The 54,964-nt window shown below is 62.6% G+C and carries 59 protein-coding genes and 1 tRNA gene (2 of these 60 cut by a window edge); 25 read left to right on the top strand and 35 right to left on the bottom strand.

Translation table 11 applies throughout. The annotated features are described in order from the left end of the window. Window positions 1-359 carry the 3' portion of a hypothetical protein gene (locus AC1Z3V_RS20975; protein ID WP_483501472.1) on the top strand. Its footprint begins 70 nt before the window's first position, so 359 of the gene's 429 nt are visible here — the last part of the coding sequence; the start codon falls outside the window, past its left edge; the stop codon is at window positions 357-359. Between the two features lie 183 nt (window positions 360-542). Further along, window positions 543-929, top strand: coding sequence for a CopM family metallochaperone (copM, locus tag AC1Z3V_RS20970; RefSeq protein ID WP_483501471.1), 387 nt, complete (start codon window positions 543-545; stop codon window positions 927-929). A gap of 75 nt (window positions 930-1,004) precedes the next feature. Here copM and AC1Z3V_RS20965 read toward each other — a convergent pair whose 3' ends face one another. After that, window positions 1,005-1,649: a DNA-3-methyladenine glycosylase I gene (locus AC1Z3V_RS20965; RefSeq protein ID WP_483501469.1), complete on the bottom strand. Its 645-nt coding sequence runs from the start codon at window positions 1,647-1,649 to the stop codon at window positions 1,005-1,007. 247 nt (window positions 1,650-1,896) lie between these two features. Here AC1Z3V_RS20965 and AC1Z3V_RS20960 point away from each other — a divergent pair, with 247 nt between their 5' ends. Continuing rightward, a complete protein-coding gene (locus AC1Z3V_RS20960; protein WP_483501468.1) occupies window positions 1,897-2,667 on the top strand; it encodes a L,D-transpeptidase in 771 nt (256 codons plus the stop codon). Window positions 2,668-2,951: 284 nt separating this feature from the next. After that, window positions 2,952-3,647: a L,D-transpeptidase gene (locus AC1Z3V_RS20955; protein WP_483501467.1), complete on the top strand. Its 696-nt coding sequence runs from the start codon at window positions 2,952-2,954 to the stop codon at window positions 3,645-3,647. A 59-nt stretch (window positions 3,648-3,706) separates the two neighbouring features. Here AC1Z3V_RS20955 and glcF read toward each other — a convergent pair whose 3' ends face one another. From glcF to AC1Z3V_RS20935, 4 genes are all read right to left on the bottom strand, one after another. Beyond that, a complete protein-coding gene (glcF, locus tag AC1Z3V_RS20950; RefSeq protein WP_483501466.1) occupies window positions 3,707-5,002 on the bottom strand; it encodes a glycolate oxidase subunit GlcF in 1,296 nt (431 codons plus the stop codon). 118 nt (window positions 5,003-5,120) lie between these two features. Further along, window positions 5,121-5,501, bottom strand: coding sequence for a DUF4870 family protein (locus AC1Z3V_RS20945; RefSeq protein ID WP_483501465.1), 381 nt, complete (start codon window positions 5,499-5,501; stop codon window positions 5,121-5,123). Between the two features lie 30 nt (window positions 5,502-5,531). Then, a complete protein-coding gene (gene glcE, locus AC1Z3V_RS20940; protein ID WP_483501463.1) occupies window positions 5,532-6,743 on the bottom strand; it encodes a glycolate oxidase subunit GlcE in 1,212 nt (403 codons plus the stop codon). Beyond that, window positions 6,740-8,179, bottom strand: coding sequence for an FAD-linked oxidase C-terminal domain-containing protein (locus tag AC1Z3V_RS20935; protein ID WP_483501462.1), 1,440 nt, complete (start codon window positions 8,177-8,179; stop codon window positions 6,740-6,742). The genes glcE and AC1Z3V_RS20935 overlap by 4 nt, the downstream gene beginning before the upstream one ends. A gap of 105 nt (window positions 8,180-8,284) precedes the next feature. On the opposite strand from AC1Z3V_RS20935, the gene AC1Z3V_RS20930 reads away from it, so the two are divergent. Then, the gene (locus AC1Z3V_RS20930; protein WP_472951513.1) at window positions 8,285-9,181 is read left to right on the top strand and encodes a LysR family transcriptional regulator; all 897 of its coding nucleotides are present in this window, start codon (window positions 8,285-8,287) and stop codon (window positions 9,179-9,181) included. Between the two features lie 118 nt (window positions 9,182-9,299). Here AC1Z3V_RS20930 and AC1Z3V_RS20925 read toward each other — a convergent pair whose 3' ends face one another. Beyond that, on the bottom strand, window positions 9,300-10,574 hold the full coding sequence (locus AC1Z3V_RS20925) for a DUF3422 family protein (RefSeq protein ID WP_483501461.1): 1,275 nt from the start codon (window positions 10,572-10,574) through the stop codon (window positions 9,300-9,302). A gap of 274 nt (window positions 10,575-10,848) precedes the next feature. Between AC1Z3V_RS20925 and AC1Z3V_RS20920 the strand changes: the two genes are divergently transcribed. From AC1Z3V_RS20920 to AC1Z3V_RS20895, 6 genes are all read left to right on the top strand, one after another. Then, a complete protein-coding gene (locus AC1Z3V_RS20920; RefSeq protein ID WP_429812290.1) occupies window positions 10,849-11,637 on the top strand; it encodes a FadR/GntR family transcriptional regulator in 789 nt (262 codons plus the stop codon). A gap of 205 nt (window positions 11,638-11,842) precedes the next feature. After that, window positions 11,843-12,349, top strand: a complete 507-nt coding sequence (locus tag AC1Z3V_RS20915) for an NUDIX hydrolase (RefSeq protein WP_247958043.1) — start codon at window positions 11,843-11,845, stop codon at window positions 12,347-12,349. Window positions 12,350-12,588: 239 nt separating this feature from the next. Next, window positions 12,589-14,094 carry an inorganic phosphate transporter gene (locus tag AC1Z3V_RS20910; protein WP_483501460.1) on the top strand — a complete coding sequence of 502 codons (1,506 nt, stop codon included), beginning with the start codon at window positions 12,589-12,591 and terminating at the stop codon, window positions 14,092-14,094. Between the two features lie 11 nt (window positions 14,095-14,105). Continuing rightward, window positions 14,106-14,843, top strand: a complete 738-nt coding sequence (locus AC1Z3V_RS20905; RefSeq protein ID WP_483501459.1) for a 16S rRNA (uracil(1498)-N(3))-methyltransferase — start codon at window positions 14,106-14,108, stop codon at window positions 14,841-14,843. Window positions 14,844-15,087: 244 nt separating this feature from the next. Next, the gene (locus tag AC1Z3V_RS20900) at window positions 15,088-16,461 is read left to right on the top strand and encodes a glutamate--cysteine ligase (RefSeq protein WP_483501458.1); all 1,374 of its coding nucleotides are present in this window, start codon (window positions 15,088-15,090) and stop codon (window positions 16,459-16,461) included. A 113-nt stretch (window positions 16,462-16,574) separates the two neighbouring features. Continuing rightward, window positions 16,575-17,402: a DUF937 domain-containing protein gene (locus AC1Z3V_RS20895; protein ID WP_483501457.1), complete on the top strand. Its 828-nt coding sequence runs from the start codon at window positions 16,575-16,577 to the stop codon at window positions 17,400-17,402. 340 nt (window positions 17,403-17,742) lie between these two features. Here AC1Z3V_RS20895 and AC1Z3V_RS20890 read toward each other — a convergent pair whose 3' ends face one another. Beyond that, entirely contained in the window at window positions 17,743-18,036 is a 294-nt protein-coding gene (locus AC1Z3V_RS20890; protein ID WP_483501456.1) for a DUF1127 domain-containing protein, read from the bottom strand. A 209-nt stretch (window positions 18,037-18,245) separates the two neighbouring features. Here AC1Z3V_RS20890 and AC1Z3V_RS20885 point away from each other — a divergent pair, with 209 nt between their 5' ends. Further along, window positions 18,246-19,196, top strand: coding sequence for a LysR substrate-binding domain-containing protein (locus AC1Z3V_RS20885; protein WP_429812305.1), 951 nt, complete (start codon window positions 18,246-18,248; stop codon window positions 19,194-19,196). 217 nt (window positions 19,197-19,413) lie between these two features. Continuing rightward, the gene (locus AC1Z3V_RS20880; protein WP_429812307.1) at window positions 19,414-20,325 is read left to right on the top strand and encodes a hydrogen peroxide-inducible genes activator; all 912 of its coding nucleotides are present in this window, start codon (window positions 19,414-19,416) and stop codon (window positions 20,323-20,325) included. A 13-nt stretch (window positions 20,326-20,338) separates the two neighbouring features. Here the strand turns inward: AC1Z3V_RS20880 and AC1Z3V_RS20875 are convergent, their stop codons facing one another. From AC1Z3V_RS20875 to AC1Z3V_RS20855, 5 genes are all read right to left on the bottom strand, one after another. Then, complete coding sequence (locus tag AC1Z3V_RS20875) at window positions 20,339-21,214, bottom strand: dienelactone hydrolase family protein (protein ID WP_483501454.1); 876 nt, start codon at window positions 21,212-21,214, stop codon at window positions 20,339-20,341. A gap of 113 nt (window positions 21,215-21,327) precedes the next feature. Then, complete coding sequence (gene adhP / locus AC1Z3V_RS20870) at window positions 21,328-22,356, bottom strand: alcohol dehydrogenase AdhP (protein WP_483501453.1); 1,029 nt, start codon at window positions 22,354-22,356, stop codon at window positions 21,328-21,330. A gap of 138 nt (window positions 22,357-22,494) precedes the next feature. After that, the gene (locus tag AC1Z3V_RS20865; protein ID WP_483501451.1) at window positions 22,495-22,911 is read right to left on the bottom strand and encodes an MAPEG family protein; all 417 of its coding nucleotides are present in this window, start codon (window positions 22,909-22,911) and stop codon (window positions 22,495-22,497) included. A gap of 97 nt (window positions 22,912-23,008) precedes the next feature. Then, complete coding sequence (gene guaB / locus AC1Z3V_RS20860; RefSeq protein WP_483501450.1) at window positions 23,009-24,511, bottom strand: IMP dehydrogenase; 1,503 nt, start codon at window positions 24,509-24,511, stop codon at window positions 23,009-23,011. Between the two features lie 204 nt (window positions 24,512-24,715). Continuing rightward, window positions 24,716-25,705 carry an MBL fold metallo-hydrolase gene (locus AC1Z3V_RS20855; protein ID WP_483501449.1) on the bottom strand — a complete coding sequence of 330 codons (990 nt, stop codon included), beginning with the start codon at window positions 25,703-25,705 and terminating at the stop codon, window positions 24,716-24,718. A gap of 192 nt (window positions 25,706-25,897) precedes the next feature. On the opposite strand from AC1Z3V_RS20855, the gene AC1Z3V_RS20850 reads away from it, so the two are divergent. Continuing rightward, window positions 25,898-27,307 (top strand): DHA2 family efflux MFS transporter permease subunit, encoded by a 1,410-nt coding sequence (locus AC1Z3V_RS20850; protein ID WP_483501447.1) that lies wholly within the window; start codon window positions 25,898-25,900, stop codon window positions 27,305-27,307. A 62-nt stretch (window positions 27,308-27,369) separates the two neighbouring features. Here AC1Z3V_RS20850 and AC1Z3V_RS20845 read toward each other — a convergent pair whose 3' ends face one another. The 3 genes from AC1Z3V_RS20845 to AC1Z3V_RS20835 are packed head-to-tail and all read right to left on the bottom strand — an operon-like array spanning window position 27,370 to window position 30,069. Beyond that, window positions 27,370-27,750 (bottom strand): VOC family protein, encoded by a 381-nt coding sequence (locus AC1Z3V_RS20845; RefSeq protein WP_429812324.1) that lies wholly within the window; start codon window positions 27,748-27,750, stop codon window positions 27,370-27,372. 1 nt (window position 27,751) lies between these two features. After that, window positions 27,752-28,489, bottom strand: coding sequence for an RlmE family RNA methyltransferase (locus AC1Z3V_RS20840; RefSeq protein WP_429812327.1), 738 nt, complete (start codon window positions 28,487-28,489; stop codon window positions 27,752-27,754). Continuing rightward, complete coding sequence (locus tag AC1Z3V_RS20835) at window positions 28,486-30,069, bottom strand: Ppx/GppA phosphatase family protein (RefSeq protein WP_483501445.1); 1,584 nt, start codon at window positions 30,067-30,069, stop codon at window positions 28,486-28,488. Before AC1Z3V_RS20835 ends, AC1Z3V_RS20840 begins: the two co-directional genes overlap by 4 nt. Window positions 30,070-30,441: 372 nt before the next feature. On the opposite strand from AC1Z3V_RS20835, the gene AC1Z3V_RS20830 reads away from it, so the two are divergent. Further along, window positions 30,442-30,515 (top strand) — tRNA-Gln (locus tag AC1Z3V_RS20830). Window positions 30,516-30,604: 89 nt separating this feature from the next. Here AC1Z3V_RS20830 and ggt read toward each other — a convergent pair. Further along, a complete protein-coding gene (gene ggt / locus AC1Z3V_RS20825; RefSeq protein ID WP_483501443.1) occupies window positions 30,605-32,209 on the bottom strand; it encodes a gamma-glutamyltransferase in 1,605 nt (534 codons plus the stop codon). Window positions 32,210-32,426: 217 nt separating this feature from the next. Between ggt and AC1Z3V_RS20820 the strand changes: the two genes are divergently transcribed. After that, a complete protein-coding gene (locus AC1Z3V_RS20820) occupies window positions 32,427-32,675 on the top strand; it encodes a hypothetical protein (protein ID WP_429812335.1) in 249 nt (82 codons plus the stop codon). Window positions 32,676-32,822: 147 nt separating this feature from the next. Here the strand turns inward: AC1Z3V_RS20820 and AC1Z3V_RS20815 are convergent, their stop codons facing one another. Continuing rightward, entirely contained in the window at window positions 32,823-33,962 is a 1,140-nt protein-coding gene (locus AC1Z3V_RS20815; protein WP_483501441.1) for a fumarylacetoacetate hydrolase family protein, read from the bottom strand. Between the two features lie 255 nt (window positions 33,963-34,217). On the opposite strand from AC1Z3V_RS20815, the gene AC1Z3V_RS20810 reads away from it, so the two are divergent. Further along, on the top strand, window positions 34,218-34,655 hold the full coding sequence (locus tag AC1Z3V_RS20810; RefSeq protein ID WP_429812340.1) for a hypothetical protein: 438 nt from the start codon (window positions 34,218-34,220) through the stop codon (window positions 34,653-34,655). A gap of 91 nt (window positions 34,656-34,746) precedes the next feature. On the opposite strand, the gene AC1Z3V_RS20805 is transcribed toward AC1Z3V_RS20810, so the two are convergent. Further along, window positions 34,747-35,367 carry a TetR/AcrR family transcriptional regulator gene (locus AC1Z3V_RS20805; RefSeq protein ID WP_483501439.1) on the bottom strand — a complete coding sequence of 207 codons (621 nt, stop codon included), beginning with the start codon at window positions 35,365-35,367 and terminating at the stop codon, window positions 34,747-34,749. A gap of 105 nt (window positions 35,368-35,472) precedes the next feature. On the opposite strand from AC1Z3V_RS20805, the gene AC1Z3V_RS20800 reads away from it, so the two are divergent. Then, complete coding sequence (locus AC1Z3V_RS20800; RefSeq protein ID WP_483501438.1) at window positions 35,473-36,213, top strand: SDR family NAD(P)-dependent oxidoreductase; 741 nt, start codon at window positions 35,473-35,475, stop codon at window positions 36,211-36,213. 135 nt (window positions 36,214-36,348) lie between these two features. Here the strand turns inward: AC1Z3V_RS20800 and AC1Z3V_RS20795 are convergent, their stop codons facing one another. From AC1Z3V_RS20795 to AC1Z3V_RS20785, 3 genes are all read right to left on the bottom strand, one after another. Then, a complete protein-coding gene (locus AC1Z3V_RS20795; RefSeq protein WP_483501436.1) occupies window positions 36,349-37,602 on the bottom strand; it encodes an NAD(P)/FAD-dependent oxidoreductase in 1,254 nt (417 codons plus the stop codon). Between the two features lie 22 nt (window positions 37,603-37,624). Then, complete coding sequence (locus AC1Z3V_RS20790; RefSeq protein ID WP_483501434.1) at window positions 37,625-37,840, bottom strand: hypothetical protein; 216 nt, start codon at window positions 37,838-37,840, stop codon at window positions 37,625-37,627. Window positions 37,841-38,002: 162 nt separating this feature from the next. Next, window positions 38,003-38,167: a DUF1328 domain-containing protein gene (locus tag AC1Z3V_RS20785; RefSeq protein WP_173515678.1), complete on the bottom strand. Its 165-nt coding sequence runs from the start codon at window positions 38,165-38,167 to the stop codon at window positions 38,003-38,005. 227 nt (window positions 38,168-38,394) lie between these two features. Here AC1Z3V_RS20785 and AC1Z3V_RS20780 point away from each other — a divergent pair, with 227 nt between their 5' ends. Beyond that, the gene (locus tag AC1Z3V_RS20780; protein ID WP_483501432.1) at window positions 38,395-38,592 is read left to right on the top strand and encodes a hypothetical protein; all 198 of its coding nucleotides are present in this window, start codon (window positions 38,395-38,397) and stop codon (window positions 38,590-38,592) included. 247 nt (window positions 38,593-38,839) lie between these two features. On the opposite strand, the gene AC1Z3V_RS20775 is transcribed toward AC1Z3V_RS20780, so the two are convergent. Together AC1Z3V_RS20775 and AC1Z3V_RS20770 are read right to left on the bottom strand one after the other, a co-directional pair. Beyond that, on the bottom strand, window positions 38,840-39,037 hold the full coding sequence (locus AC1Z3V_RS20775) for a CsbD family protein (RefSeq protein ID WP_483501430.1): 198 nt from the start codon (window positions 39,035-39,037) through the stop codon (window positions 38,840-38,842). A 47-nt stretch (window positions 39,038-39,084) separates the two neighbouring features. Continuing rightward, window positions 39,085-39,408 carry a hypothetical protein gene (locus AC1Z3V_RS20770; protein ID WP_483501428.1) on the bottom strand — a complete coding sequence of 108 codons (324 nt, stop codon included), beginning with the start codon at window positions 39,406-39,408 and terminating at the stop codon, window positions 39,085-39,087. 495 nt (window positions 39,409-39,903) lie between these two features. Between AC1Z3V_RS20770 and AC1Z3V_RS20765 the strand changes: the two genes are divergently transcribed. After that, complete coding sequence (locus AC1Z3V_RS20765; RefSeq protein ID WP_429812360.1) at window positions 39,904-40,152, top strand: glycine zipper domain-containing protein; 249 nt, start codon at window positions 39,904-39,906, stop codon at window positions 40,150-40,152. Between the two features lie 51 nt (window positions 40,153-40,203). On the opposite strand, the gene AC1Z3V_RS20760 is transcribed toward AC1Z3V_RS20765, so the two are convergent. Beyond that, window positions 40,204-40,401 (bottom strand): NepR family anti-sigma factor, encoded by a 198-nt coding sequence (locus AC1Z3V_RS20760; protein WP_429812361.1) that lies wholly within the window; start codon window positions 40,399-40,401, stop codon window positions 40,204-40,206. A gap of 177 nt (window positions 40,402-40,578) precedes the next feature. Here AC1Z3V_RS20760 and AC1Z3V_RS20755 point away from each other — a divergent pair, with 177 nt between their 5' ends. Then, window positions 40,579-41,376, top strand: coding sequence for a response regulator (locus AC1Z3V_RS20755; protein ID WP_429812364.1), 798 nt, complete (start codon window positions 40,579-40,581; stop codon window positions 41,374-41,376). Between the two features lie 6 nt (window positions 41,377-41,382). On the opposite strand, the gene AC1Z3V_RS20750 is transcribed toward AC1Z3V_RS20755, so the two are convergent. From AC1Z3V_RS20750 to AC1Z3V_RS20715, 8 genes are all read right to left on the bottom strand, one after another. Beyond that, window positions 41,383-42,513 (bottom strand): AI-2E family transporter, encoded by a 1,131-nt coding sequence (locus tag AC1Z3V_RS20750; protein ID WP_483504124.1) that lies wholly within the window; start codon window positions 42,511-42,513, stop codon window positions 41,383-41,385. A gap of 136 nt (window positions 42,514-42,649) precedes the next feature. Then, a complete protein-coding gene (locus AC1Z3V_RS20745) occupies window positions 42,650-42,820 on the bottom strand; it encodes a hypothetical protein (RefSeq protein WP_429812366.1) in 171 nt (56 codons plus the stop codon). 173 nt (window positions 42,821-42,993) lie between these two features. Beyond that, window positions 42,994-43,341 carry a RidA family protein gene (locus AC1Z3V_RS20740; protein ID WP_060516475.1) on the bottom strand — a complete coding sequence of 116 codons (348 nt, stop codon included), beginning with the start codon at window positions 43,339-43,341 and terminating at the stop codon, window positions 42,994-42,996. A gap of 172 nt (window positions 43,342-43,513) precedes the next feature. Next, window positions 43,514-44,341 (bottom strand): ABC transporter ATP-binding protein, encoded by an 828-nt coding sequence (locus tag AC1Z3V_RS20735; RefSeq protein ID WP_483501424.1) that lies wholly within the window; start codon window positions 44,339-44,341, stop codon window positions 43,514-43,516. After that, entirely contained in the window at window positions 44,338-45,180 is an 843-nt protein-coding gene (locus AC1Z3V_RS20730; RefSeq protein ID WP_429812372.1) for an ABC transporter ATP-binding protein, read from the bottom strand. Before AC1Z3V_RS20730 ends, AC1Z3V_RS20735 begins: the two co-directional genes overlap by 4 nt. A 2-nt stretch (window positions 45,181-45,182) precedes the next feature. Next, complete coding sequence (locus AC1Z3V_RS20725; protein WP_429812374.1) at window positions 45,183-46,091, bottom strand: ABC transporter permease subunit; 909 nt, start codon at window positions 46,089-46,091, stop codon at window positions 45,183-45,185. Window positions 46,092-46,101: 10 nt separating this feature from the next. Further along, window positions 46,102-47,106: an ABC transporter permease subunit gene (locus tag AC1Z3V_RS20720; protein WP_483501422.1), complete on the bottom strand. Its 1,005-nt coding sequence runs from the start codon at window positions 47,104-47,106 to the stop codon at window positions 46,102-46,104. Between the two features lie 214 nt (window positions 47,107-47,320). After that, window positions 47,321-48,916: an ABC transporter substrate-binding protein gene (locus AC1Z3V_RS20715; RefSeq protein ID WP_429812380.1), complete on the bottom strand. Its 1,596-nt coding sequence runs from the start codon at window positions 48,914-48,916 to the stop codon at window positions 47,321-47,323. A gap of 648 nt (window positions 48,917-49,564) precedes the next feature. Here AC1Z3V_RS20715 and AC1Z3V_RS20710 point away from each other — a divergent pair. Together AC1Z3V_RS20710 and AC1Z3V_RS20705 are read left to right on the top strand one after the other, a co-directional pair. After that, entirely contained in the window at window positions 49,565-50,278 is a 714-nt protein-coding gene (locus AC1Z3V_RS20710; RefSeq protein WP_483501420.1) for a helix-turn-helix transcriptional regulator, read from the top strand. 73 nt (window positions 50,279-50,351) lie between these two features. Then, window positions 50,352-50,741 carry a response regulator gene (locus tag AC1Z3V_RS20705; protein ID WP_483501418.1) on the top strand — a complete coding sequence of 130 codons (390 nt, stop codon included), beginning with the start codon at window positions 50,352-50,354 and terminating at the stop codon, window positions 50,739-50,741. Between the two features lie 89 nt (window positions 50,742-50,830). On the opposite strand, the gene rirA is transcribed toward AC1Z3V_RS20705, so the two are convergent. Then, window positions 50,831-51,295 carry an iron-responsive transcriptional regulator RirA gene (gene rirA / locus AC1Z3V_RS20700; protein WP_173515664.1) on the bottom strand — a complete coding sequence of 155 codons (465 nt, stop codon included), beginning with the start codon at window positions 51,293-51,295 and terminating at the stop codon, window positions 50,831-50,833. A gap of 214 nt (window positions 51,296-51,509) precedes the next feature. Here rirA and AC1Z3V_RS20695 point away from each other — a divergent pair, with 214 nt between their 5' ends. Further along, a complete protein-coding gene (locus AC1Z3V_RS20695; protein WP_429812883.1) occupies window positions 51,510-52,529 on the top strand; it encodes a Fe(3+) ABC transporter substrate-binding protein in 1,020 nt (339 codons plus the stop codon). Window positions 52,530-52,716: 187 nt separating this feature from the next. Here AC1Z3V_RS20695 and tnpA read toward each other — a convergent pair whose 3' ends face one another. Next, a complete protein-coding gene (gene tnpA, locus AC1Z3V_RS20690) occupies window positions 52,717-53,151 on the bottom strand; it encodes an IS200/IS605 family transposase (protein ID WP_483500592.1) in 435 nt (144 codons plus the stop codon). Between the two features lie 163 nt (window positions 53,152-53,314). After that, entirely contained in the window at window positions 53,315-54,811 is a 1,497-nt protein-coding gene (locus AC1Z3V_RS20685) for a CoA-acylating methylmalonate-semialdehyde dehydrogenase (protein WP_483501416.1), read from the bottom strand. A gap of 127 nt (window positions 54,812-54,938) precedes the next feature. On the opposite strand from AC1Z3V_RS20685, the gene AC1Z3V_RS20680 reads away from it, so the two are divergent. Beyond that, window positions 54,939-54,964: the 5' end (the start) of a LysR family transcriptional regulator gene (locus AC1Z3V_RS20680; RefSeq protein WP_483501414.1), read on the top strand. 856 nt of this gene lie beyond the right edge of the window; only the first 26 of its 882 coding nucleotides appear in the window; its start codon is at window positions 54,939-54,941; the stop codon falls past the right edge of the window.

The raw sequence follows: 54,964 nt of genomic DNA, 5'->3' as shown, positions 1-54,964 counted from the left end.
TACGGCACCTCGACGAGGGGATCTACCTCAAGGAAGCCTGGCGCTGCGATCTCGCAACCGGCGTTTTCCAGCTTGGCCAACACACCTCCGCCTTACTCGGCACCTCCGCTCCTTCCTGCGGCGTCATCGATCTGGTGCGCGCCTATGACCGAAAGGATCGCCCAACCGTGCTCAACATTCTCGAACAGGCGACCTCCTCGTCATCCTCGTTCTGCTTTACCGCCATGGTGCGTGCGCCGACGTCGCAAGCGGCGCAGCTCTATTGCGTCGGCCGGTCCGTGCTCGACACACCAGGCTGCAAGGATCTGCTGCAAGGCGTCTTCGCCCTTCCGCGCGAGTGCGTGATGCTCTGCGCTTGAGCGCAGAGCTTGAAAGCGCTGACACCCCTTCCCTATGGCACCGCGCAAAGGTCGCTGTAGGACTTCGATCTGCTGCATGTCTTCGTCCTCAAACCGAGATATGCAGTAGGTTGAACGGCTCCAAGGATTACGCCTCGGCGGCGCTCCTCAAGGGCCGACCGATTGCAGAAGGAAGGAAACATCATGTCGCTGAAACCGCTGACAACGGCCCTCGCGCTCACCGCCTGCCTCGCCTTTCCGGCAGCGGCCGAAGACACGAGCCACGACAGCATGCATCACGGCTCGGCGGAGGCTCAGAGCCCGGCGGCCGACGCCTCGCCTTCGAGCAGGGCCTTTGCCGAAGCCAATGCCCGCATGCACAAGGACATGGACATCGCCTATACCGGCAAGACGGATATCGACTTCGTGCGCGGCATGATCGCCCACCACCAGGGCGCGATCGACATGGCCAGGGTCGAGCTCGAATACGGCAAGGATGAAACGATCCGCAAACTGGCGGAAGAGATCATCAAGGCGCAGGAAGGCGAGATCAAGTTGATGAAGGAATGGCTTGCGAAGAACGGCGGCTGAACGACAACGCCCATCAGCCGGGTTTGAACAACCAGTCAGCCGGGTCTGTCTTAGCGGGGTCGGGTCGCGCCCCTGTCAGGCCACCCGGCCCAGAGGCCTGACAAGCTTGTCTCGCATCTCCTCCACGACCGCGCGGCAATGGCAGCCCTCGATGTGATCGTTGACGAGGCCCATGGCCTGCATGAAGGCGTAGATCGTTGTCGGGCCGACGAAAGTCCAGCCGCGCTTCTTCAGGTCCTTCGAGATCCGGATAGAGGTCGGCGTCGTCGGATTGGCGACGATCGCCTCATAGGTCACCTTTGCCGGGCGCTCGGCCGCCTGTGGTTCGTATGACCAGAAATAGCTCGCGAGAGAACCGAATTCCTGCCTGAGCTCCTGGGCGCGACGGGCATTGTTGATGGTCGAAACGATCTTGCCGCGATGGCGCACGATACCGGTATCGGCGAGGCAGCGTTCGATATCCGTCTCATCAAATGTCGCGACCTTGTCGAAATCGAAGCCGGCGAAGGCCGCGCGGAACGCCTCGCGCTTGCGCAGGATCGTGAGCCATGACAGGCCGGACTGGAAGCCTTCGAGGCAGATCTTCTCGAACAGGCGGCGGTCGTCGACGACCGGGCGTCCCCATTCGTCGTCGTGGTAGCGACGATAGTCGTCGAGGTTGCCCTGCCAGGCGCAGCGCTGAAGTCCGTCCTCACCAATCACTATGCCTTTGACCGTCATGCCCGCTCCATCCTGTTCATTTTCCTGCCTTTTACCATTTACAAACCAGATTCCTAAAGCGACGGATAACCCTACCCAAAGCTTTATCGGCACCTTCGCCTTTTAATGAAGCGCCGTTTACCATTCGGTGGCTCCCCGGTGACACGATCGCGCCATTGCCAAGGCGCATACCCCCGCTCGAGCGTCCGGTTCTTCGGCTGTCTGCGCCCCTTTGATGAATTTCGGCGAAAGGTAGCGAGTCCGTCCGATGTTGAAAAAGCCCCTTCTTATAGCCGCCTCCGTTCTGACCCTTTTTGCCGGCTCGGCCGTAGCCCAGGACCGGTACCAGAACCGGCCTCCGGTCGTCGTCAGCCCCGATCTCACCGCCCCCTGGGTGATGCAGCTCGGCGGGCAACAGGCCGGCACGCGGCAGGTCATCTACCGGCAGCAGATTCCGGCGGCCACCCGAAAACAGTATTATCAGGGACAGCTCGCGCAGCCGCAGGTGAAACGTCGCGTCGTCAACCCGCTGATCCAGCCGGCCAATGCCATGCGCGCCCAGCGCCCGGTGAAGTCGAAGTTCGACCCGCAGTTCCTGCCGCAGACGGTCTCCTATGAGACCAAGGAAAAGCCGGGCACGATCGTCATCGATACCAACAACCGCTTTCTCTATCTGGTGACCGGCAACGGCGAGGCACGGCGCTATGGCGTCGGCGTCGGCAAGCCGGGCTTCGAATGGGCAGGCGCTCACAAGGTCACCCGCAAGGCGGAATGGCCGAGCTGGACGCCACCGCAGGAGATGATCACCCGCGAAGCGGCCAAGGGCCACTATCTGCCGGCGCGCATGGACGGCGGCCCGGAAAACCCGCTTGGCGCGCGCGCCATGTATCTCGGCTCGACGCTCTACCGGATCCACGGCACCAATGCGCCCTGGACGATCGGCTATGCCGTTTCCTCCGGTTGCATCCGCATGCGCAACGAAGATGTCGTCGACCTCTATGAGCGCGTGAAGGTGGGCACGAGGGTTATCGTCATATAGTTGGAGCATAGCATAGAATATTTCCCGACCCTCGCACGTGTTGCTGTTGCCTGCCGCATGTTTCCTTAAGTCGTCTCCGATTTGAGGACAAAAGCAGGCAGCAACTTAAAGTGCTGCAGCGACCTTTGCGCGTCTAATACGACGCGCGGCGCTGCACGCGTGATTTTCAGGCAACAGCAGCATGAACAGATATAAGTCCGGCGGCCCGCCGGCGGTATCGCAGGCTTGAACTTCGCCGCATTTTGCATAGCCTGCCTGCAACGAGGGTTCAGAGGGAATCGTATATGAAGCGTCTTGCCAGCAAAGCGGTCGCGATCGCCATCGCGACCAGCACTATTCTTGCCGCCACCAGCGCCTCGGCTTTCACGCCGACGCCAGCCACAGGTCCCAAAGTCAAGTCATCCGACGTTGTACTCGTGGCCATGCCGAAGAAGCCGGCAAAGCAATACTGGCGCACCAAGGTTCGCTTCCGCACCGACGAAGCCCCCGGCACGATCATCGTCGATACCAACAACAAGTACCTTTACTACATCGACGGCCCGAACCGCGCGACGCGCTATGGCATCGGCGTCGGCCGCGATGGCTTCGGCTGGTCGGGTGTCGTGAAGGTCGGCCGCAAGGCCGAATGGCCGACCTGGACGCCGCCGGCCGAAATGCGTCGTCGCGAAGCCGCCAAGGGCCGTATCCTGCCGATGACCCAGGAAGGCGGCATCGACAACCCGCTCGGCGCGCGCGCCATGTATCTCTACAAGGGCGGCCGCGACACGATCTTCCGCATCCATGGCACCAACCAGCCCTGGACGATCGGCCAGAACATGTCGTCGGGCTGCATCCGCATGATGAACGAGGACGTGGAGCACCTCTACGACCGTGCCGATATCGGCACCAAGGTCATCGTCATCGGCCCGGGCAGCAAGCCGGGCGACACCTATTTCGACGATCGCGGCGTCGATATCTTCCGCCAGATCTTCGGCGGCTGATAGCCCTCCGGGCCCCCATAAAAGGCCGGTTCCTCGCGGAGCCGGCCTTTTCTTTTTCCTCAGAGCCCTTGTGGCTTTACCCCGCCATAGGCCCAGTCGAGCAATTCGACCGTGTGCAGGATGGGGATCGCGGTCCCGCTGGCGATCTGGGTGATGCAGCCGATATTGCCGGTGGCAATCGCATCCGGCTTCGTCGCCTCGATGTTCTTGACCTTGCGCGCCTTCAGCTTCGCCGAGATTTCCGGCTGCAGGATGTTATAGGTGCCAGCCGAACCGCAGCAGAGATGCCCTTCGGCCGGATCGCGGACAACGAAGCCGGCGCGCTTCAAAAGCTGCTTCGGCGCAAAAGTGATCTTCTGGCCGTGCTGCATCGAGCAGGCGGAATGATAGGCAAGCGTCATGCCCCTCGCATCCTGTTCCGGCAGGTCCAGGGTAGACAGATACTCGGTGATGTCCTTGGCCAGCGCCGAGACCCGGGCCGCCTTTTCCGCATAATCAGGATCGAGCCGCAGCATGTGGCCGTAGTCCTTGATCGTCGTTCCGCAGCCCGAGGCGGTGATGACGATGGCATCGAGCCCGCCCTCGTCGGCGACCTTCAGCCAGGCGTCGACGTTGCGGCGCGCCGCCGCGAGCGCCTGGTTCTCGCGGCCCATGTGGTGCACCAGGGCGCCGCAACAGCCTTCGCCGGCCGAAACAACCACTTCGACGCCAAAGCGCGTCAGCAGCCTTATCGTCGCCTCGTTGATCTCCGGCTTCAGCACCGGCTGGGCGCAGCCGGACAACAGCGCGACCCGACCGATACGCTTGCCCTTCGGCGCATGGGTGCCTGGCACGGCCGAAGCGGAAGGCTCAGGCACGGCCCCCGGCGCCAGATCCAACATGACGCCAAAGGTCTTCAGCAAGGGCATACGCTTCATGAAAGCCGCGAAGGGCCGGGCAAGGCCGGCCGCCTTCAGCGACAGGCGGAAGCGCTGGGGATAAGGCAGAACCGCCGCGAGCACGGAACGCGCCACCCTATCCCTGAACGGGCGGCGATAGGTGTTCTCGATGTGGACGCGCGCGTGGTCGACGAGATGCATGTAGTCGACGCCGGAGGGACAGGTGGTCGTGCAGGCGAGACAGGAGAGACAGCGGTCGATGTGGGTGACCGTTTCCTTGTCGGCCGCCCGCCCGTTCTCCAGCATGTCCTTGATGAGGTATATGCGCCCGCGCGGGCTATCGAGTTCGTCGCCCAGCGTCACATAGGTCGGACAGGTGGCGGTGCAGAAGCCGCAATGCACGCATTTGCGCAGGATGGCTTCGGATTCGGCCACATGCGGGTCGGCAAGCTGCGCGGGTGTAAAATTGGTCTGCAAACGCGAACTCCACTCTGCGGTTCTGCGAGACCGCACACGTGATGCGTGCTTCGGTCACCACAGTATTCTGATTTCAGCATCCTGAGACCGGATCCGGTCTCAGGGGTTGCGCCATGGCTTACACCATCCAGCTTTCGGGGTTGGTGATCGGCTCCTGGCGCGCCGCCCGTTGCAGGCCGACGACGCAGCGCACGACGATCCAGACGGCGGTGGCGATGAAGCCGAGGATGCCGACCAGCAGCACCGTCAGCAGCAGCGAGATCAACCCGAACAAGAGAGCGATCCAGAAGGTCCGGATCGCCCATTCATAATGCGTCTGGACCCAGGGCGTGCCCCTGCCGCGATTGAGATAAGCCATCACCACGCCGATGATCGGGGTGATCCCGACCGCAAAGCCCACGAGATAAAGGACGTAAATCACCTGGACGTTGATCTTGCCCGGCTCCAGCCAGCGATCGGTTTCCCGGGAAAACGGTGTCTGCGGACCATTGTCGCTCATCATTTCCTCCCATGTTCCATCGTCGCTGTCTCAGGACACCGCAGCCATGCGGCCGGGATTGAAAATCCGGTGCGGGTCGAAGCTCGCGCGGACGCGCTCGCTCAATTGTGCCACGGCCAAGGGTTGTGGTTCAAACGCCGGGATGGCGGCACGGTAGCCATCCTCGGCCCTGACGAGCGTTGCATGGCCGCCACCAAGAACCTTGATGTAACGACGCACCAGTTCCACTTCGGGGTCGGCCTCCATGCGCAGCCAGACGAGACCGCCCTGCCAGTCATAGAAGGCATCGACGCCGGTCTGCAGCCTGAGCGCCGCCACAAGCTGATGGCCGAGCGATGGGGCGACGGAGACGCGCCAGAGCGGCTTCTTCGTGCCGTCGGCATAGGGTTTGACGTCGCGGATCTCCGCCCAGAGCTTCGATGTCTGCGGCCCGTCGAGCCGCGTCACCGCGCCGAAGCGCCCGACGGCGCTCGTCAGCTTGTCGGCCCGGAGCGCGACCGATGCCTCCAGTCCTTCGAGCCTGAGCATCGTCGCGGCCCCGTCCGGAAGGCCACCTTCGAGGAACCGCCCGCGCACGCTCTCCGGCAGATGCGCGGCACCGGAAACCTCGACCGTTTGTGCCATCGCCTCGGCCATGACCGCAGCGGCTTCGGCATCGTTGAGACCGGAGACCACGACGGTCTCGGATGCCGGCGGCAGCGGCAGGACGCGGAAGGTAACTTCGGTCAGGATGCCGAGCGTGCCATGCGAGCCCGCTTGCAGCTTGACCAGATCCAGACCGGTGACGTTCTTCATCACCCGGCCGCCGGCCTTGATCGCCTCGCCGCGACCGTTGACGAAGCGAACGCCGAGCAGGCTGTCGCGGGCGGCACCGGCGACATAGCGCCTGGGACCCGACACATTGGCGGCAAAGACCCCGCCGATCGTCGGCTCTCCCGACGAAGCAAAGATCGGCCGATGGTCCACCGGTTCGAAGGCAAGCATCTGCCGGTTTTCCGCCAGCGCCTCTTCGATGTCGCGCATCGGCGTTCCCGCAAGCGCGGTGATCGTCATCTCGGCCGGGTTGTAGCTGACGATGCCGGAAAGACGGCGCGTCGACAGCACCCGGTCGGCACGCACGGGATTGCCGAGACCAGAGCGCGTGTTGCCGCCGATGACCGCGAGCGAAGCCTTGTCGGCCGCCATCGCACGAACGACGGTCGCAATCCCCTCTTCGCTTGCCGGTTCGAAATGCACGATCATGCGGCGGGACGCCCTTCGAGCGGGAAGACCTTGGACGGGTTCAGGATCCATTGCGGATCGAAGGCAGCCCGCGCCGCCATCTGCTGGTCGAGGTCGGCCTGGTTGTACTGGTGCAGCATGAGGTCCCGTTTTTCGATGCCGACGCCATGCTCGCCCGTCAGGCAGCCACCGGCGTCAACGCAGAGCTTGAGGATGTCGTTGCCGGCGGCTTCGGCACGTGCCGCATCCTCCGGATCGTTGATGTTGTAGAGGATCAGCGGATGCATGTTGCCGTCGCCGGCATGGAAGACATTGGCGACGCGCAGGCCGTAATGCGCGACGATCTCGCCGGTGCGGGCGAGCACATGCGAGAGCTGGCTGAGCGGCACGGTGCCGTCCATGCAGATATAGTCGGCGATGCGACCGGTGGCGCCGAAGGCGGATTTCCGCCCCTTCCAGATCGCTGCCGCTTCCATTGCCGACTGGCACTCCTTGATCGTCGCGACGCCGTGACGGCGTGCGACCGCGACGATGCTGGCGAGCATCGCATCCATTTCCGGCTCGGAACCTTCGACCTCGATGATCAGCAGCGCTTCGACGTCGAGCGGGTAGCCGGCATGGGCGAAGGCTTCGCAGATCTCGATCGCCGGCTTATCCATGAATTCGATCGCGACCGGGATGATGCCGGAGCCGATGACATCGGCGACGCAGGCGCCGGCCGCTTCCGACGAAGCGAAACCGAAGAGCACGGGACGGGCACCTTCCGGCTTGGCGATCAGCCGCACCGTCGCCTCGGTGACGATGCCGAGCTGGCCCTCCGAGCCGCAGACGAGGCCGAGCAGGTCATAGCCCGCCGCATCCAGCGCCTTGCCGCCGAGCTGGATGACGGTGCCATCGAACAGTACCATCTTCACGCCGAGCAGATTGTTGGTGGTGACACCGTATTTCAGGCAGTGGGCGCCGCCGGAATTCATGCCGATATTGCCGCCGATCGTGCAGGCAAGCTGCGAACTCGGGTCGGGCGCATAGAAGAAACCGTCGACGGAGACAGCTTCGGAGATATTGAGATTGGTGACCCCCGCCTGGATGGTGGCGGTGCGATTGAAGAGGTCGATATCGAGAATGCGCGACATCTTGGAAAGACCGATGACGACCGCATCCTCCTGCGGAATGGCGCCGCCCGAAAGCGAGGTGCCGGCGCCGCGCGGCACGACCGGAATGCCGTAGCGGCTGCAATATTTGAGAAGGGCAGCGACCTGCTCGGTCGTCTCCGGCAGCGCGACGGCGAGCGGCATGCGACGATAGGCGATGAAGGCGTCGGTCTCGAAGGGCTTCAGCCCGCGCTCGTCACTGATCAGACAGCCCTCGGGCAAGAGGTCCGCGAGGTCGGCGACGATCTCGCGGCGCCGAGTGATAACAGCCTGTTTCGGTTGCAGAAAACCGATTGTCTCCGCCATCAGCGCCTCCGGCCGCATCTCAATTGGTTCATTTTCTTTACCACTAGGAGAGAGCCCTCGCAAATGCTATGAGCTTTTCCGTTTTGGAAACAATGGCAACGATTGATGACGAATTTAGGCGATCTTGAGATTTTTGCACGGGTCGTTTCCACAGGCAGCATGTCGGCTGCCGGGAGGGTGCTGGGGTTTTCGCCAGCCGTCATCTCGAAGCGCATCAAGAGGCTCGAGGATCGGCTCGGCACACGGCTTTTGCAACGCACGACGCGCCAGATCTCGCTGACGGAAGCAGGCCAGGGATTCTACGACCGGGTGCTCGGCATTCTGACCGGCATCGAGGAGGCCGAGGCCTATGCTTCCGGGCGCTCGTCGCATGCGCTCGGCGTGCTCCGGATTTCGGCGCCGACTTCCTTCGGCCGGATGCACATCGCGCCGCATCTGACGAAATTCATGAAGGACCATCCGGACCTGAAGCTGCACATCGTGCTGACGGACGAATTCACGGATATCGTCGCCGAAGGCTTCGACATGGCGGTCAGGATCGGCGAGCTGGTGGATTCATCCCTGGTGGCAAGGAAGCTCGCGCCGGTGCGGCGACTGCTCTGCGCCTCCCCGGAATATATCGCCCGCAACGGCGCGCCGAAGGAGATCGGCGATCTGGCCAACCACCTCTGCCTGCCGGCGCACAACAACGACAATTGGAAGCTCGAAGGGCCGGAAGGGGCGTTGGTCTGGCACCCGGAGGGGCCGCTCGTGACCAACTCATCGGAAATCGTGCGCGCCGCCGTCATCGCCGGCGCCGGCATTGCGCTCCGCTCCACCTGGGATATCGGCCCGGAATTGCGCAGCGGCCAGTTGGTGCAGGTGCTGCCGCAATGGGAAGGCTCGAAGCACCTGACGCTTTCGGCCGTCTATCCGAGCCGCCAGTTCCTGCCAGCCAAGGTGCGGCTGTTCATCGACTACCTGGCCGGGCTGTACGGGCCGATTCCCTATTGGGAGCAATAGTTCCTGCGCTGGTTATTTGCTTCTCGCATTCCCGACGCAAGACCGATGCACCTTCGCTGGAATTGCTTGTTTCTCGCAATTCCGGACGCAAAACCGAGCACACTTTTGCTGGAATTGCTTACTTGTGCTCGCTGTCCTCATGATGGCGGCGGATGCGGCGCACGACCAGCCAGACACCGGCAACGGCGAAGGGAACGGCAAGGCCGGTGAGCAGGCCCGGATCGATGGGCAGCTCGTGGCTGACGGCCTTGGCGAGATAACCGAACAGCCCGACCACGTAGTAGGAAATGGCGGCGACCGACAGGCCCTCGACTGTCTGCTGCAGGCGTAGCTGCAGCTTTGCGCGCCGGTCCATCGAATTCAGCAGCGCACTGTTCTGCCGTTCGAGTTCGACATCGACCCAGCTTCTGAGAAGAGCCGTGGCGCGGGCAAGCTTGCGCGACAGGTTGGCTTGGCGCTCCTCGACCGACTGACAGGTGCGCATCGCCGGCGCCAGGCGCCGTTCGAGGAAGGTGCCGATCGTCTCGTAGCCCGGCACCGGGGTCTCGGCGAGCGTGCGAATACGCTCCTGCACGATGCCGTAATAGGCGCGGCTGGCGCCGAAGCGATAGAGGCTGAGTGCTGCACCGGCTTCGAGATCGGCGGCAAGCCGGGTGATCTCGGCCAGCATGTCGTCGGCCTCCTCGCGCACATTTTCCTTCATGCGCTGGGTGATCCCGGTCAGGCCGTCCTCGGTCCGGCGGATCTCCGGCGATAGCGACTGGGCGAGCGGCAGGCCCATCATCGCCAGAGTTCGGTAGGTCTCGATGTCGAGCAGGCGCTGGACGAGCGCGCCGGTGCCCGCCTCCGTCATGCCGCGGTCGATGACCAGGATCTGCGTCAGGCCATCGCCGTTCTGGCGGAAGTCGGTGACGATCACCGCCTGGCCGTTCTTGGTTTCGCTGTAACAGAGGCTCGTCGGATCGAAAAGGCCGATCGCCTCGCGGGTCTCCGGCGTATCCGGCCGGATTTCCAGCCGGATACCCGAGATCAGCGAGCCAGGCGGCGAGAATCCGTCGCCAAACGGATGGATCGGCACCTCGCCGCCAAACTTCTCCGGCGGCGGTGCATCCCAGAAATAGGTGGAGAATTCCGTGTGCCGTTCCCAGCGCAGCGTGCCCTGCCCCCAGGACATCGCATGATGGTTCGCGTCCCGCCCCGGCGGGGCAATCCCGCGCGCCCGCGACAGCTCCGAAAGCACGGCGTGATCGACGATCGAGCCGCCCTCCGTCAGGAAGGCGAGTTGGAAGATCACCCGCGGCGTGGTCACCAGCGCATAGGGGCGCGAATGAACCTCACCCAAGGCCAAGGCGCGCATCGGCGCCACCGGAAATGCAAAACTACCCTTTGCCATGAAGCGCTCTTGTCCCCCTCACGCGTTCATCACGACTTTCTTATCAATCGAACGAGCAAAAGAAAAAGGACGCATTGCCGCAGTTTGACTTTTGTCATTCAGTCCAAAGTGGACAAGCAAATTGACCACTTGGTGCCGGCTGCCTAGATTGCGGCACAGTGCAGGGTGAGGAACCTGGGTGCGGCTTTCCGCCCTCTTCCGCTCTAACCTATGAGAATCACGATGAATTTTGGCCAAAGAGACCGAACTTCACCGGGATCCGGGAGACCAAGACGTGACCGACGACCAGATCGACCTCTTCGCCCGCATCAGCCACAGCCGCACGGCCGACGAAGTCGTGCAGCAGATCGAGCTGCTGATTCTCGAAGGCGTGCTGCGCGACGGCGACCGTCTGCCGGGCGAAAGGGAGCTTTCCAAACGCTTCGACGTATCCAGGCCGATCCTGCGCGAGGCCCTCAAGGAGCTCGAAGGACGCGGGCTCGTCGAGAGCCGCCACGGCGGCGGCACTTTCGTCGCCGACGTCGTCGGGCAGATTTTCTCCAAGCCGCTGATCGACCTCATCGCCCGCCACCACAAGGCGACGCAGGACTATCTCGAATACAGGCGCGAGCTCGAAGGGCTGACGGCGGAACTGGCCGCCACCCGGGCCACGGATTTCGACCGGGACATTCTGACGAGGATCATCGAGCGCATGCGCACGGCGCACGCCGCCGGCGACTTCGACGCGGAACTCGAGGCCGATATCGAGCTCCACCAGGCAATTGGCGAAAGCGCCCACAACATCATCCTGATGCACACGCTGCGCGCCTGCTATCGGCTGCTCCAGCAAGGTATTTTCTTCCACCGCAACTCGGTTTTCGATGCGCCGGGCGCGCGCGATCGGCTGCTTGCCCAGCACGAGGCGATCTACGACGCGATCATGGCGCGGGATCCGACAGAGGCGAAGGCCGCGTCGCAGAACCATATCGACTTCGTTGCCGCCGCAACCCGCGAGGCGGAACGCACCGGCGAATGGAACCGTATCGCCCGCCTGCGCCTGCAGCAACGCGACCGCGCGAGCTGACGGAACAGGCCTACGCCCAGTTGCCGGCGCTTGGTAAACCGCCGCGGAAACGCCATATCCTGTCGTATCTGGACCACAGTTCAGCGGAAAGCTGGCTCCATATCGGTTGCCCACTGGCGGCAACATTTACACGCAACAGGACGCTGCCATACTGGCTTTGACAGAAAACAAAAACACTGATTCGCCGAGAGGAGCGCAGACGACCTTGAACTTCTTGAACAGACTCGCATCCGATGTCCAGTTGATGTTGCGCCGCCCGGCGCGCATGCAATATGCCGCGCTCTGCTATCGGATCCGCAAGAAGACCAAGGCCCTCGAAATCCTCATGATCACCAGCCGCGACACCGGTCGCTGGGTCATTCCCAAGGGTTGGCCGATGCAGGGCAAACGCGCCCACGAGGTGGCCGAGCGCGAGGCCTACGAGGAGGCCGGCGTCAAAGGCCATGTGCAGAAATCGACGATCGGTTTCTATCTCTACCAGAAGCGCATGGACCACGGCCTGAAGATCTCGGTCAAGGTGCAGGTTCATGCTCTCGAAGTCGACGACCTTTGCAAGCACTTCCCGGAGGAAGGCCGCAGGCAGCTCGAATGGGTCGACTACAAGGAAGCCGCTTCGCGAGTGGCCGAGCCGTCGCTGAAAGACCTTATTCTCGCCTTTGGCGAACGCATGGTCGCGGCGTCTGCGCCGATGCCGAAAGCGGCGAACGGCTAACCTTCCAGGTTACCCCTACTGCATGTCTCCTTAAATCGAACGCGATTTGAGGACGAAGACATGCAGCAAATCAAAGTGCTACAGCGACCTTTGCGCGTCTTAAAAGACGCGCGGCGCTGTAGGGCATCCAATGCCCCTCAACGCGGGTTCCGGACGCGCGGGCACCGATGTCCATCAAATCCACTTGAATGCGTGTTGCAGTGGCCTTAGTGGCCATGGTGACAATGGAGTTCCAGGCAGTGGCACAGCCGCGCATACGCCTCGCAAAACAGACGATCGACAAAGATCTCGACAAGCTCAGCCTTGCCGAAGAGGCATCGCAGCATGTCCGCCGCAGCCTGGCGGCGCCGGCGCTCGCCGGTCTCTTTCTGCTCTTGAGCATGGCCTTTGCCGCGAGCTTCGTGACGAGTTCCGCGACCGCGCCGCTCATTCTGGCCGCGGCTGCCATCGCCGGCTACATGGCCATGAACATCGGCGCGAACGACGTGACCAACAACGTCGGCGCTGCCGTCGGCGCCAAGGCGATGTCGATGGCGACTGCACTTGCCATCGCCGCCGTCTTCGAAATTGCCGGCGCAATGCTGGCCGGGCGGGAGGTGGCGCTAACGATCGAAGCCGGCATCGTTTATGGCGAAGACGTGCTCGGTCCACAGACGATCGTCTGGATCATGATGGCGGCGCTGGCCTCTTCGGCGGCCTGGATCAACATCGCCACCTATTCCGGGGCGCCGGTTTCGACCACGCACTCGATCATCGGCGGCATCGTCGGGGCGGGCATCGCGGCAGCCGGCTTTTCCAGCGTGCAATGGTGGTCGCTCGCCGGCATCACGCTCAGCTGGTCGGTCTCGCCGCTGCTCGGAGGCACGATCGCCGCCGCCTTCCTCGCCTTCCTCAAGGAATTCATCATCTATCGCGAGGACAAGATTGCCGCCGCGAGGCGGTGGATGCCGGTCATTCTTGGTGTCACCGCGGGCTCGTTTACCGCATACCTCGCGGAGATCGCCCTGGTCCAGGTGATCTCGATCAATTTGCCAACGGGACTCGGCCTGGGCGCCGTCATCGGCACCGCCATCTATTTTCTGACCAAGCCGTGGATCTACAGACAGTCCGAGGGGCTGGACAATCGCAACCAGTCGCTTCGCAAGCTGTTCCGTGCGCCGCTCATTCTGGCCGCGGCGCTGCTCTCCTTCGCCCACGGCGCCAACGACGTTTCCAACGCGATCGGCCCCTTGTCCGCGATCGTTTCGGCCCTGGACGGGGTCATTGCGACGGAGAAATCACCGGCTCCCCTGTGGGAACTGGCGATCGGCGCGCTCGGCATTTCGATCGGTCTGCTGCTCTATGGACCGAAGCTCATTCGCGTCGTCGGTGAGGAGATCACCAAGCTCAATCCGATGCGCGCCTTCTGCGTCGCGCTCGCCACTGCCGTCACGGTGCTGCTGGCATCGGCGCTCGGGCTGCCGATCAGTTCGACGCACACGGCCGTCGGTGCCGTCTTCGGCGTCGGTTTCTTCCGCGAATGGTACATCCGCAATTCCAAACGTCGCATGCAGTTTGTCCGGGAACGGACGGGCCAGACCGACTTCATGGAAACGGCGGAAACCAACTTCGCCGAAGTCCGGCGCCGGCGCCTCGTACGCCGCTCCCACTTCCTGACGATCGTCGGCGCCTGGGTCATCACCGTTCCCGCCTCGGCAGCGCTATCGGCCGTCGTCTATTTCATTCTCTCCGGCATTTTCATTTGAAGGCACTCCATATGCGCGCCAATTTTCGCATGCAGCGACTGTTCGTCGAACATCCCCTTGACGCGGGCTCGGCCCATGAGGCGACGAAAGAGCAGTTCAACTATCTGGTGAATGTGCTGCGCTATGAAGAGGGCTCTTCGATCCTCGTCTTCAATGGACGTGACGGCGAGTGGCGTGCGGAACTCTCCTTCGCCAGCAAGAAGAAGCTGGTGCTGACCGCCGTCGAGCAGACGCGACCGCAGCCGAAACCCTGCGACCTCGTCTATCTTTTCGCACCGCTCAAGGTCGGCAGGCTCGACTATCTTGTGCAGAAGGCGGTCGAAATGGGCGCAGGCGCGCTGCAGCCCGTCATGACGCAGCATGTGCAAGGCAAACTCGGCAATATCGAGAGGGTCCGCGCCAATGTCATCGAGGCGGCCGAACAATGCGGCGTGCTCGGCATTCCCGATGTCGAGGAGCCGCGCCGGCTGGAGGACGTGTTGGCCACCTGGCCCAGCGACCGACGCATCATCTTCTGCGACGAAGGCAGCGATAGCCAGAACCCGTTGCCGATCCTCTCGGCCGTCAAGGAAAAGAAACTCGCTCTGCTGATCGGTCCCGAGGGCGGTTTCTCGGAAGATGAGCGGACGCTGCTCCGCAGCCTCGACTTTGTCAGCAGCATTCCGCTTGGACCGCGGATCCTCAGGGCCGATACCGCCGCAGTCGCGGCTATGGCAGTCATTCAGGCAACTGTCGGCGACTGGCGATAGCCGGTCGTTCCGGAGCAGGCCGGGTGCCGCGCGTTCTCCTAAAAGAAGAGGAATCTCTCAAGACAAGGCATGGTGGATCGAGGATACCTCGTTCCATGGAGCTTGCTCCAGCGCAAGCAATCGTCCTACTTTTTTTGATGAGATCTTGAAAGAAATTGACTTGCACCGCACCTGATTACGGTTCAAGCAGCCTTCATCAATTCCCGCTATCCAGCGAGAGCCGCCCAAACAAAAGAAGACGCTCATGGCCCGAGATACCACCGACCAGACGCCGGTAACCTCTATCGCTGACCTGACCGCCTACCTGGCAGCAGGTTCGAAACCGGTGGAACGGTTCCGGATCGGCACGGAGCACGAAAAGTTCGCCTTCTTTAAGGCGGACAACAGCCCCGTCCCCTATTTCGGCGAGGCCAGCATCCAGGCGCTCCTGAACGGCATGGCCGCCAAGAGCGGCTGGGAGCCGATCGTCGACGAAGGCAACATCATCGGCCTTGCAGAACAATCGGGCAATGGCGCGATTTCGCTGGAGCCCGGCGGCCAGTTCGAGCTATCCGGCGCGCCGCTCGAAAACCTGCACCAGACCTGCAAGGAGTCGAACCAGCATCTCGCCGTGCTGCGCGAAATCGCCGAGCCGCTCGGCATCCGTTTCCTCGGCATCGGCGGCAGCCCGAAATGGACCTTCGCCGAAACGCCGCGCATGCCGAAATCGCGCTATGGCATCATGAGCCGCTATATGCCCAAGGTCGGCACCAAGGGCCTCGACATGATGTATCGCACCTGCACGATCCAGGTGAACCTCGACTTCTCCTCGGAAGAGGACATGCGCCGCAAGATGCAGGTGTCGCTGAAGCTGCAGCCGCTGGCGACCGCGCTCTTCGCAAGCTCACCGTTTACCGACGGCAAGCCGAACGGACTCTTATCCTGGCGCGGCGACATCTGGCGCGACACCGACAATCAACGAGCCGGCCTGCTGCCATCCGCCTTCGGCCCGGATTTCGGCTTTGCCGACTATGTCGAATGGGCGCTCGACGTGCCGATGTATTTCGTGGTGCGCGACGGCCACTACCACGACTGTACCCACGTCACCTTCCGCCAGTTCATGGCCGGCGCGCTCAAGGGCGAAATTGCCGAGTGGCAGCCGAACATGGGTGACTGGACGAACCATCTCTCGACGCTGTTCCCCGACGTCCGGCTCAAGCGCTTCCTCGAAATGCGCGGCGCCGATGGCGGTCCGTGGCGGCGGATCTGCGCACTCCCGGCCTTCTGGGTCGGCCTGCTCTACGACCGCGAAGCGCTTGCTGCCGCGGAGACCCTGACGCGCGACTGGACCTTCGAGGAGGTAAGCGCGATGCGCGACGCCGTGCCCGTGCAGGCGCTCGCGACCAGGTTCCGCGCGGGCAATCTCTACGACATTGCCCGCGAGGTCATCGCCATTTCACGCGGCGGCCTGAAGCGTCGCAACCGGCTGAACGGCGAAGGCATCGACGAAAGCCAGTTCCTGGCGCCGCTTGACGAAGTGCTCGCCAAGAAGGCGACGCTCGCCGAAGACCTGTTGGCGCTCTACAACGGTCGCTGGAACGGCTCGGTCGAACCGGTTTTCGCCGAATACCAATATTGAGGCGACCGCCGGGCGCCCTCAAAAAGCGGTTTCCAGCTCCCGATTTCCCGTTATAGTGCAAGGATATGCGTCGCTTGCAGCGCCGCGCGTCGAGATGCCGAAGGGGAACTGGCATGGCACCGCTTTTTGACATGTTCGCACAGGCGCAGAACGGCAAGGCCATCGAACTGATGGCTCAACAATTCGGCCTCGCCCAGGAGCAGATGACGAAGGCGACGGCGGCGTTGCTGCCGGCCTTTTCGGCCGCCTTCAAGCGCAACACGGCCAACCCTTACGATTTCGGCGCGCTGCTCACGGCGCTCGGCAGCGGCAACTATGCCAAATACTTCGAAGACATCAGCCAGGCCTTCACGCCACAGGGCATGGTCGACGGCAACGGTGTTCTCGGACAGCTGTTCGGTTCGAAGGAAATGTCGCGCGCGATCGCCGCGCAGGCCGCCCAGGTCACCGGCATCAGCCAGGAGATCTACAAGCAGATGCTGCCGGTCATGGCCGATACGCTGATGGGTGGGCTGTTCAAGCAGACGACCGGGCAATTCGCTGCCGCAAGCGACGCCTTCGCCAACAACCCGATGGCAGCGGCGATGCGCCAGTGGATGGAAGCGGCCGGCTTTGCCAAGAAGCCGGAGCCGCAACCGAACCCCTTCGACAACCCCTTCACGCAGGCGATGCAGGGCTTCTTCGGCATGGCCAAGAAGGAAGAAAAGCCCAAGACGCCGGACGTCTTTGCCGACAACCCCTTCGTCAAGGCGTTTCAGGATATGATGCAGGCGGGTGCCACCGGCGCGCAGAAGCCGGCACCGGACAATCCGGCGCTTGCCCAGTTCTCCCAGGTAATGAACAGCATGTTCGACACCGGGCTGGAACTGCAGAAGGAATACCAGAAGAACGTCGAGGCTCTGTTCGACGCCTACAAGGCCGGGCCCGGCACAAAGAGCTGAAACGCCCCTTCCCTATCCAAGCCCCGTTGGCCGGCGCCGCCTGCTGCGTCTGAGGGGACGCGCACCCTGAGAAAATCTCAAAAGAAAAAGGCCCGGTACATGTCTTGGTCATGTACCGGGCCAAGCGGCAGGGTCTATTGGCTCTACCCTGCGGGGAACGTTGGGGCGCGCGACCTCTGGCGATCAGCAGCACCGAACTTGGAAATTCGCAGCATGATCCGCGGCGGCGGCAGGCTTTCGCGGATCATGCTCGACTGGCACACCCTAAGCGGCGGGATGCGCCGTGAAGCAGGCCAAGGATGCGGCTTCCCGCCTTCACCCCGCTTCAACTCGTCAACGGTCAGTCGTGGCGGGTCCCCTTGTAGAAGAGGCTCGCCCGGTTTCGCGAGGCGCGGGTCAGATAGCTCGCCGGATTGTCGAAGAAGGGCGAGGTGATCGCCTCTCGCACATCTTCTCGCTTCAGCCCCATATCGAGGAGCTGGCGGTCATCCAGGTCATTCAGACGGCCGATCGCATATCGGTTTCGCAGTTGGCGCCATACGGACGTCAGCATCCCTGCGACGCCGACGGCGCGGGAGGCATGGGACTGCTTTCCTGCAACGAGGTCGAGATCGAGGACGTGAGTCGTGCGCATGACGGTACTCCTTTTCTTTCAGGCACGAAGAGGCCCATCCCCTGCGGGGAGGTCAAACGCAGGGGCGGGCCAAAGAGTTTGGGAATTGCCGGCGATTGCCGGCCGGGGATCGATGAATTTGCCCCTGATAGATCGCAAATCCTTATTGATCAGTCCAACGAATGTTTTTAATGATATTCATCAAACAATCTTATGGATGCATCACGGCCATGTCCGCACCGCTCGATATCGACCAGCTCCAGACCTTTGTCGCGATTGCCGACACGGGTAGCTTCACCAAGGCGGCCGACCGGGTCTTCAAGACCCAATCCGCCGTGTCGATGCAGATGCGCCGCCTGGAAGAGCGCATCGGCAAGCCGCTTTTCATGAAGGATGGGCGCGGCAACCGGCTGACCGTCGAGGGCGACCGGCTGCTCAATTTCGCACGCCGCATGATCCGCCTCAACAACGAAGCGATCGCCTCCTTCGACGACAATCGCCTCGAAGGCACGTTGCGCATCGGCACGCCCGACGATTACGCCGACCGCTATATGCCCGAGATCATCATGCGCTTCGCCAAGACGCATCCGAATGTGGAGCTCAATATCGTCTGCGAACCCTCCGTGGATCTCGCCGAAAAGATGGCCAAGGGCGACCTCGACATTGCGCTGGTCACGCACAATCCGCGCGCGCGCGCTTCCGATGTCGTTCGCACGGAACCGCTCTGCTGGGTCAGCTCGATCAACCATCCGCTGCCGGAGAACGCACCGATCCCGCTCGCCGTCGGGCGACGTGACTGCCTCTGGCGGCAGGCCGCCTGTGCGGCGCTGGATGCGACTGGGCGGGAGTATCAGATCCTGTTCACGAGCTGGTCTTCGACAGTGGTCGCTGCGGCGGTGCTGGCCGGCATGGCCGTGTCGGTCCTGCCGGAATCGGCGCTCCGTCCGGGCATGAAGGTGCTGACGCTCGCAGACGGCTTCCCGGCGCTGGCGCCAGTGCAGATCGGCATCATGAAGCGTCCGGGCCTCTCGCCCTCGCTCTCGAATGCGATCAGCAACCACATCACCGCCTGCCTCGACAACATCACGCCGATCAGCACCAACGACGATATCGATGGCGATATCAAGGGCTTCCCACGCTATCCACGGCTCAGGCAGAGCCATATGTTGCCGGGCTGGTAAGACCCAAACGACAGAAGGCCATGCACTCGAAGGAGCGCGTGGTTTTTATGCGGCTGTCCACGCGGCAGCGCGCTCGCCGATCCGTTCCGTGGCCGTGCCGACCGTATCCGCTTGGCGGGTCCGAAGCGCGGCCCGGCCACCTTGGCGAGCCTGTTTTTCATCGCCGGCGATAATCTGCGATTGCATTTGAACTCAAATTTGATAGGGCGTTCCTATCATGCTCACACTCCGCCAGATGCGCTACTTCGAGGCGCTTGCCTCCGTTCGCCACTTCGGCAAGGCCGCCGAACTCGTTCACGTCAGCCAGCCGGCGCTCTCCGCCCAGATCATGGAAATGGAAAACCATCTGGGCGTGAAACTGGTGGAGCGCAGCCGCAGCGGCGTTTTTCTCACCCGCAAGGGCGAAGAGGTGCTGGCTCGCGCCCGCGCCATTCTTGCCGAGGTGGATCTGCTCGAGCAGAGCGCGCGCGCCAGCGCCGGGACGCTCGAAGGACGGATCCGGATCGGCGTCATCCCGACGCTCGCCCCCTACCTCGTACCGCGTCTGGTGCCGCATCTGCGCAGCGTCTATCCGGCAATCGAGATCGAGTTGAAGGAATCGGTGACATCGCGGCTGGTTGGTGATCTCGGCGAGGGCCTGCTTGACGCGGTCGTTGCAGCGCTGCCGATCGACGCGGAAGGACTTGCGACGAAGCCGCTCTTCTCCGACCGGTTCTACATGGCGATGGCCGACGATGAACGCAACATCCTGATGTCGCCGCTGACCGAAGATCAGGTCGATGTCGAACAGTTGCTGCTGCTCGAAGAGGGCCATTGCCTGCGCGACCAGGCGCTGGCCGTCTGCAGCACGGCCGGCAAGCGGCGCCTCGTCAGCTTCGGTGCCACGTCGATGACGACGCTCCTGCAGATGGTCGCCAACGGCATGGGCATGACGCTGATCCCCGAGATTGCCATTGCGACCGAGGCCGCGCGCAACTCGATCCGCATCGTGCCGTTCGCAGCCCCCGAACCGGCCCGCGAGATCGGCCTCGTCTGGCGCCGCAGCAGCCCGCGCGAACGCGACATGGAGGCGCTCGCGGCGGCCATCAGCGGCTGCGCCGACGATATCATCCGGGCGGCGGCCGCCTGAGCCGAACCCGCGTTCAGGCGAGCTTGGCCTTCAGGAACTCCACCGTCCGGCTCCAGGCGAGATCGGCGGCAGCCTTGTCATAGCGCGCGGCCGAGGTGTCGTTGTTGAAGGCATGGTTGACGCCGTCATAGACGTAGATCGTTGCGTCCTTGCCATTGTCCTTGAGCGCCTTCCGATAGGCGTCGATGCCGGCATTGATACGCTCGTCGAGCCCGGCATAGTGGAGCAGCAGGGCGGCTTTGATCTTCGGGACTTCCTCCGCCTTGGGCTGGGCGCCGTAATAGGCAACACCAGCCTTGAGATCGGGCGAGCCGACGGCGAGCCGATTGACGAGGCCGCCTCCCCAGCAGAAGCCGATGGCACCGACCTTCCCCGTCGATTGCTGGTGCCCTTGCAGAAAGGCCACGGTCGCAACGGCATTCGCCGTCGTTGCTGTCGCATCCAGCGCGCCGATCATCTCGCGCGCCTTGTCCTCGTCCGTCGGTGTTCCGCCCGATGGCGACAGGAAGTCGGGTGCAAGCGCCAGGAAGCCTTCGAGCGCCACGCGCCGCGCAACGTCGCGGATATGCGGATTGAGCCCGCGGTTTTCATGAATGACGATCACCGCCGGCAGCTTGCCGCTCATTTGCGCCGGGCGAACGAGATAGCCTTTCATGTCGCCGGCCGCACCGGGATAGGTAATGTCTTCACCAGCGACCCGTGTGTCGGTCGCGGCGATGATCTCCGCCTTGGCGCCGTTCGCAGCAAGCAGCGGTGCGATCGCCGCTGCCGCGGCGGCAGAGCCGGCCAGCCCGGTCAGCTTTTCCATGAAGCGGCGGCGATCGAGGGTCAGATGCGTGTATTCGTCATAGGCGTCGATCATCGCCTGCGTAATTTTCAATTCCTGCATGTCGGCCTCCTTCGGTTTCGTTCTCCCGTGGCGGCAGACAGAACCGCCCGCGACAGAATAGGTGCGCGGGCGGAGTGGAACAGACAAACTTGCGTTACCAATCGTGAACGGCGTCAGCCGTTGAGGTCGAGCACGATCCGGCCGTCAATCTTGCCTTCTTCCATGCGGGCAAAGATCGCGTTGATGTTCTCGATCTTGTCCCAGGTGAAATGCGAGGCGACCTTGCCTTCGCCGGCGAACTCCAGCGACTCCTCGAGGTCCTGGCGTGTGCCGACGATGGAACCGCGGATGGTGATGCGCTTCAGCACCGTATCGAAGATCGGCAGGCACATCTGGCCGGGCGGCAGACCGACCAGCGCCATGGTTCCCTTGGAGCGCAGCATATTGAACGCCTGCTCCATCGCCTTAGGCGCCACCGCCGTCACCAGTGCTCCATGCACGCCGCCGGTCGCCTTTTGGACCTGATCGACTGCATCCTTGTCGCGCGCATCGACGACGAGGTCGGCACCAAGCTTTCTCGCCAGCGCCAGTTTCTCCGGAAAGATATCGACGGCGGCGACATGCATGCCCATCGCCTTGGCGTATTGCACCGCCATGTGGCCGAGCCCACCGATGCCGGAGATCAACGCCCATTCGCCGGGACGCACCTCGGTCTCCTTCAGGCCCTTGTAGACGGTGACGCCGGCGCAGAGGATCGGCGCGGCCGGTCCGAATTCAAGCTTTGCCGGCAGGCGCCCGACGAAATCCGGATCGGCAAGGCCGTATTGGGCAAAGGTGCCGTTGACGGAGTAGCCGGTGTTCTGCTGGCTGCCGCAGAGCGTTTCCCAGCCGGTGCGGCAGGGCGTGCAGCCACCACAGGCCGTGTGCAGCCACGGCACGCCGACGCGGTCGCCTTCCTTCAGGCGCGCGACGCCGCTGCCGAGCTTGGCGACATAACCGACGCCTTCGTGTCCGGGGATGAAGGGCGGCTTCGGCTTGACCGGCCAGTCGCCGTTGGCGGCGTGCAGGTCCGTATGGCAGACGCCGGTCGCCTCATATTTGATCAGCGCCTGCCCGGGGCCCGGCTCCGGTATCGGCACTTCCTCGATTACCAGCGGCTTGCCGAATTCGCGCACCACGGCGGCTTTCATCGTTGCGGTCATCTCGTCCTCCGATGCGTTGTCGTCCAACGTCAGCAGACTACCCGCAAGGGCAGCACCGGGTACTTGATGCGTATCAAAGCGCGAAAATCACTTTGGCAAACTGTCTCAGATCTGAGCCAGTCGCGACCCAAGTCGGGATCAGCTCATCGCCATCCAGACGGCAAGCCACACCCACATGACGAAGAGTGTCGCAGCGCCCGCCATGAACAGCGGCCGGCGATAACGGATGCGGTTGCTGTTGACATGCACGAAGGCATGCACATAGCGCAGCGCGACGAAAAGCCAGGCAAGACCCAGCGAGACGATGTTGTCGGCCTCGGTGATGTAGAGCAGCATGCAGCAGACGTAGAAGAGAACCGGCAGCTCGAACTGGTTGGCGATGCTGTTCTTCACCACCAGGCTTTCGCCCGGCTCGTCGCGGTTCTCGCGAAACTGGGCCGCATGCACCTTGCCGGCGCGGACAAGCCTCACCCGGCGGAGGGAAAGGAGAGCGTACAGGCAGAAGACGAGAAAAACATGGACCACGATCGGCCAGAAGATCTCGAAACCCGTCATGCGCTGCTCCCTGAAATAAGCTCATTCTAAAAAAACTTGATCTGAAAAGGCGAAGGGCGCCGCGAGATCTCGCGGCGCCCTCCGAATGCAATCGCGATCAGTGCGCGCCCGGATAGTTCGGGCTCTCGCGGGTGATCGTCACGTCATGGGCGTGGCTTTCGCGAAGGCCGGCGCCGGAGATACGCACGAACTGGGCGCGCTCCTGGTATTCCTTGATGGTCGGGCCGCCGACATAGCCCATGGACGCCTTGAGGCCGCCGGCGAGCTGGTGCAGCACGCCTGCAACCGGGCCCTTGTAGGGAACCTGGCCTTCGATGCCTTCCGGAACCAGCTTCAGCGTATCGCGTACTTCCGCCTGGAAGTAGCGGTCCGCCGAGCCGCGGGCCATGGCGCCGACGGAACCCATGCCGCGATAGGCCTTGAAGGAACGGCCCTGATAGAGGAACACTTCGCCCGGGCTCTCATCGGTGCCGGCAAGCAGCGAGCCGATCATGACGGCCGAAGCACCGGCGGCAATCGCCTTGGCGAGGTCGCCGGAGAACTTGATGCCACCGTCGGCGATGACGGGAATGCCGGCCGCCTGTGCGGCTTCGACGGCGCTCATGATCGCGGCGAGCTGCGGAACACCGACACCGGCAACGATGCGGGTGGTGCAGATCGAGCCCGGGCCGATACCGACCTTGACCGCATCCGCACCGGCATCGATCAATGCCTTGGTGCCGGCGGCGGTGGCGACGTTGCCGGCCATGATGCGAACCGAGTTCGAGAGCTTCTTGACGCGACCAACGGCGTCGAGCACGCGCTGCGAGTGGCCGTGGGCGGTGTCGACGACGATCAGGTCGACGCCGGCATCGATCAGCCGCTCGGCGCGCTCATAGCCGTCATCGCCCACCGAAATGGCAGCGGCGGCGCGAAGGCGGCCTTGCGCGTCCTTCGAGGCGTTCGGATTGAGCTGCGCCTTCTCGATGTCCTTGACGGTAATCAACCCGACGCAGCGGCCATCGGCATCGACGACCAGCAGCTTCTCGATGCGGTGCTTGTGAAGAAGCCGCTTGGCTTCCTGCTGGTCGACGCTTTCCTTGACCGTGACCAGATTCTCATGGGTCATCAGCTCATGGATCTTCTGGTTCGGATCCGAAGCGAAGCGAACGTCGCGGTTGGTGAGGATGCCGACGAGACGGCCCTGCTTCTGGCCACCGGCGCCACCGTTCTCGACGACCGGGATGCCGGAAATGCCGTGCTGCTTCATGAGGCCCAGCGCGTCGGCGAGCGTGGCATCGGGGCCGATCGTCACCGGATTGACGACCATGCCGCTTTCGAACTTCTTGACCTGACGGACCTCTTCGGCCTGTTCGGCCGGCGTCAGGTTGCGGTGGATGACGCCGATGCCGCCGGCCTGTGCCATGGCGATCGCGAGGCGGCCCTCGGTCACCGTGTCCATCGCCGACGACAGGATCGGCAGGTTGAGGTCGATGTCCTGCGCAATGGTGGTCGCGATGTTGGTCTGACCCGGCATGACTTCGGAATGTCCGGGCAGGAGCAGAACGTCGTCGAAGGTCAAAGCCTCCAGACCAGTTGCCGTTTCGATGATGCGCGCCATGGCCAATTCCCTTCAATAAACGAAAACCCCCGGGGACGGGCTGCGATTTGTCCACCGGGTGACTTCAAAGCGTGTCTTGGAAGTTGGCGAGGGCTCGTAACACGGATATGTCAGGATGAAAATAGCCAATGCCGGGAAATGTCCCGCCTTCGACCGATATTTGTTGCAGAGCAACAATTTCGCGAGACACAGCCCGGGAGTCGGTCAGATATCGAGCTGATAGCTGACGGGCACGAAGCGATAGCCCTCGCCCAGTTTCTCGACGAAGCCGACGGCCGGGAACGGCATGTGGTAGCCGATGAAGGGCAACCGCTCGCTGGCGATCATGTCGAAAACCCTGCGGCGCGTCTCTGCCGCCTTCGCCTTGTCCATGTCGAAGCGCACTTCCCAATCCGGGCGCTGCAGCGACAGCACGTAATGGTTGGCGGTATCGGCCGTCAGCATCATGCCCTTGCCGTCGGAATCGAGCCGGAACACCATGTGGCCCGGCGAATGACCGAAGGCGGCAACAGCCGAGATACCGGGCACGACCTCGGCGCCATCAGCGATGAAGGTCGCCTTTTCCGCAAGCGGCACCACCTTCTCCAGTACCGCCTTGCGCCCGTTTTCCGCCGGCGTGCCGGCGCGTGCGGGATCCGTCCAGAAGGCGTATTCGGCTTCGCCCATCACGTAACGGGCATTCGCGAATGCCGGCTTGCCGGCTTCGATGAGACCGCCGATGTGATCGCCATGCATATGGGTCACCACGACGACCGAGACCTGCTCCGGCGCGTAGCCTGCGGCGCGGATACTCTCGGCGAGATGCCCCAGACCGGCTTGGCGGCCGCTCTCGCCCATGCCGGTATCGAAGAGCACGACATCCGTTCCGGTATCGACGAGAACCGGCGAGAAACTATTGACCAGCGCCTCGGTCGGCAGAAAGTTCTGTTGCAGCAATTCCGCAACCGCCTGCTGCGGCTGGTTGATGCCGTAGATCTCATGCGGTTTCTCGATGACGCGCCGGCCGTCATTGACGACGATGACCTTGAAGGCGCCGAGCTTGAGAGATCGGATCGGGGGATGGCTCGCGTACATGTGGGTCTTTTCCGCCTTTTCCTCAGCCGCTGCAACGCCGGTCATCAACGATGGCGCAGCCAGAACGCCAAGTGTTCCTGCCCCCATCGGGGTCCTGCGCTTCATCGACATTTCACTCATGATCCATTCCCGCCTTGCTGCCCTGTCGAATCCCGTTGCCCCAATGGACAACCGGGCCAGAAGTAGCGTCTTGACAGCAAAGGCCAGCCGGGATCACAGGCTTTTGATCCGCAATCACCGGTTTCGCCCCGACAAAAGCCATCACCAGCATTAGCTTCTCGCCATCGCTGACTGTCTCCGAAGCACCATTCCATGAACCGTATCGTCCCGATGATCCTCGCCGTCGCTCTCTTCATGGAGCAGATGGATTCCACCGTAATTTCCACGTCGCTGCCGGCCATCGCCCGCGACATCGGCGTCGGGCCGATCACCCTCAAGCTGGCGCTGACGGCCTATATGGTGGCGCTGGCGATCTTCATTCCCTTAAGCGGCTGGATGGCCGACCGCTTCGGCGCCAAGAAGATTTTTCGCGCGGCGATCCTCGTCTTCATCGCCGGCTCTGTTCTCTGCGCCATCTCCAACAGCCTCGTCGCCTTCGTCTTCTCGCGCTTCCTGCAGGGCATGGGCGGCGCGATGATGACGCCGGTCGCCCGCCTGGTGCTGGTGCGCGGCACGCCCCGCAGCGAACTCGTCTCGGCCATGGCGCTCCTCACGATCCCGGCGCTTGTCGGCCCCCTCGCCGGGCCGCCGCTCGGCGGCTTCATCACCACCTATTTCTCCTGGCACTGGATCTTCCTGATCAACGTGCCTGTCGGCATCGCCGGCTATATCCTCTCCGGCATCTATCTGCCGACCATGGAGCCGCGGGATCCGCCACCGGTCGATGTGCTCGGTTTCGTGCTCGGCGGAATTGCCGCGTCCGGCATCGTCTTCGGTCTCTCCGTGATCAGCCTGCCGGCTCTGCCGCCTGCCGTCGGTATCGCCTCGGTGGCGGTCGGCACGCTTTCAGCGCTGCTCTATATCCGCCATGCCCGGCGCCATCCGGCGCCGGTTCTCGATCTCAATCTCTTTAAAGACAGCGCGTTTCGCGCCGCCTCGATCGGCGGCACGATCTTTCGCATCTCGGTCGGCGCGGTGCCCTTCCTGATGCCCTTGATGCTACAGGTCGGCTTCGGGCTCAATCCGTTCCAGTCCGGCCTCATCACCTTCATCGGCGCGGTCGGCGCCATCACCACCAAGTTCTACGCGCGGCGCGTGCTCGCCTTCGCCGGCTTCCGCACGACACTGATCCTCGCCGCAATCCTCGCCGCGATCACCACCTTCGCCAACGGCTTCTTCACGCCGGCAACGCCCTACCTGCTGATGATCACCATCTTGCTGATTGCAGGCTTTGCCCGTTCCTTCTTCTTCACCAGCGTCAATGCGCTCTCTTTCGCAGACATAGACGATGCGGATGCCAGCAAGGCGACCTCGATGAGCGCGGTGCTGCAGCAGATCAGCCTGGCGCTCGGCGTCGCCGTTGCCGGCGCGATCCTCGAAATCGAAACCAAGCTCAGCGGCGGCCCGCTGCAGCTCGACGATTTCCACACCGCCTTCATGATCATCGCCGGCGCCAACCTGATCGCGGCGATCCCGTTCCTCACCATGGCGAAGAACGCCGGCGCCTCGGTTTCCGGGCACCGGCTGCCGGTGCGCGAAGTCGAGTCGACCGCGGGCAAGTAGGAAATTTCAGGACTTCAAGTGGCGACCTGCGTGCGAAGGAATGCGCCCGTCCGTTGCGAGAGCTATTCCGGGCGCTCGCAGACGGCGGCGATCTTGTTGCCGTCGAGATCGCGCACCCAAGTGCCGTAAAAATTCGCATGGAACGGACGCAGCCCCGGCGCGCCCTCGTCCGTGCCGCCATTGGCAAGGGCTGCCGCGTGGAAGGCATCGACGGCCGAGCGCGTCTCGGCTCTGAGCGCGATGCTCACGCCATTGCCATAGGTGGCGGGCTCGCGGTTGAAGGGCGTCACCACCCAGAAACGGATGCGGTCGCCCTCGGATCCATAGCCGATCTCGGTCTCATCCTGCCGCTGGCGGCGGTAGCCGAGCGCCGGTAGCACTGCATCATAGAAGGAGCCGGCGCGCTCGAGATCGTTTGTTCCGACGGTCACGTAGAGCAGCATGCTATTCAGCCGCCTCGTCTTCGGTTTCCGTCTCGCTGCCGGCCTTCTGGCGTCCCTTGAAGCCCTTGGCGAGCAGGAACATTTCGACCGATTCGGCGCGCGACGACGCCGGTTTCACATGGATGACCTGGCGGAAATTCTGCTTGAGCATGTTGAGCAGGTCGCGCTCCGTGCCGCCCTGGAAGGTCTTCGCCAAGAAATGTCCGCCCTCGGCGAGCACGTCGACCGCGAAATAGGCGGCGACCTCGCAGAGATGCATGGTGCGCAGGTGGTCGGTCTGGCGATGGCCTGTCGTCGGCGCCGCCATGTCGGAGATGACCAGGTCCGGCGTGCCGCCGATCGCTTCCTTGAGTTTGCCCGGCGCCTCCGGGTCGAGGAAGTCCATCTGCAGGATACGCACACCCGGGATCGGGTCCACTTCGAGGAAATCGATGGCGGCGACGCGCGGATCGGCATCGGTCGAATTGGTGACCTTGGCGGCGATCTGCGACCAGCTCCCGGGGGCGGCACCAAGGTCGATGATGCGGCGGGCGCCGTTCAGGATCTTGTGCTTCTCGTCGATCTCCAGGAGCTTGAAGGCCGCGCGGGCGCGATAGCCTTCGAGCTGGGCGCGCTGCACATAGGGATCGTTGATGTGGCGCTCCAGCCAGCGGCGGGAGGATGCCTTGAGCTTGCCCTTCTTGACCTTCTGGCCAAGCTTGCGGCCGCTGCGGTTGCCGCCAACAGGGGGTTTTGTCATGCCTTGTTTCCTTCCTGGCTGCCGGCATTGGCGCCGCGCTGGTGACGGCGCGGCCGCGAGCGGCGCCAGGCTCCGTCATCCGCCATCATATCGGTCAGCAGCCCCTCGCGCAGGCCGCGATCGGCAACACGCATGCGCGTCGACGGCCAGCGGCGGCGGATAGCCTCGAGAATTGCGCAGCCGGCGAGCACCAGGTCGGCGCGATCCGGACCGATGCAAGGATTGGCGGCGCGCGCATTGAAGTCCCAGGAGAGCAGGCGCGCCTGCATGGCCGAGACTTCGTCGTCGGTGAGCCATAGGCCATCGACGCGGCGGCGATCATAACGCGGCAGGTCGAGATGCACGCCGGCAAGCGTGGTGACCGTGCCCGACGTGCCGATCAGGTGGAATCCACTGCCGGAAGCGCCGTTTGCCAGCGCCTCGACCGGGGGGCTTTCGAAGCGGGCAAGCATGCCCTCCACCTCATTCACCATCGCCTCGAAACTTGCCGGCGTCACATGCTGGCCACCATGGCGCTCCGAGAGCGTGACGACGCCAACCGGCAGCGAGGTCCAATGGGTGATGTGGTTGGCAAGCCGGTTCGAGCGCGAATCACCGATCCTGATGACGGCGATCTCTGACGAACCGCCGCCGATATCGAAGAGCACCACCGAACGCGTCTCGCGATCGACGAGCGATGAGCAGCCGGAGACGGCAAGCCGCGCCTCGGTTTCGCGGTTGATGATCTCCAGTTCCAGCCCGGTTTCGCGCGCCACCCGCTCGAGGAAGCTCTCGCCGTTTTCGGCGGCACGCGCGGCTTCCGTCGCAATCAAGCGGCTGCGGCGGATCGTGCGGGCGCCGAGCTTCGAGGCACAGATCTTCAACGCCTCCACCGCGCGCTCCATCGCCTCGTCCGACAGCCGGCCGCTGGCACCGAGCCCCTCGCCCAGGCGAACGATGCGCGAAAAGGCATCGACCACCCGGAATTGGCCCGGGCGCGTCGGCTGCGCGATCAGCAGGCGGCAATTGTTGGTGCCGAGGTCGAGCGCGGCATAAAGCGGCGCCGGCGGTTCGCTGGCGGCAACATATGGCGTGCGCGGCTGATCGGCGCGCTGGCCCGGCCGCGGCTGTGACGCCGTCTGCCCATTGGAAGCGGAAGCCGCGGACCGCGCGTTGCCGCCATCGGCAGCCCTTTGCTGTACCGGCTGGCGCTCGCCGCTCGTCAGCGGACGGCCCTGGAGGCCACGACGATGCCGGGCCTTCTTGCTGCGCTTGTGGCCCTTGCGCTCGCCGAGCGACGGCTCGACGACTTGCGCGCTGCCGCCCTGCTGCGCGGACGGGCCTGTGGCCTGCTGCTTTGCGGATTTCGAACGACGACGCCGTTTGCGCTTGCGCGCCGGTTCCGCATCGTTCTGTCCTGCGGGACGCCCTGCCATGCCGGCAGTGCCGGGCTGGCTGGCAATTGCAGACGGCGAAGCAGACGACTTGCGTCGTTTCCGCTTGCCCTTGCCGTTGCGCGGACCGAGCCTCGATCCATCACTGCGGCCTGCTGCCGACGCCCCGGATTCGGACGGCTTTTCGCCGTGATCGGGGTCTTTCACTTGTCTCAACCATGGCGCCGCGCAAGCCCTTGGGCCGCTCAAGGCGCTCTCTCGATTTTTCGTTGGCGCGACTGTACCAGCGCAATCCCCATTCGCCAAACTGTTTTTGACTGCGTCGCCAAGGGCTAAGCCCGGATGCGGCCAACTCTGCGGACAACAATATGCTCAGCACCTCTGCCTCGGCACGCTCACCACTGCCGCTCGCCCGCCAATGCGCGGCACCACCGCGCACCTTCGACGCCGCAAATCGGTGCAAAAATCCTGCCGCCACATCGAGATCGCATTTTTTTGCCAAAAGGTATTTGCATTGGCCGCCGTTTTGTTTATAAGCCCGCCACACCGACGCGACGGGCAGCGCCCGACAGCGCACCTTGGGGAATAGGTTAACGGTAGACCAGCGGACTCTGACTCCGTTAGTCCTGGTTCGAATCCAGGTTCCCCAGCCAATCTCTTCCGCAATAGACGCAATTTTGCCGCGCACCCGGCACCGTCGCATGTTGTCGCGTGCGATGTGCCCAACGGCAGTCCGCCAACCCTAAAATGCCAACGCGCAGCCGTCCTTGCGCGGGTCCGAGCCTGCCTGCAAGACGCCGTTGATCGAATCGATCAGGATCGCCTGGCCGCCGCCATGCGGCATCTCCGCCATCTTCACCTCATGGCCGAGCGCCGCGAGCCCTTTCAGCACGTCCTCGCGGATGCCGCGTTCGGCCTCGAAGCGGCCCATCTGGTGGAAGCCGCGGGCGCAGTCGATCGCCTCCTGCACATTCATGCCGAAGTCGACGATGTTGGTCAGCACATGGCTCTGCCCGACCGGCTGGAAGCCGCCACCCATCACCCCGAAAGACAGCCACGGCCGGCCATCCTTCATCGCCATCGCCGGGATGATGGTGTGCAGCGGGCGTTTGTGCGGCCCCACGCAATTGGGGTGCGCAGGATCGACGCGGAAACCGATGCCGCGGTTATGCAATAGTACGCCGGTCTTCGGGCTGCTGATGCCGGTGCCATACGACCAAAACAGCGAATTGATGAAGGAACAGGCATTGCCCTTTTCGTCGACCACGCTGATGTAGACGGTGTCGCGATAGGTGGTGGCACCCGCCGGACCGGCGACCGGCATGGCCTTCTTCAGGTCGATGCGGCTGCGCAGCTCGTCGGCAAAGGCAGCGGAAAGCAGCTTTTCTACCGGCACATCGGCAAAGTCGGGATCGGCGACATATTTGTCACGCGCCTGGAAAGCGAGCCTCGTGGTCTCGGCTTCAATATGGAAACGCTCGACGCCGACCGGATCGTATCTCCCCAGATCGAACCCGCTCAGGATATTGAGCATCAGCAAGGTGGTGATGCCGACGCCGCTTGGCGGGATCTCCAGAAGTTCTATCCCGCGATAGGTCGTGGAAATCGGATCGACCCAAAAGGCCTCTTGTGCGGCGAAATCGTCGAGCGCGTGCGTGCCGCCGAGGCTGCGCAGGTAGCCCACCATGTCCTCGGCGACCCAGCCTGAATAGAAACCGTCACGGCCATTGGCGGCGATCTCACGCAGAACCTTCGCATGCTCGGGCTGGCGGAACAGTTCGCCCGCTCTCGGGGCGCGACCATCCCTCAACCACATGCGCGCACTGTTTGCGTCCGCTTTCAGCTTGTCTTCGTTGCGGCTCCAATCGACGGCAACCCGTTCGGTGACCGCAAATCCCTCCTCGGCATGGCAAATGGCGGGCTGCAGCAGGTCGCCCAGCGGCATGGAGCCGAAACGCTGGTTCAGCTTGCTCCAAGCATCGACCGCGCCGGGAATGGTGACCGCATGCACCGAGGTGAGCGGGATCTCCTTCAGTCCCTGCTTCAGCAGGTGTTCGGCGGTGAGGCCCTGGGGCGCTCGGCCCGATCCGTTGAGGCCGAAGACCCGACTGCCATTGGCAACATCGGTGCCGGCGGGAGCGAAGAGAACGAAATTGTCGCCGCCGATGCCGGTCGAACCCGGCTCCACCACGCATTGCACGGCGCAGGCGGCAATCGCGGCATCGGCGGCATTGCCGCCGCGGCGCAGGATCTCGATGGCCGTGAGCGTGGCAAGGGCGTGCGAGGTGGCGGCGGCGCAATGCCGACCCATGACGACGGAGCGGCCAGGCAGGTGCAGGTCACGCATGGGGCAGGAACTCCAAAAAACCGAGAACAACTCAGGCGCACGAACCTAAGCGTCTGCCGGGCGGATGGAAAGGCTGCAGTTGATGCGCCTGCGCCGCAACCGGTCGCCCGGCGCTTGGCGCAGAAGCGAATAGCGAAACAGCACGTCCGGGCTGCCCAACGTCCCGCAAGAGGCGCATAATCTCGTCCCTTCCAAGCGATCAGGCGGAGGACGGCCGATGTTCGATGCTGGCAAAAAGACGGACGCTGAATATGCAATCGAGTACATCCAGGAAAATCCGGAAGCCGGTCTTTGTTGCGAGGATCAGCGCTGGTGGATTACGCCGAACGCGAACGAGACCGATCAGCAGATCCTGTTCCTCGACGCCGTCGAGGCGGAGCGCCTGAAGGACGATGCACGCCTTCAAGCTGTGCCTGACATCGCCCACCCTGGCCGAGCTCTCTGGATCATGCGGAAGATGACTTAAAGCACGTCGCGATCCTTCGGATTCGCTCCTTGCTTTAAGTCCTTGATATTTCGCATGTCGTTATCGCAAAACCGCCGCACACTTTTGCGCGACATGTTTTAAGGGCGTCGAACGGACTGCGACCGACGGAGGAAAAGCTGGCCTGCGCTAGAGCAGCCCCCGTCCCGCAAGGTTGCGCATCAGCGCCGCCGCGCCGAAGCTCCAGGGCGCACAGTCCGTCGAAAGCCGGACGGTGTTGGTCAACCGGCCGAGCTCCGCGTTGGCGATCGTCACGACGTCGCCCAGCTTGTGGGTGAAGCCCTGGCCGGGTTCGTCGCGGTCTTCGACGGGAGCGAAGAGCGTGCCCATGAACAGCATCAGGCCATCGGGATATTGGTGGTGCGGGCCGATGGTCTGGGCGACGAGGTCGAGCGGGTCGCGGCTGATCTCCGCCATCGAGCTTCGGCCGGTGAGCCGGTAGCCGTCCTCCCCTTCGACGAACAGGGTGAGCTCGGCCTTGCGGACATCGTCGATCGCGTAGGTTTCGTCGAACAGGCGAATGAAGGGGCCGATGGCACAGGAGGCGTTGTTGTCCTTGGCCTTGCCGAGAAGCAGCGCGGAGCGGCCCTCGATGTCGCGCAGGTTGACGTCGTTGCCGAGCGTTGCGCCCTTCACCTGGCCGCTGGAGGAAACCGCGAGCACGATCTCCGGCTCCGGATTGTTCCAGTGCGAGGCGGGGTGCAGGCCGACATCGGCGCCGGGACCGACCGCCGAAAGCACCTGGGCCTTGGTGAAGACCTCGGCATCCGGGCCGATGCCCACTTCCAGATATTGCGACCAGACGCCCTCCTCCTGGAGTGCTGCCTTGACGCGGGCGGCCTCCGGCGAGCCGGGCTTCAGGTTGCGCAGGCTGTCGCCGATGACGGCGGTGACGCGGCTGCGGATCGCTTCGGCACGGGACGCATCGCCCGCCGCCCGCTCCTCGATGACGCGCTCGATCATCGAGCGCGCGAAGGTGACGCCGCAAGCCTTCACCGCCTGCAGGTCCGAGGGGGCAATCAGATGCAGGGTCGATGCATCCGCCTTCCGCGCGAGGCAGTCCTCAAGCGAGGCGAGTCGGTCGCCGGAAACGGAGCGCAGATGCGCGACCGGATCCGGAAGCTCGAGCAGGTCGCACATGGTCGGCGTCGTTTTCGAGGTGATATCGAACAGAGCGCCGTCGCGGATCGTGACAAGCGACGGCCCGCCGAGATCGGGCCGCCAGACGCGGCCGACAAAAGTGCCCTTGCTAAACGCTGTATCGGTCATGCTACCTCTTCCTCCATGAGCGCTCTATCTCTTGCAGCCGAGAAGAGGGCTGTAAAGCCGGCGGCGGGGTGAACGTCCCCTGGGTTGCAATATCCGGAACATTGCAAATTTTCACGCGTTTACGGTTATGCCACGCGCCCACCGGGCGCCCTTGTCGCTTCGCGACGGCGCGAAATCCGTTGCCCCACGACTGTTCGGGAAGGTTCAGGAGCAGTCGTCTGCGGCCAGGAGGACGCCAAGAAAAGGATGAACGCAATGAACCAGCACGAAGAGTTCAAGGACAAGCCGGTAATCGATCCGGTGACCGGTCAGCCTATGCCGCAAACGCAGATGAGCGATGTGCCTCCGGCCCGCTCGGGGCGCAGCAACTGGCCGATCGTCATCATCCTGCTCGCCGGTCTGGTATTGGCGCTGATCGCCTGGCTGCCGGCCGAACTGAGCCGCGATACGGCCGACACGGCCGCACCGCCGCCGAAAGCGGACCAGCCGGCTACTGGCCAGGCAACCCCTAACACGACGGCACCGGGCACGACGGGCCAGGCTACTCCGCCGGCTGACACCGGCACGGCACCTTCCAGCGGAACGGCGACGCAGCCGGCGCCGCAGCAGGGCAGCCAGACACCCGAAACACAGGGTTCGACCCCGAACTCCACCCCGGGCACCACGCCCAACATGACGCAGCCCGCGCAGTAACGGCTGACCGATACCCGTGGCCCGGAGGGCACGCCCTCCGGGCCATTCGCGGTCAGGACGGCAAGCGTCACGCGGCAGACCGAGCGAGCGCTCAGTTCGGCTTGATCGATGCCGCGATCATCGCATCCCACCCCGCGGCGGCGCAGTCGGCGACTGCCAGCAGGGTTTCTCGTGTCGCCCCGTCGCGCGCTTCGATCGACATTCCGTGCTGAAGCGAAGCGACATAGGCAGCGATTGCCGCGCATGGGGTGCCTTCCGGCAAGTCGCCTTCGGCGACGCCGCGCTCAAACCGACGCTCCAGCGCAACCTGTTTCTCGAGCCGACGCATCTTCAACGCGTCGCAGACTTCCGCATCCCCACCCTCCATCTGCGGCGCAGAGAGCACGACCATGCAGCCGCGCGGTTCTCTGCCGCGGGTGAAGTTGTCGGCGGTCCGCCTCAGAAGGTCGTGTACCGCCGCCTTGGCCGTTGGCGCCGCCTCCAGATCATCCCAGATGCCGGCGCCATCCGTCCGGCCATAGAGATCGACCGCTTCGATGAAGAGCCGTGCCTTGCTGCCGAAGGCGGCGTAAAGGCTTGGCGGCTTCAGCCCCATTGCCTGGGTCAGATCCGCAAGCGACGTGTTGTCATAGCCCTTATCCCAGAATAGCTGCATGGCATGCGCCAGCGCCTCCTCTCGGGAAAAATTGCGTGGACGACCGCGGCTCGGCATGAGAGCAATTCCTTTCTGTATCGATCAATACATAAATCGCTTGACAGCGCCTGGCAAGTTGTCTCTCCATATGTGTATCGATCACTACAAATATGGAGAGACGCGGTGACGAATCTGAAAGACAAGGTGGCGCTGGTGACGGGCGGCAGCCGTGGCATCGGCGCGGCGATCGCAAAGCGGCTGGCGACGGAAGGCGCGACCGTGGCGGTGACCTACAGTCAATCCAAGGCGAAGGCCGAGGCGCTGGTGACGGAGATCACGCGGGACGGCGGCAGCGCGTTGGCAATCAAGGCGGACAATCGCGAGGCGGGCGCCGTCGAGGCCGCCGTCCGGACGGTCGCCGAAAAACACGGCCGCATCGATATCCTCGTCAACAATGCCGGTATATTCGATGCCGGAACGGTGACGGAGGTGACCACTGAAGACTTCGACCGCACAATCGACATCAATGTGAAGGCCGTGTTTCTTGCGACGCGCGCCGCGGCTGCGCATATGCCCGAGGGCGGACGCGTCATCTCGATCGGCAGCAACCTCGCCGCCCGCGTTCCCTGGCCCGGCATGAGCCTCTATGTGCTGAGCAAGAGTGCACTTGTGGGATTTACCAAGGCGGTGGCGCGCGACCTCGGGCCGAGGGGGATTACCGTCAACGTCGTCCATCCCGGCTCGACGGATACGGACATGAACCCCGCCGATGGCGCGCACGCCGGTCCGCAGCGCGGGCTGATGGCGATCCCGCGCTTCAACGAAGCAAGCGATGTGGCAGGTGTCGTCGCCTGGCTTGCAGGTCCTGACGGCCGCAGTGTCACCGGCGCCGAATTCACCATCGACGGCGGCACCAACGCCTGAAGCCGCTTGCAACAAACGAACAAGACCGGAAACATTGCTCCGGCCTTGTTCAAACGTTGCGCGCAGCCTGCCCGCACATGCTTGAAACGACGCGTTTCCGCACGGAAAACCACCCGATATCCTCGCGGGATTGCGTCAGGCCAGAAAGCGTTCCGGGCGGTAGGGCGCGATATCGATCACGGTCTTTTCGCCGGTCATGGCCTCTGCCAGCGCCCTGCCCGTCACGGGCCCGAGTGTCATGCCATGATGCGCATGGCCGAAGGCGAACCACAGGCCCTCGTGGCGCGGCGCCTTGCCGATAATGGGCATCATGTCCGGCGTGCAGGGACGCGCCCCCATCCACGGTTCCTCGTCGCGGCGTTCGGCGAGCGGGAAGAACTCGCGCGCCACCCGCTCGGCGCGCGTCAATTGCACTGGCGTCTTCGGCGCGTCGCGCCAGGCAAACTCGGCGCCGGTCGTGAGGCGCACACCGCGCAGCATCGGCGCCAGAAAGTAACCTCTCTCGGCGTCGAGCACCCAGTTGTTGAGCTCAGCGCCCTCCTGCATGCCGTAGTGCATATGGTAGCCGCGCTTGACCGCGAGCGGGAAGTGATAGCCGAGCTTGCGGGTAACCGTGTCAGCCCAAGGGCCGAGCGCCACGACGACTTCGCGGGCCTCGAGCGGGCCCTCCGGTGTCGCAACACGCCAGCCGGGACCTTCGAGCACATGCTCGGTCGTGGCCGCGTCGCCGGACACCAGGCGCCCGCCGAGCGATTGGAAATAGGCGAGATAGGCCTTGTTGAGGCTGTGCGGGTCGCGGATCGACCAGGGATCGCTCCAGCGCAGACCGCCAACGAGGTCGGCCCTGATCGACGGTTCTATCGTCTTCAGCTCGCTGGTCGAGAGTTTCTGGTGATTGACGCCGAAGCCGGCCGAAAGCTTTTCCGCCTCCTTGTAGGCGGCGTCTCGCTGCTTCTCGGTGCGGAACACCTTCATCCAGCCGTCTTTGCGGATGAGTTCGCCGGCTCCGGATGCTTCGATCAGGTCCTGATGTTCGCTGATCGAATGCTCGATCAGCGGGGCATAGAGATGGGCGATGCGCTGGTGCTGGGTAAAGCCCGAATGCCACCAATAGCGGGCCAGGAACGGCACCAATCCCGGCAGGGCACGGAAGTGGTAGTGGGCATCGATGGTGTTGTTCAGCGCGTAGCGGAAGAGCGCCCCGAAGTCGTGCGGGAAGCCATAGGGAAACACCCCTTCGCGCTGGATCAGGCCCGCATTGCCGTAGGAGGTTTCCTCGCCGGCACCGCGACGGTCGAGCAGCACCACCGACTTGCCGCGCCGCGCCAGATGGATGGCGGTGGAAATGCCGACGATGCCGGCGCCGAGAACCACTACATCAGTCTTCATTTGCGGCTGCCCCATTATCCGATCAAGTCAAGCCGCGGCTTCGCCAAAGCCAAGGCGCCAACGTCATTTCTTCTTCAGCGCGCCAAGCGGCATGGCAGAGACGACGAAGGCAAGATGCGTGATCGTCGCCCCACGTCTGATGTTCGCTCGAATATTGCTGCGTGCTCAAGAAGATCCGCAGCACATGGGTGGAGTAGGTTGCCACGATCGAAGAGGCGACCTTGATCTTCAGCCACATTCCAGCGATTTCACGATGCTCGGTACCCTCAAGCAAAAAGCTGCGGTTTCGGCATCAATAGCCAAGCGGGGCCGCAAGGGCAAGCAGACCAAGCCGAGGGTCAGATGCAGGAAGGGCGACGTTGCCGCCGCCCGTGTCGAACCCGCTCAAATTTGCGACCGCTCAGCCTCGACGCACCAGACCCGCAACCAGCGAAATCACCAGGAAGACGAGGAAAAGGAAGAAAAGGACCTGCGCGATACCCGCGGAGGCACCCGCGATGCCACTGAAACCAAGTACACCCGCTATGATTGCCACAACGAGAAAGACAAGTGCATAGTATAACATAGCAATTCTCCTTGCCAGGATCACTGCAGAGCAAACGCCACAACTATCACTTTGTTCCGAATGGCATATGGAATGCGATCTACGAGAACCTTCATCTCCACAGAGCATTAACCCATCATTTACCACGATAAACAAAAGAGTCCCGAATCGAGACTGTTTGTACAGGAAACGCCCGGAACCTTCGCGATACTCTGACGTTCCTCCTCCATGGAATATGCAGGGTCGAAATGAAAATGCCGGCAGCACATATCTGGAAAACGGCGGTTGAAGCGGGTCGGGAGAGAAGGGATATCCGGGACCGGAATCTCCACATCGGCAAGACGATGCGCGAGCTATACCTCAACAGCAGCGAAGATCAGAGCGCGAAACTCGATCATCTCCTCAAAGAACTTCACCGGCGCGAACGGATAAAAAAGAAGAAATAGGCCAAACGCCGCAGGTATATAAAGAGCATCCGCGACCAACATCGGGCGTGTGGTTTTATTATATTTTCTCTTTACCGCATTCGCATTTGAACATCACTGGGAAATAATTCCCCCCTTGAAGTGGCGCGATATCCAGTGCTTCCCTATAACCCGTCGCGATCCTTCAGATTCGCGCCCTTGCGTCTCATGTTTGGACATTTCGCATGTCCTTATCGCAAAATCGCTGCGGACTTTCGTGCGGCATGCCTCAGCGCCGAGACATCCATTCGTCGATCTGTCGCTCCGCTTCGTCGCGCGCGACCCCGTAACGGGCTTGAATGCGCCCCGCAAGCTCCTCCCGGCGACCATCGATGATCTCGAGGTCGTCGTTGGTGAGCTCGCCCCAATGCGCCTGGACCTTGCCTTTCAGTTCATGCCATTTGCCTTCAACGATATCCCAATTCATTGCTTCGCCTTTCGGTTGATGACGCCGCGGCGCGGCGCCTCGTGAACTCAATTGCGGCCCTTCGCATTGCTGTCGCCGCGTGCAGCGACGGCATAGCTGCCGTCATCCACCTGCACCTTGACCTGCAGGCGACCTGAAGCGGTAACGTGCCACTCGATCGTCGCATCCTCCACAAACAGGGCCGGATCGACCTCGGCACAGGCACCATAGGCATGCTTGAAGCTCCCGGCGGTCGCCTCGATCGCGGGCGAAAGCAGTTCCCGGCATTCGTCTACGGTTTCGAAGGCTTCGATCGGCGCCGGCACCTCACGGCAGGCATCCGTGGCCTGCGTGCAGCCGACCAGGACCATGATGGCAGCGATATGTTCCATGGGCATGTTCCCAACGTCAAACCTGAGAACGGCAAACGGCGATGCATGCCCTCCCGTTCCGCCGGCCGAGATCAAATTTTTGTTGGAACCTTTGCCCGCGCAATGCGTTCGCCGCGCCCGTGCCTCGCGCCTTAGATTCGAAGAAACACCACTCCGGCAGCGGTCACTGCCGCCGACGAGGACGACTGTCCGATACAACTGCCGTCGCTAGATGCGATGCCCGAGCAGAGGCTATGGAACAAAACGCCGCAGTCGTCGTTTTCGCAACGATAACAAGTGCTGCGACTGCGGCCGAGCGATGGAGGAGAGGCTGGGAGGCAAACACACACCACACGGAGCTCGCTCTTTGCGAGCAAGTCAAAGCTGGCCAATGACGCGGCACGGGGTACGAGAGATGCCTCATTGTCGTCATTCTGTTCGTCATCAGTCCCGGCAAATCAATTTCTAGCAACCGATTCTATGTTCAACAGAGCAACCTTCGGATAGGAACGCGTCATGAAAAAGATACTGATCGTAGCAAGCCTCATTCTCCCACTGGCCGCCTGCACGCAGACCGAAAAGGGTGCGGCAATCGGCGCAACCGGTGGCGCCATCATCGGTGGCGCAGCAACCGGCAATGTCAGAGGTGCAGCCGTCGGCGCAGCGGTTGGTGGTGTCGCCGGTGCGCTCATCGGACATGCCAACGAGCCGGGCCGCTGCATCTATCGCGACCGCTACGGCCGCCGCTATGAGGCCGCCTGCTGATCGGCATGACAATGGAGAGACGGGCCAAGGCCCGTTTCTCCACAAAGCGGGTTAGGACGCGCGTTCCGCCGCTTCCGCTTTCTCCAGCTTTTCAAGTAGATCGATGAAGAGGTCGGGAACCGGCTCCTGTTCCAACGCCTGGTATAGCGCCTTCAATCGGGCGCCGATCAATTCATGGGCATCCGGGACCTCTGCGGCCACACCCAATTCTCTACCCCGCCCATCCCGTCTTTCGATCGCGTCATCCATGCTCAGCCTCTACCACCGCTTGCCGTCTTTTCCATCCACCCGCGCGGGAGACCGATTCGGGAGTTCGCCGGATTTGCTCTAGGCCGAAAAACGTGTTCAAAACCATTCACGTATTCCGTCGGATCTCTCCTATCCTCAGAAAACAAACGAATCGTTTTGCACCTAAGGAAGTCGTTGATGTCACTTTCGACCCGGATCGCGCCACATCTGCCCTTTCTGCGCCGCTACGCCCGCGCCGTCACCGGTTCGCAGGCCGCGGGTGACGGTTATGTAGCCGCCGTTCTCGAGGCGCTCATCGAAGACATCAGCCTCTTTCCGGACACGTCGAACGATCGAATCAGCCTCTACAAGCTATTCTGCTCGCAGTTCGAGAAGATTTCGATCGATCGGACGGAAAACGCCTCGCCGTTTGCCTGGGAGCAACAGGCGGCCGCCAATCTCTCGCTGATTGCGCCCGCCCCGCGCCAGGCCTTCCTGCTCATCTCGGTCGAAGGCTTCTCGATCGCCGATGCGGCCGAGATCATGGGGCTGAGCCAGGGCGAGTTTTCAAAGCTGTTGACGGCTGCCTCGGAAGACATCTCGCGCCAGGTCGCGACCGACGTGCTGATCATCGAAGACGAGCCGCTGATCGCGCTCGACATCGAAGACATGGTAACCAGCCTCGGTCACAAGGTCACCGGTATCGCCCGCACCCATACGGAGGCGATGGATCTCTATCGCAAGACGTCTCCGAAGATGGTGCTCGCCGACATCCAGCTTGCCGATGGCAGCTCGGGTATCGATGCCGTCAACGAAATCCTCACGCAGGCCGCGGTGCCGGTGATCTTCATCACCGCCTTCCCGGAACGGCTGCTCACGGGCAAACGACCGGAACCCGCCTTCCTCGTCACAAAGCCGTTCAATCCGGACATGGTCAAGGCGCTGATCAGCCAGGCCCTGTTCTTCGATGAGCACGCACGCTCGGCCCGGCGGTGACGTGAACTAACCGGGAAGCTGTCGTTCCGACGGCTGCTCGTGCATTTCCTCTACAATCGCCATGGCGATCAGCGAAAGCGGAAGCGCCAACATGGCGCCGACGGCGCCCCACATCCATGTCCAGAAGATGATCGCCAGGAAGACGAGGAACGGGTTGACGTCGAGCCGGTGTCCCAGGATCGCCGGCATCACCAGATTTTCCATGGCAAGATGTACGACGAAGAAGGCTGCGGCCGGAGCGACGACCAGCAGAACCGTCTCGTGGGTCATCAGGCCGCCCACCAGCAATCCCGCGGTCATGGCGGTGACGCCGAGATAGGGAATGAAACTGGAGACGAAGGCGAACAATCCCCATAGCAGCGGCATGGCAAGCCCACCGACGAGCGCGATCAGCATCGTGACGACACCGAGCGCCAGATAGACCAGGCTGGCAATCGAGAAATAGCGCGCCAATGCCTCCTCGATCGCGTTCATGATGCGAATGGTGTTCAGGCGGCTTTCCCGGCTGGTAAACGCAAGGATCAGGGCCCGGCGCAATTGCAACCGTCCAAGCAGGAAGAAGCCGAGCGCGGCGAGGAAGATCAGTGTCTGAACCAGCGCCGGCGTCAGTCCGGCGACGACGAGACCGAGCATCGGCCCGGCATTCTTGATAACCGTGTCGGCCACCGCGTCTTCGCCCGCCCCTCGGGCGAGCGCCAGCCGGCCCCATTCGAACCGCTCGATGAACGGCAGCAGGCGCTCCATGACGCTCTCTGCGAGGCGAGGCGCCTGCTGAGCGAGGTCGCTCAACGGGCCGAGCAACGTGTTGACGATCGCCGATAGGCCAAGAGCGAAGAACGCCGCCAGAAGCAGGCCCCCCATGATGGGCGGCAAGCCGAACCGCGCCAGGCTATCGGCAGCACGCCCCAGCACGATGCCGATGACGATCGCCAGCGCAACCGGCATCAGGATCGTTTCCATGGTGTAGACGGCGGCCGAACAGGCAATCACGAAGAGGCCAACAATGCTCCAGGCCACGAGGATTTCGATTGCGTCGCGCTTCGGCGCGGCTGAAGGCGCTGCTGTTACGACCGCGATTTCCTCGTCGATGAGGCGCTTCGCCCTGTTCCGGGACGCGACCTGCCGCAACATTTCCACCATCATGCCTCGCTTTCTCTCATCCACCCGGATAGCGCCTCCCTGTGACGCGCGACGCGCGACCGCCTGCCAAGGCCTGATGCCCTGGCGGTCCAGCACTCATCGCAGAGAAGGACAGTTGTCGCCCGGCGCTCGATCAATGATGCTCCGGCGGGAAGACGTGCAGGGTCAGCGACAGCAGGCCGAGCCCCAAGATGATGATGAGCAAAGTATGGGCGACACCTGCTGCGGTGTACGGAACGAGACCAAATCCGATCAGGATGCCTGCGACAAGAAGGACACAGACCCGTGGCAGCCAATAGAGCATCGACAGTCCTCCCAAATGCGTTCGCCTGGTTTTTTGGCCGGTTTCTTGGATCGGACAGTTAACGTGCGGGCGTGTCGATTGGTTCCGCTGGCGCGCGCACGCAAGGCAACGAAAAACGCCGCCGGACCCGAGGCCCGGCGGCGCGGAAGAATGCGACGGTCGTACCGCGGGCCTTAGGCGGCGGCAGCGACGACGATAACTTCGACCAGATATTCCGGGGTCGCGAGCTTGGCTTCGCCGGTGGCGCGCGCCGGGGTATGGCCCTGCGGAGCCCAGGCGTCCCAGACCGAGTTCATCTTCGGGAAGTCGGCCATGTCGGCGAGCCAGATGGTGGCCGACAGAATACGGGTCTTGTCGGTGCCGGCGAGCGCCAGAAGACGGTCGACTTCGGCAAGCGCCTGCTTCGTCTGCGTCACGACATCGTCACCGGCATTGCCGACCTGGCCGGCGAGGTAAACGGTGTTGTTGTAGACCACGGCCTGGCTCATACGGGGGCCGGTTTCAAAACGCTTGATTTCCATGATCGTGTTCCTGAGGTTGGGCCGAACGGGTCCGTCCGGCCGAAAAGCGGCTGCCCGCCGCCGAAAGGCGAGAAGTGAAGGCGGCGCGACACCTCTACACGATCGCGCCCCCGAGTCAAAGAAGCCGGACAGTGGCTGCCCGGCTTCCTTGTTTCATTTCATTGGCGAAGGTTCAGGCGGCCCGTTTCTTGGCAAGCCGGGCCTTGATGCTCTCCACATCCGCACGCGGCGTCGCGGCAAACAGGGTCTTGGTGTAGCTGTGCTTCGGATCAGCAAAGACCTCGTCGCGGCTGCCATATTCGACGGCCTCGCCGAAATACATCACCATGACGTCGTCGGCGATGTAGCGCACGACCGAAAGGTCGTGGCTGATGAAGACGTAGGTCAGCTTGAACTCGTCCTGCAGGTCGGCAAGCAGGTTCAAGACCTGTGCCTGAACCGAAAGGTCGAGCGCCGACACCGGTTCGTCCAGCACCAGGAGCTTCGGGTTCAGCATCAGCGCGCGCGCAATGGCGATGCGCTGGCGCTGGCCGCCCGAGAACATGTGCGGGTAGCGGTTGAAGTGCAGTTCGGTGAGACCGACCTTCTTCAGCATCGTCATCGCCCGATCCCGGCGCTCGTCGGCGGGCGTATCGGTGTTGATGACCAGCGGCTCCATCAGGATATCGCCGATCTTCTGGCGCGGATTGAGCGAGCCATAGGGGTTCTGGAAGACGATCTGCACCTTGCGGCGCATCTCCGCCGTCATGTCGCCCTTGGCGATGTCGATCTTCTTGCCCTCGATCAGCAGTTCGCCCGAGGTTGCCGGGTCGATCAGGGTGAGAATGCGGCCAAGCGTCGACTTGCCGCAACCGCTTTCGCCGACGATCGCCAGGGTCTTGCCCTGTTGGACGCTGAAGCTCACGCCCTTGAGCGCGTGAACGGTCTTCGCCTTCTTCAGCAGACCGCCGGGGATATGGTAGTCGCGCACCAGGTTGCGCGCTTCGAGAATCACGCTCATTGGGCAGCTCCCTCATCGACGAAGAGTTCGGAAATCGTCGGCAGACGATCGCCGGTTGCGTTGTCCGGCAGGGCCGCCAGGAGTGCGCGCGTGTAGTTGCTCTTCGGGTTCTCGAAGAGCGTCAACACGTCGGCTTCTTCCATCTTGCGGCCCTTGTACTGGACGACCACCCGGTCGGCGGTTTCCGCAACCACGCCCATGTTGTGCGTGATCATGATCAGGCCCATCTTGTGCTCGGCCTGCAGCTTCATCAGGAGGTCGAGGATCTGCTTCTGGATCGTCACGTCGAGCGCGGTGGTCGGCTCGTCGGCGATCAGCAGCTTCGGGTTGCAGGCGATCGCGATCGCGATCATCACGCGCTGGCACTGGCCGCCCGACATCTGATGCGGGAAGTGGTTGAGCCGCTCGGCCGGATCGGGGATGCCGACCGCCTCGAACAGTTCGATCGCCCGCTTACGCCGGGCGGCCTTGTCGAGGCCCATATGGACGCGGAGCACTTCCTCGATCTGGAAGCCGACCGTGAAGCACGGGTTGAGGCTGGCGATCGGCTCCTGGAAGATCATGGCAATGTCCTTGCCGACGATCTTGCGTCGCTCATTGGCCGACATGCCGAGCAGGTCGCGGCCGTTGAAGGCCAACTTGTCGGCCGTGACTTTCGCCGTCCACGGCAGAAGTCCCATGGCCGCCAGCATCGACACGGACTTGCCCGAGCCGGATTCACCCACGATCGCCAGAACTTCGCCCTCGTGGACCTTCATCGACACGCCGTTGACGGCGCGGAAGGGGCCGGAGGCCGTCTGGAATTCGACGACCAGGTTTTCGATTTCGAGAAGCGCCATGATCAGGACCTCTTCAGCTTGGGGTCGAGCGCATCGCGCAGGCCGTCACCCATCAGGTTGATCGCCAGCACCGTGATCAGGATCGCGATGCCCGGCAGCGTGACCACCCACCAGTGGCTGCTGATGAACTCGCGTGCTTCGGCGAGCATCGTGCCCCATTCCGGTGTCGGCGGCTGGGCGCCCATGCCGAGGAAGCCGAGGGCCGCAGCATCGAGAATGGCGCTCGAGAAGGAGAGCGTCGCCTGGACGATCAGCGGTGCCATGCAGTTCGGCAGGATCGTCTTGAACATCAGGCGACCATGGCCGGCACCGGCAACCTTGGCGGCAACGACATAGTCACGGGTCTTTTCGCTCATGACGGCAGCGCGCGTCAGGCGCACGAAGTGCGGCTGGAAGACGAGCGCGATGGCGATCATGGCGTTGACGAGGCCCGGGCCGAGCACCGCGACGAGCACCAGGGCCAGCAGCAGCGACGGGAAGGCAAGGATGATGTCCATCACGCGCATGATGACGGTATCGACCCAGCCACGGAAGTAGCCGGCGATGACACCGAGCGCGATGCCGCCGACGAGCGACAGCGTCGTCACGATGACGCCGACGAACAGCGAGAAGCGGGTGCCGTAGATCAGGCGGGACAGCATGTCGCGACCGACGGCGTCGGTGCCGAGCAGGAAGTCGGCGCGGCCGGCCTCCTGCCAGACCGGCGGGACCAGCACCGCATCGCGGTACTGTGCCACCGGATCATGCGGGGCGATCCACGGCGCGAAGACGGCGAGCAGAACGAGGAAAAGGAAGAACACGAGGCCGATGACGGCGCCACGGTTCTCGGAGAAATAATACCAGAACTCGGCCAGTCGCGCCCGGCGGGACGGATCGGTCGAAACGGCGCTTGTTGCAGCAGCTTGAGACATGACGCCCTCCTTAGTGCCGGATACGCGGATTGATGAGACCGTAGAGCAGGTCGACGATGAGGTTGACCAGCATGATCACCGCGGCGATGACCAGGAGACCGCCCTGGATGACGGCGTAGTCACGACGCGACACCGAATCCACCATCCACTTGCCGATGCCCGGCCAGGAGAAGATCGTTTCGGTCAGGATCGCGCCGGCGAGCATGACGCCCACCTGGAGGCCGATGGTGGTAACCACCGGGATCATCGCATTGCGCAGCGCATGAACGCCGACGACACGGAAGGTCGAAAGCCCCTTGGCGCGCGCCGTGCGCACGTAATCTTCAGAGAGCACTTCGAGCATTGCCGAGCGCGTCTGACGCGCGATGACCGCAAGCGGAATGGTGCCGAGCACGATCGTCGGCAGGATCAGATGGCTGACCGCCGACTTGAAGGCACCGGCCTGACCGGACAGCAGCGAGTCGACCAGCATGAAACCCGTGACCGGCGGGAAGAAGTACATCAGCGAGATACGGCCCGAGACCGGCGTCCACTGCAGCATGCCGGAGACCAGCATGATGAGCAGCAGACCCCACCAGAAGATCGGCATGGAGAAGCCGACGAGCGCGGTGCCCATCATCGCCTGATCGACGGCCGAACCGCGCTTGATCGCGGCGACCACGCCGGCGGGAATGCCGAGGATGACTGCAAACAGGATCGCGCAGAGCGAAAGCTCGACGGTCGCCGGGAACAGTTCGAAGAACTGGTCGATGACCGGCTTCTTGGTCACGATCGAGGTGCCAAAATCCCCCTGGAGCACGCCCCAGAGATAATCGAGGTACTGGACCACGATCGGCCGGTCGAAACCGAGTTGATGAGAAATTTCCGCATGTCGCTCCGGCGACATGACGCGCTCGCCCGAAAGCAGCGCTACGGGATCGCCCGGAAGCAGGCGAATGAAGGAGAAGGCGATGATGGAGACCCCGATGAAAGTCGGAATCAGGACAGCCAATCGCCCCATGAGAAATCGGAACATGTTAAACCCCGCGCCACGTTGCCGCGGCATTGTTTCCCGCCGCTGGCACCACTGCATGCTTCCTTAAACCCTATCGGACCCAAGCGCAAAAACATGCAGCAACACTAAATGTCACAGCGCCCCTGCTGCGTCGGGTGACGCGTGGCGCCGTGGTAGATGCAAAGAGGGGCGCTTGCCCTATGACAAACGCCCCCTTAAGGATCTGTTAACTAAATTACTCGACGATGTCCACGCCGTCGAAGGCAAAATCGCCGAGCGGGCTCTGAACGAAGCCTTCGACATTCTTGCGCATCGGAACGACGGAGAGCGAGTGGTCGATCGTCGCCCACGGCGCTTCGCGCTTGAAGACGGCCTGCGCCTCTTCATAGAGCTTGGTGCGCTCGGCGATGTCAGAGGTTTCCTTCGCCTTCTTCACGAGCTTGTCGAATTCCTCGTTGCACCACTGCGCGCGGTTGTTGCCGCCGACAGCGTTGCAGCCGAGAAGCGTGTCGAGGAAGTTGTCCGGATCGCCGTTGTCGCCGGTCCAGCCGAGGATGACGGCACCGTCACGATCCTTGGCCTTGGACTTGTCGAGATATTCGGCCCATTCGTAGGAGACGATCTCGGCCTTGACGCCGACCTTGGCGAAGTCCGACTGCATCAGTTCGGCTGCACGGCGAGCGTTCAGCATGTACGGACGCGAAACCGGCATGGCCCAGAGCTTCATGGACAGGTCCTTGACACCTGCATCCTCGAGCATCTTCTTGGCGACTTCCGGCTCGTAGGTGTCGTCTTCGAGCTTGTCGTTGTAGGACCACATCGTCGGCGGGATCGGGTTGACGGCCGGCTGGGCAGCGCCCTGGAACACGGCGTCGACGATTGCCTGCTTGTTGATCGCCTTGTTCAGCGCCTTGCGGACTTCAACCTTGTCGAACGGAGGCTGGGTCGTGTTGTAGGCGAGATAGGAGACGTTGAGGCCGGCCTGTTCCATGACCTTCAGGTTCGGGTCTGCCTTCATCTTTTCAACGTCGGCAGCGTTCGGGTACGGCATCAGATGGCATTCGCCGGCCTGGAGCTTCTGGAAGCGAACCGAAGCGTCGGTGGTGATCGCGAAGACGAGGTCGTCGATCTTCTGCTTGCCACCCCAGTAATCCGGATTCGCCTTGTAGCGGATGACGGCGTCCTGCTGGTAGGCGACGAAGGCGAACGGACCGGTGCCGAGCGGCATCTGGTTCATCTGTTCCATCTTGCCGTCGGCCTGAAGCTTGTCGGCATATTCCTTCGACAGGATCGAAGCGAAGGGCATCGCGATGTTGGCGAGGAACGGCGCTTCCTTGCGCGTCAGGGTGAACTTGACGGTCAGGTCATCGACCTTTTCGACCGACTTGATGACTTCCGGGAAGCCCATGCCGGCTGCGTATTCCCACGAAGCGCCAGCGATGTACTTGTTCCACGGGTTGTCGGCCTTGAGCTGACGCTCATAGGAGAAGACGACGTCGTCCGCATTGAGGTCGCGGGTCGGCGTGAAGAATTCGGTCGTCTGGAACTTGACGCCCGGACGCAGCTTGAAGGTGTACTCGAGACCGTCGTCGGAGATCTTCCAGCTCTCGGCGAGGCCCGGCTCAACTTCGGTCGTGCCCTTCTTGAACTCGAGCAGGCGGTTGTAGACCGTGTGCGCAGCCGCGTCGAAGGTCGTGCCGGCGGTGTACAGGCCCGGGTCAAAACCCTCAGGCGAACCTTCCGAGCAATAGACGAACGTCTTCGACCAGGCAGAGCCGGCCATCAGCGTGGCAAGCGCCGTCGCTGCAAAGAGAGTAGTGAGCTTTTTCATGAGCTTTGCTTCCCAGATTTGTTTTTGTTCTCGTGTTTTCCTGACGCGGAACGCCGTTGCCCCCGGTCAAGGCCGGATGGAACGACATTTGGCGTCGCATTGCAATAAGTCGCCGCATAAATTTGTCTATGCGAAAAATTCGTCCTCAGGTAGAGCCGGGATATCTGTCCACTGTTTTAGAATCGGCTGACGAATCAGTGCAGCGCGACGCTTTCGAACCAAGGCTTACCGCCTGCTTCCGCAGGGTTTGGCACACGCCTGGTCCGTCCCTCCACCGGGGCTGGCCTCACCCCGGATGCCCAACTTCTATTCTACCGCGAACGGCGGGCTGGCGAAATACGCGATCATTCGCCGTACGAGGACTCGATTCGGTCGCCACAGCTTTCCGTCAATCCCAAGATACTATGGTAGAAATCACCAACAGGATTGTGCAATAAAATGTATACAAACTCGGGGGAGACAATCGACGTGCGCAGACGTCCTTGGGAGGGACCGGCAGCCGCCTTTTACCGTTCGCCGTCTTTCGGCAGGATTGCCGAGGAACGGATATGACGCTTGCTGCCAGCAATGCCGCAGCCGGTCTTAGCCGGTTGATTGCGCCGGTGCGCCGGGTAGACTGCCGCGCGACGACAAGGGGATAGCCATTCCGTGGCGGCTTTGCTGGAAAATCACAGGCGGTACGACCTTCGCGACGACCTTGAGAAAGCGCTGAACCGCGTCGACTTCTTCCGCATCTTCCACACCATGGCACTCCGCTTCGGCTTCAGCCATTTCGGCATTCTCCAGCTCGGCAACGAGAACGACGCGTGCATGCTGTCCAGCCGCCTGGTGCTGCATGATCTGCCGTCCGGTCTCGCCGAGGAGTACGACAAGCGCCACCGCTTCGGAGACTCTCTGTTCTACAAGACGCTGCACCGGTCGGTGATTTCCTCCGTCTGGCGGACGGACGACCCGGGTTGCGACGCCGGCCAGAATTTGCTCGTGCAGCTTGGCTTCGAGCTGCTCCTCAGCGTGCCCGTGCATGCGGCCGCGAGCGGCGCCCGCTACGCCGTGCTCTTTCTTGGCGATGGCGACGACATCGGCCGCGCCGAACATTTCGAGCTTGCCTATGACGCGGTCTCAGCCTTCGACTATTTCTATCGCGTCGCCCTGGCCAACAAGACCGGCATGGGCTTGACGCCGCGGGAGACCGAAATTCTCAAATGGATCTCGCACGGCAAGACGGCAAGCGAGATCGCCCTCATCGTTTCCGTGTCGGAGCACACCGTGAATTCCCACACCGCAACGATCCTGAAGAAGCTCGACGTCGTCAACCGCACCCAGATGGTGGCGAAGGCGATCCGAGAACAGATCATCCAGTGACAACCGATGCGTGGTATTGCATGAGGCCACGCCCCACGAACAGGACGCCTGCAAGTCAGCAAGGGTATCGGTCATGACGCGAAATGCTCACATCCTGCTCGTTGACGACGATCCGACGGAAAACCTGATCCTGCGCGGGTTGATCCGCAAGGTAAGCAACATCGCGATCGAGCTGCATTATTGCCAGACGATGGAAGACGCGCTGGCGTTCCTGCGCTCGGGCAAACCGGTGTCGATGATCCTGCTGGATAACCGGCTTCACCCACAGCTCGATTTCCGCGAGACCGTGCCGGCGCTCCGGCGCCAGGGTTACATCGGTCCGATCGGGGTAATTTCAGCGTCGCTCGCCGATCCGTATTTTCAGAATCTGGAGCAGTACGGTGCGGATTTCCGCATCGACAAGGCGGAAATCGACCCGACTGCGATCGATTTCATATTGCGGGAGTATCTACCGCAGGCGTGAGAGCCGGCGAACTCCGCCACGGCGCCCCGCGCCCTATCAGACGCACAAAGGTCGCTCTAGCACTTTGACATGCAGTGCGTCTGGGATCGTCAGGCGGCCGTCGTCTGCGGACGCTTCGTCTCTTCGAGGCCGAGCAGGAAGTTGATCTGCGGACGCGCCTTGACGAGGTCGTCGATCGTATAGCCCTGCAGCACCTCGAAGAAGGCATTGAGCGCCTTGCGGAGTGCCGCGTTCAGGCCGCAGCTATCGACGAGCGGACAGTCGATCTCGCCCGCCTCGAAACATTCCGCCATCGCGAAGCTGTCTTCCGTCACCTTGACGACATCGAACAGGGTAATGGCCGACGCGGGCTTCGGCAGACGCACGCCGCCATTGCGGCCACGAACGGTCTCGACCAGGCCGGCCTTGGTCAACGGCTGCAAAATCTTGAAGAGAAACAACTCGGAAACGCCATAGGCCCTGGCGATTTCGGGAATGCGGCTGAGCTTTTCTCCGTTCGCGGCGCAGTACATCAACATGCGAACCGCGTAGTTCGTTTGTTTCGTCAGACGCATCATTCACTCCGGCATTCGAGAGGTTCACGAGTTCATCATATAGGACGGATCGTAGTTTGGAACAATTCCAAAAACCTTGAAAAATCACTTCTTCTTGAGTGTTGACGGTTTCCCGATTGACTGTTTGCAGCGTCGACGTCAGAAAGATGAGCGATTTTGTTAACTTAGATCAAACAAGAAAATGGAGGAAGCGATGTCCGTTTCAAGAGCAGCGATGGGCGTTTTGTCCCTGACGGCAACCCTGCTTACGACGAGCGCCGCCTGGGCCGACGGTGAGGTCAATATCTACTCCTACCGGCAGCCCGATCTGATCAAGCCGCTGCTCGATGCCTTCACCAAGGAAACCGGCATCACCACCAACGTGCTCTTCCTCGACAAGGGCCTCGTCGAGCGCATCCAGGCCGAAGGCGCCAACTCGCCGGCCGACGTGATCCTGACCGTCGACATCAGCCGCCTGACGGAAGCCAAGGACGCAGGCGTCACGCAGCCTGTCGTCAACGAGACGATCAACAAGGACATCCCGGCACATTTCCGCGATCCTGACGGCAACTGGTTCGGGCTCACCACGCGCGGCCGCGTCGTCTACGCCTCCAAGGATCGTGTCGCCCAGAACGACATCACCTATGAGGAGCTTGCCGATCCGAAGTGGAAGGGCAAGATCTGCACCCGCGACGGCCAGCACTCCTACAATATCGGCCTGTTCGCCTCGATGATCGCTCACCACGGCGAAGCCGAGACCGAGAAGTGGCTGACCGGCCTCAAGAACAATCTCGCCAAGAAGCCCGACGGCGGCGACCGCGACCAGGCCAAGGCGATCCTCGCCGGCGAATGCGACCTGGCGCTCGGCAACACCTATTACGTCGGCCTGATGATGACCAACGAACGGGAGCCGGAGCAGAAGGAGTGGGCGGCCGCCATCAAGGTGCTCTTCCCGAACGCCAAGGACCGCGGCACGCACGTCAACATCTCGGGCATGGCGCTCGCCAAAAATTCCCCGAACAAGGAAAATGCGCTGAAGCTGATGGAATTCCTCTCGGAAGGCGAAGCCCAGAAGATCTACGCCGAGCAGGTGTTCGAATATCCGGTTCTGCCGGGCGCCGAACCGTCTGACGTCGTGAAGTCCTTCGGCACGATCAAGCCGGACGAACTGCCGCTCGCCGAGATCGCAGCCAACCGCAAGAAGGCGTCGGAACTGGTCGACAAGGTCGGCTACAACGACGGTCCGCAGGACTGATCGCAAGCCAACTGATTGAGTGCGAACAGCGGGTCCCGGCCCGCTGTTTTCGTTTGGAGCCTCACGCCGGCAAGTCCGATAGCAGCAGCATATTTGCCATGCGCCGGATCCAACAAGTCATAACCTCCACCAGAGGTGGAGGTTTGAAACGCTGCGCTTGAACCGCTAGAAGCGGTTTTGCTATAAGTTAGTAGCTACGGTTAAAGAGGTCGGCAAAGTCGGAAGCTTTGTCGGCCTTTTCTTGATTGCGGATATAACGTCTGACGACCTGCTCATCATAGCCAGCCGTTGAGACGAAGTACCCTCGCGCCCAAAAGTGATACCCTTTGTAGCGCCGTTTGCGGGCGTATTTGTTGGCCACGTAAAGGGCGGTCTTGCCCTTCAAGAAGCCGACAATGTGCGACACCGAATATTTCGGCGGGATCGATATCAGCATATGCACATGGTCGGGCATAAGATGCCCTTCCTCGATCCGGCAGTCCTTTTGCAGAGCAAGCCGATGCAAAAGGTCACCCAATTCACGTCGCACGTCACCGTAAAGACGTTTCGTTCGGTACTTACTCGCGAAGACCACATGGTATTTGCAGTCCCATGTCGCGTGTGATTGCGATCGTTCATCCATAAAACCTCCGTTCTATGTCTCGGCCAGCCTAGCGGTCCAAGCACGGAGGTCTCTCAATCACAATGTAGAACCCGTCCAGTCCTCCACCGGAGGTGGAGGTTTACTTTGCTTACAAAAAGGGCCTCCCGAAGGAGGCCCCGAGGCGGGAGGATCTGTTGTCCCGTTACTTCATCGTCGGCATGACGAACTCGGCACCATCCTTGATGCCCGAGGGCCAGCGCTCGGTGATGGTCTTCGTGCGGGTCCAGAACTTGATCGAGTCCGGGCCATGCTGGTTCAGGTCGCCGAAGGACGAGGACTTCCAGCCGCCGAAGGAATGGTAAGCAAGCGGAACCGGGATCGGCACGTTGACGCCGACCATGCCGATGTTGATGCGCGAGGCGAAGTCGCGGGCAGCGTCGCCGTCACGAGTGTAGATCGCGACGCCGTTGCCGTATTCGTGCTTCATCGGCAGATCGAGCGCTTCCTCGTAGGTCTTGGCGCGAACGACCGAGAGAACCGGTCCGAAGATTTCCGTCTTGTAGATGTCCATGTCGGGCGTGACATGGTCGAACAGGCAGCCGCCGATGAAGTGACCGTTCTCATAGCCCTGGAGCTTGAAGTCGCGGCCGTCGACCACGAGTTTCGCGCCCTGCTCGACACCGCTGTCGATCAGGTTCCGGATGCGCTGCTCGGCTTCCTTGGTGACGACCGGGCCCATGTCGGCCTTCTCGTCCGTGTAGGGACCGATACGCAGGCTTTCGACCATCGGGGTCAGCTTCTGGATCAGGCGGTTGGCGGTTTCTTCGCCGACCGGGACGGCAACCGAGATCGCCATGCAGCGCTCGCCGGCCGAGCCGTAGCCGGCGCCCATCAGCGCGTTGGCGGCCTGGTCGAGGTCGGCGTCGGGCATGATGATCATGTGGTTCTTGGCGCCGCCGAAGCACTGGGCGCGCTTGCCGTTCATCGCCGCCGTGCCATAGACGTAGCGGGCGATCGGCGTGGAGCCGACGAAGGAGACGGCGGCGATATCCGGATGGGTCAGGATCGCGTCGACCGCGCCCTTGTCACCGTTGACGACATTGAGGATGCCGGCAGGCAGGCCCGCTTCGATCATCAATTCAGCGAGGCGGATCGGAACGGACGGGTCGCGCTCCGACGGCTTCAGGATGAAGGCGTTGCCGCAGGCGATCGCCGGGGCGAACATCCACATCGGGATCATCGCCGGGAAGTTGAACGGCGTGATGCCGGCACCGATGCCGACGGCCTGGCGGATCGAGTACATGTCGATGCCGGGGCCTGCGCCTTCGGTGAATTCGCTCTTCTGCAGGTGCGGAATACCGATGACGAATTCGCAGACTTCAAGGCCGCGGACGAGGTCGCCCTTGGCGTCCTCGATCGTCTTGCCGTGTTCGCGCGAAAGGATTTCGGCAAGCTCGTTCATGTGCGCGTTCAGAAGCTCGACAAACTTCATGAAGACGCGGGCGCGGCGCTGCGGGTTGGTGGCCGCCCACTTGGGCTGCGCCGCCTTGGCGCTCTCGACCGCTGCCGCCAGTTCCGCGTCGCTGGCGAGCGCTACCGTACCCTGTACTTCGCCGGTTGCCGGATTGAAGATGTTGCTGACGCGGCCGCTCTTGCCGACAACGCGCTTACCATCGATGAAATGACCGATTTCGTACATGGTGGTTCCTCCAGACCTTGATTGTGGCGGCATGATCGCACTACGATTTCAACAAATCAATTTCCTATATTCAGCAACCGTTGTGCAGAAATTAAAGCCCACGGCTGCGCACCGAGGTCTCGACACTATGAACTGGGACGATGTCAGAATGTT

The organism is Ensifer sp. 38_S197 (assembly GCF_056924495.1).
The sequence above is the reverse complement of the archived record's forward strand: the minus strand, read 5'-3'. Positions and strand labels throughout refer to the sequence as shown.

Bases quoted from the DNA above. Each gene is read 5' to 3' on its own strand.
- copM (WP_483501471.1), top strand. From the start codon at position 543: ATGTCGCTGAAACCGCTGACAACGGCCCTCGCGCTCACCGCCTGCCTC.
- AC1Z3V_RS20965 (WP_483501469.1), bottom strand. From the start codon at position 1,649: ATGACGGTCAAAGGCATAGTGATTGGTGAGGACGGACTTCAGCGCTGC.
- AC1Z3V_RS20960 (WP_483501468.1), top strand. From the start codon at position 1,897: ATGTTGAAAAAGCCCCTTCTTATAGCCGCCTCCGTTCTGACCCTTTTT.
- AC1Z3V_RS20955 (WP_483501467.1), top strand. From the start codon at position 2,952: ATGAAGCGTCTTGCCAGCAAAGCGGTCGCGATCGCCATCGCGACCAGC.
- AC1Z3V_RS20945 (WP_483501465.1), bottom strand. From the start codon at position 5,501: ATGAGCGACAATGGTCCGCAGACACCGTTTTCCCGGGAAACCGATCGC.
- glcE (WP_483501463.1), bottom strand. From the start codon at position 6,743: ATGATCGTGCATTTCGAACCGGCAAGCGAAGAGGGGATTGCGACCGTC.
- AC1Z3V_RS20935 (WP_483501462.1), bottom strand. From the start codon at position 8,179: ATGGCGGAGACAATCGGTTTTCTGCAACCGAAACAGGCTGTTATCACT.
- AC1Z3V_RS20930 (WP_472951513.1), top strand. From the start codon at position 8,285: ATGACGAATTTAGGCGATCTTGAGATTTTTGCACGGGTCGTTTCCACA.
- AC1Z3V_RS20925 (WP_483501461.1), bottom strand. From the start codon at position 10,574: ATGGCAAAGGGTAGTTTTGCATTTCCGGTGGCGCCGATGCGCGCCTTG.
- AC1Z3V_RS20905 (WP_483501459.1), top strand. From the start codon at position 14,106: ATGCGCGCCAATTTTCGCATGCAGCGACTGTTCGTCGAACATCCCCTT.
- AC1Z3V_RS20900 (WP_483501458.1), top strand. From the start codon at position 15,088: ATGGCCCGAGATACCACCGACCAGACGCCGGTAACCTCTATCGCTGAC.
- AC1Z3V_RS20895 (WP_483501457.1), top strand. From the start codon at position 16,575: ATGGCACCGCTTTTTGACATGTTCGCACAGGCGCAGAACGGCAAGGCC.
- AC1Z3V_RS20890 (WP_483501456.1), bottom strand. From the start codon at position 18,036: ATGCGCACGACTCACGTCCTCGATCTCGACCTCGTTGCAGGAAAGCAG.
- AC1Z3V_RS20885 (WP_429812305.1), top strand. From the start codon at position 18,246: ATGTCCGCACCGCTCGATATCGACCAGCTCCAGACCTTTGTCGCGATT.
- AC1Z3V_RS20880 (WP_429812307.1), top strand. From the start codon at position 19,414: ATGCTCACACTCCGCCAGATGCGCTACTTCGAGGCGCTTGCCTCCGTT.
- AC1Z3V_RS20875 (WP_483501454.1), bottom strand. From the start codon at position 21,214: ATGCAGGAATTGAAAATTACGCAGGCGATGATCGACGCCTATGACGAA.
- adhP (WP_483501453.1), bottom strand. From the start codon at position 22,356: ATGACCGCAACGATGAAAGCCGCCGTGGTGCGCGAATTCGGCAAGCCG.
- AC1Z3V_RS20865 (WP_483501451.1), bottom strand. From the start codon at position 22,911: ATGACGGGTTTCGAGATCTTCTGGCCGATCGTGGTCCATGTTTTTCTC.
- guaB (WP_483501450.1), bottom strand. From the start codon at position 24,511: ATGGCGCGCATCATCGAAACGGCAACTGGTCTGGAGGCTTTGACCTTC.
- AC1Z3V_RS20855 (WP_483501449.1), bottom strand. From the start codon at position 25,705: ATGAGTGAAATGTCGATGAAGCGCAGGACCCCGATGGGGGCAGGAACA.
- AC1Z3V_RS20850 (WP_483501447.1), top strand. From the start codon at position 25,898: ATGAACCGTATCGTCCCGATGATCCTCGCCGTCGCTCTCTTCATGGAG.
- AC1Z3V_RS20845 (WP_429812324.1), bottom strand. From the start codon at position 27,750: ATGCTGCTCTACGTGACCGTCGGAACAAACGATCTCGAGCGCGCCGGC.
- AC1Z3V_RS20840 (WP_429812327.1), bottom strand. From the start codon at position 28,489: ATGACAAAACCCCCTGTTGGCGGCAACCGCAGCGGCCGCAAGCTTGGC.
- ggt (WP_483501443.1), bottom strand. From the start codon at position 32,209: ATGCGTGACCTGCACCTGCCTGGCCGCTCCGTCGTCATGGGTCGGCAT.
- AC1Z3V_RS20820 (WP_429812335.1), top strand. From the start codon at position 32,427: ATGTTCGATGCTGGCAAAAAGACGGACGCTGAATATGCAATCGAGTAC.
- AC1Z3V_RS20815 (WP_483501441.1), bottom strand. From the start codon at position 33,962: ATGACCGATACAGCGTTTAGCAAGGGCACTTTTGTCGGCCGCGTCTGG.
- AC1Z3V_RS20810 (WP_429812340.1), top strand. From the start codon at position 34,218: ATGAACCAGCACGAAGAGTTCAAGGACAAGCCGGTAATCGATCCGGTG.
- AC1Z3V_RS20805 (WP_483501439.1), bottom strand. From the start codon at position 35,367: ATGCCGAGCCGCGGTCGTCCACGCAATTTTTCCCGAGAGGAGGCGCTG.
- AC1Z3V_RS20795 (WP_483501436.1), bottom strand. From the start codon at position 37,602: ATGAAGACTGATGTAGTGGTTCTCGGCGCCGGCATCGTCGGCATTTCC.
- AC1Z3V_RS20790 (WP_483501434.1), bottom strand. From the start codon at position 37,840: ATGTGGCTGAAGATCAAGGTCGCCTCTTCGATCGTGGCAACCTACTCC.
- AC1Z3V_RS20785 (WP_173515678.1), bottom strand. From the start codon at position 38,167: ATGTTATACTATGCACTTGTCTTTCTCGTTGTGGCAATCATAGCGGGT.
- AC1Z3V_RS20780 (WP_483501432.1), top strand. From the start codon at position 38,395: ATGAAAATGCCGGCAGCACATATCTGGAAAACGGCGGTTGAAGCGGGT.
- AC1Z3V_RS20775 (WP_483501430.1), bottom strand. From the start codon at position 39,037: ATGAATTGGGATATCGTTGAAGGCAAATGGCATGAACTGAAAGGCAAG.
- AC1Z3V_RS20770 (WP_483501428.1), bottom strand. From the start codon at position 39,408: ATGGAACATATCGCTGCCATCATGGTCCTGGTCGGCTGCACGCAGGCC.
- AC1Z3V_RS20765 (WP_429812360.1), top strand. From the start codon at position 39,904: ATGAAAAAGATACTGATCGTAGCAAGCCTCATTCTCCCACTGGCCGCC.
- AC1Z3V_RS20760 (WP_429812361.1), bottom strand. From the start codon at position 40,401: ATGGATGACGCGATCGAAAGACGGGATGGGCGGGGTAGAGAATTGGGT.
- AC1Z3V_RS20755 (WP_429812364.1), top strand. From the start codon at position 40,579: ATGTCACTTTCGACCCGGATCGCGCCACATCTGCCCTTTCTGCGCCGC.
- AC1Z3V_RS20745 (WP_429812366.1), bottom strand. From the start codon at position 42,820: ATGCTCTATTGGCTGCCACGGGTCTGTGTCCTTCTTGTCGCAGGCATC.
- AC1Z3V_RS20740 (WP_060516475.1), bottom strand. From the start codon at position 43,341: ATGGAAATCAAGCGTTTTGAAACCGGCCCCCGTATGAGCCAGGCCGTG.
- AC1Z3V_RS20735 (WP_483501424.1), bottom strand. From the start codon at position 44,341: ATGAGCGTGATTCTCGAAGCGCGCAACCTGGTGCGCGACTACCATATC.
- AC1Z3V_RS20730 (WP_429812372.1), bottom strand. From the start codon at position 45,180: ATGGCGCTTCTCGAAATCGAAAACCTGGTCGTCGAATTCCAGACGGCC.
- AC1Z3V_RS20725 (WP_429812374.1), bottom strand. From the start codon at position 46,091: ATGTCTCAAGCTGCTGCAACAAGCGCCGTTTCGACCGATCCGTCCCGC.
- AC1Z3V_RS20720 (WP_483501422.1), bottom strand. From the start codon at position 47,106: ATGTTCCGATTTCTCATGGGGCGATTGGCTGTCCTGATTCCGACTTTC.
- AC1Z3V_RS20715 (WP_429812380.1), bottom strand. From the start codon at position 48,916: ATGAAAAAGCTCACTACTCTCTTTGCAGCGACGGCGCTTGCCACGCTG.
- AC1Z3V_RS20705 (WP_483501418.1), top strand. From the start codon at position 50,352: ATGACGCGAAATGCTCACATCCTGCTCGTTGACGACGATCCGACGGAA.
- rirA (WP_173515664.1), bottom strand. From the start codon at position 51,295: ATGCGTCTGACGAAACAAACGAACTACGCGGTTCGCATGTTGATGTAC.
- AC1Z3V_RS20695 (WP_429812883.1), top strand. From the start codon at position 51,510: ATGGGCGTTTTGTCCCTGACGGCAACCCTGCTTACGACGAGCGCCGCC.
- tnpA (WP_483500592.1), bottom strand. From the start codon at position 53,151: ATGGATGAACGATCGCAATCACACGCGACATGGGACTGCAAATACCAT.
- AC1Z3V_RS20685 (WP_483501416.1), bottom strand. From the start codon at position 54,811: ATGTACGAAATCGGTCATTTCATCGATGGTAAGCGCGTTGTCGGCAAG.